We start from the raw sequence: 57671 nt of genomic DNA on the forward strand, positions 1-57671 counted from the left end.
TCTGTTTGTTTACTGCTCATAGCATACTGTGTTTAGAATATTAATAGTATGGTTTCCCGTGATATAGAAAACCAATTGTCGAGAGCAAATAAACGGTTATTAACCAACAGACTGAAGGAAGTGGGTCTGGATGGAATGATTTGCAATAACTTTCTGCTTTGTTTATTAGACAGGCGGTTCTGGCTGCACCGATTTTCCTATTTAATTACGGTATTCCGACAAAGCACTCTTGTTTCAGAATGTGAACCATAGACTTTGAAGCAACAAGCGACACTAACAACGCAAAAAGCTGCAACAGGATTTCGTTCCCATTAAACATCAGACTTTTCTGCCTTACTTCGTATTGGAAGAAAGAGAATTCGGGAAACTTTGAAGCCACTCCCAGCCAGAAGTATCCACTCATATTTTGAGCCATTGGGGAATGAAATTTTCTCTTTTTCTTCGTGATGGGAGAGTGGATTTCCGTATGACTTTGATGCCACACACTACCAAATCGGTGCCACATGCTGCCACAGGAATTGAAATCCATTGTAGGGTAAAGCAACAGGCTTACTTTTAGAGTAAAATGAGTATAAATTAAAAATATATCGTTATGGAAATAGTGAATATTGACGCAAACACTTTCGAGAAAATGCTCTCGGAGTTTGAGAATTTTGCTAATCGAACAGAAGCTCTTTGCCGGCTATATGGAGAAAAAAATATCGGCGAATGGCTTGATAATCAGGATGTGTGCCAACTATTAAACATCTCAAAGCGAACACTCCAAACACTTCGGGATAATGGGACACTGGCTTACACGCAAATCAGCCATAAAATCTTCTATAAGCCCGAAGACGTGCAAAGTATCCTCCCGTTGATAGTAGAGAAGCAGAAACAAGCTAAATACAAGGGGAAACAGCTATGAAAGAAGGAATAAACAGAGTACCAATCATTAAAATAAAAAAACATGAGCAATCAATTAATTACAGAGAATAATGAAAGTGTAAAGGCTTTTTTTCTTTCATTGGATAAGCTCTCATCTGCTTTGGAACGTGTGTTTTCCTCACGAAAGTCAACGCTGAATGGAGAGAGTTTTTACACAGACGAGGAGTTGTCGAAGAAGTTAAAAATCAGCCGGAGGAGTTTACAGGACTACCGCAACGAGGGACGCATCCCATACATCAAGTTAGGAGGGAAGATACTCTATCGTTCCTCAGATGTTGAGAAGTTGCTGGAAGATGGTTATCGGGACAAGTTCAGGTAGTAATACTACACCCGACCGAATATTTTTCCCTTTTTCGACTGATAAACATCTCTGTAATAGAAGGAGAATAAATCAGACAACCTTTTTCAAGGAAATACGACCTGAAAGGTGGAGATTTCCAAAGAAAACCCGAAGGGCTTGAGAGGTTGGCGTTTTATTCCCTTCTTTTTTCTTTGTGTTCAGATGAAAAAAGGACAATGAAAAACGGCAGACTTCAAATATGAAAAGTCTGCCGCCGGTTATATGAATTATAATTATTTCAATAATTTGCGATTGTCCACCTCATGTAATACCCGCATTTGTTGGATGGCTATCTGGTTGAGCTTTAGTAAGCGGTCAGATTGTGGAACTTGCTCGTTTATCAAAACGGCATTTATGTTCTCCATGTTTGATAAACAAATAAGTTCATTGATAGTGGCATAGTCACGGATATTACCTTTTCTGTCCGGATTTGCATCACGCCACTGCTTAGCTGTAATACCGAAAAGCGCCATATTAAGCACATCCGCTTCGCTGGCATACACAATTGATATTTGCTGAGCGGTAAGTTCCTCCGGTATAAGATTGTGCTTTACTGCATCGGTATGGATATGGTAGTTGATTTTTGATAGTTCCCGTTTAACAGACCAACCAAGTTGTTGCTGTTCATGCTCTTTGAGGCGCTGAAACTCAGTAATTAGATATAACTTAAATTCTGTATTAACCCATGACGCGAACTCAAAAGCGATATCCCTGTGTGCATAAGTACCACCTTTAGCTCCGTTTTTGGTTACAATTCCAATCGCATTCGTCAATTCAACCCAGCGTGTTGGACTCATTGTAAAAGCATTTGTGCCGGCTTCGTACATAAGGGGGTCGAATTCGACCCCTTTAAAGGTCGGGTTGTTTAATTTCTCCCATAAGCCTAAGAACATCAGCGTATTTTTGCTACGCATCCAGTTCTTTACTACATCCTTTGGTTCTATCGGATTGCGTATTTTTGCTATGTCGGTAATAGATATGTAATCTGCATTATTGATATACAACATCTTAACCTGAGTGCCCTGTACATCTAAATTATTCTTTGCCATTATATTGCTATTTTTCATTGTGTCTCGTTCGACACAATATGGTTCTACAAATTTAGTTTAAATTATTGATATCCTTTATATGTAATGGAAGTATAATCCTTGCTGTTTTCTCGGCTCTAACAGATTTCTCAATTATATATTTCCGAAACACTTCCGCATTCCTTGACTTAATACGGAACGAAAGAGCAGTAATCATTTCCATATTATATTGCTCCACGAAATTACCATTATTATAATGGTTAGTTCGGCAAACGTCCGATTCCCACAATACGCCACTTTTGAGTATTGAGCGGATATTACTATTTACTTTGGACACAAAGCATTCAAAAAGGTTTGCTATCTGATGTTGGGTCATCCACACTTCGCCATCCACAGGAGTAATCTGTACTCCTGCGGTATCTATCGTTATAATCCCGGTTTCCATTATCCTGTAATTTTGAATGTTAATGCTTTGTTGGTAGATAATAGCTTTTCTACTCCTTCCATGTCCTTCATGATAGAACTATCCAGTACTCGTGCATAGTGTTGTGTCATTTTAGTATCAGAATGTCCGAGCATTTTTGCGACATTTTCCATGCTCACCCCATTAGCCAAGCATACTGAGGTTGCATAGGAATGCCTCGCAACATGCGACGAGATTGGCTTCGTGATACCACATATATCTGCCACTTCTTTGAGATAGCTATTATACTTTTGATTGCTGGGAACTGGGAATAACAATCCGCTCTCAATACATTCAGAATAAGTATTATACTTTTCTATTAGCTGTAAAGCTATTGGAAGCAATGGAATATTACACATATTATTTGTCTTCTGCCGTGTCTTGCGTATCCACGTTTTCCCCTCTTGGTCTTTTATGAGATGCTCTCTTGAAAGCTGCTGTACATCGCTGAATGATAGCCCGCTGAAACAGCAGAATAGAAAGACATCCCTTACCTGTTCCACTCTCTTTATCGTAATTTCTTTGGCTGCGATTGCTTGTATTTCCTCCATTGTAAGGAACTCGGGATGTGTTGCCTCTCGTTTGAACTTAATGGAGGCAAATGGACTTTTCCTAACCCAATCATTCTCCAAAGCTATACGATACATCTTCTTTATATTCTTCAACCTAGTGGTAGCTGCGTTCTGGGCGCAACCTTTCTCTACTTTGAGGAATACTTCAAAGTCTTGGATAAAGGAAGGGGTGACTTCGCTAAGGTAGATGTCAGATATTTTATATTTCTTCTCCAAAAACTCCCTCACATACTTGGCTGTAGTTTCATAGCGTTGTACGGTCTTGGCTACAAAGTCTTTCCCTATCAGTTGACGGCATTGGTTATTATGCTCCTCGAAGAGTTGGAGTAGTGTTTTCTTCGACTCGTCATTGCCATTATAGATGTCCTTAATTCGGTCTGCGGTAATTTTCTTTCCGCTTTCTTCCAACTCACGGTGTATTTGGTAAAGTCTTACCCTGATAGAGGATATGTAATTATTCAATTCTTCTACCATGCGACCGCTACCTTTGACGCATTCTTTGGCTTGATTCCATTGTGCTACAGGTACACTGCGCTTAATTTGCACATCACACGTCCTGCCTTCTACTGTGATTCTTAAACGGATGGGTGCTTCTCCGTTTTTTAATAGTTTGCTCTTCTTGATGAAGAACAAAACACTGAACGTTTTTCTTCTCATTTCTCGTCGTTTTTAATGATACAAAGTTATTTTATACCCTTCAAAAACACGCTACGCAAAATGTTGTAATTCAGTGAAATAAAACCCAAATCGTGGGACTTTTGAGATTTGCAAAAAGTCCCACGATTTGGACACTATTCGTTTGCTTTTTCTCGCTTTTTTCTGCAACCCGTGCAAAAAAGAAAATCCCTAATTCCGTGTGGGAATCAGGGATTTACGTTGATTTGCTTTTTTCTTTGGCTTCTCTTGTGATCCGCCTGGTGATTTGCCTGGGGTTCGAACCCAGGACCCCATCCTTAAAAGGGATGTGCTCTACCTGCTGAGCTAGCAAATCTGCCTGTGCGTTTCTCTTGGAACGCGGGTGCAAAGGTAAGACATAATTTTAAATATGCAATACTTGTTAAATCTTTTTTTGAAAAAACGAGTTTGTTTATAGTTTTCTGTGTTTATTTCTCGGCTTCTTTTTGTGTGTCCACAGGCGGTTTTTCGGTAATGATTGCCTGTTGTTCTTCTTCCATTAGAATGAAGCGTTTATAGTACGACAAACAGAGGGTCGTTAATGGCAGGGCTACGATTAATCCTATGAAACCCAATAGAGTTCCCCAGACAGATAACGAGAGTAGGATGATAGCAGGATTAAGTCCCATGGCTCTTCCCATAATACGGGGGACCAGAAACATGTCTTGAATGACTTGTACCACTAATAATACAGCTACGCCAAGTGCCAGGATAATCCAGAAGTTTTGCCCGGTTTCTGCAGATTTCAGCAGAGCCAGCAATACCATCGGGAGCAGTCCGAGTGTTTGCAGGTAGGGAACTAAGTTCAGAGCTCCCATAAACAGACCTAATGTGATGCCTAAAGGGAAACTTACAATCTTGAAGCCAATCGCAAACAAGATACCTACGCACAATGCCACCAAAGCTTGTCCACGAAAATAGCGATTCATACTTTGTTCTACGTCTTCGGCTACTCCCGATACAAAGGGCCGGTATTTCTGGGGTATGAGCGTTATCCAACCATTCGCTATCTTTTCATAATCCAGCAAGATAAAAATAAAGTAGAGGAAGATGATAAAAACAACCGTTATACTGAATAATACAGAAAACGTGCTAGACAAAAGATTCCACATCTTAGGGGCTATCTGCCGGATTGCATTCTGGAAATTTTCTTTACTGAGCAGCTCCGTTATTTGTTCTATGCTGATATTTTCCTGCAGGAACAGAATCCACGATTCCGGGATAAAAGGGATGTACTCTTTGTCCGGACGTTGCGTGCGCAGTAGCTCTAATGTTCGGTCTACCTCCTGGGTGACAGAGGGGATTACCGTTATAAGCAATAACGTAAGCGCCAATAAAAGGGTCAGAATCACCGCAACGATAGATAGCATGCGATTTTTAAATTTCAGCTTATATTGAAAAAACTTCACAAGCGGCTGTGTCATATACGCCAATAACAATGCTATCAGGAAAGGGAGTAACGCATTCCGCAGGATTGTCAGAATATATAGCAAGAGTACAACTCCCACCACGCCAAAGACAATCCGGGCAACCCGATCAAACGTAAATGGTTTTTCAAACAGAGAATTCATATTAATACTTTATCTTTGTATAAAACAAAGATAGAATAATTTAAGTAGAAAGTGAGTGATGCGGAATAAATTATCGATGCTTGCCCTGTTCATCTGCTTGGTGCAGTTTATACCAGCCCAGTCTCAGCCTGTTAAGCGATTTCTGAATCTAAAAACGATGAAAGGGGCTTCATTTGCCTTACTAGCCAAAGACGTAAATAGCGGAGAGATACTTTATAGCTATGATGAAAACCGCCAGTTGACCCCGGCCTCCGTTTTAAAACTGGTGACTGCCTCTGCCGCCCTTGAGCTGCTGGGAGAAGACTATCGCTTCGTCACCAAGCTGGAATACGACGGAAAGATTTCCAATGGCGTACTCGAAGGCAATCTATACATCAAGGGAGGAGGCGATCCCACGCTAGGTTCTTCCCACTTTGCAGCAGATCGTAGCCGCTACACACCCGATCAGAACACCTTCATGCCCCAATGGATCGAAGCCATTAGCAAAGCCGGTATTCGTAAAATAACAGGTACTGTCATTGCCGATGAAAGCATTTTTGATACTGAGGGGATTTCTCTGAAATGGATGCAGGAGGATATCGGCAGCTACTACGGAGCCGGAAGTTACGGCCTCTCCGTATTTGACAATCTATACCGCCTCTATTTGAAGACAGGCACAGCCGGTAGCAAACCCGAGGTAATAGAAACAATCCCTCCTACCCCTAATATCCGCTTTCATAATTATATGAGGTCGGCTTCCGTCAGGACAGACAGCTCTTTCGTTATTGGTTTCCCCTATTCCAACGACCGTTACTTATATGGTGTAGTTCCTGCCGGGAGAGAGCGTTTCTTGTTGCGCGGAGACATTCCCGATCCTCCCCTTTTCCTGGCAGAATACGTACATACTGCTTTAACGTCAGCCGGAATCCAGATTGAGGGAACGCCCAGCTGTTATCGCCTGCTGGCGGAAAATAAGAAATGGCCAACGAAAGCACGAAAAGAACTGGCAAGCACTTACTCTCCCACCCTTCGTGAAATCGTACGGATTGTGAATGAAAGGAGCCACAACCTGTACACGGATGCCATTATAAAAACGCTGGGATTAAAATACACGCCTAAACAGGGAGAAGTCCTTTCTTCTATGAATAAGGGCATACAAGTAGTACACGAGCACTGGAAACAGAAAGGTTTTGACATCTCTTCTCTTTGGATGTATGATGGCTGCGGACTGTCAGCGGTTGATAAGGTAACGGCTTCTTTCATCTGTGATTTGCTGGCTTATATGCACAAAACCTCAAAACTGTCGGACGCTTTCGTCGCTTCCCTGCCCAAAGCCGGACAAGAGGGCTCTGTGGCTAATTTTCTGAAAGGTACATCGCTGCAAGGGCGGGCGTTACTGAAGAGCGGCGGCATGAGCCGGGTAAGAGCATACGCCGGATATATTACCAAAGACGATAAACAATATGCCGTGGCTCTCTTCGTCAATAACTATTCAGGAGAAGCACAGGCAATAACAAAGAACATAGAAAAGCTACTCCTTGCTCTTTTTTGATATCTTTGCCCGAAGAATAAAAACAAATAAACAATTAATCCTTATGATATGTTACATGTCTAAGGATTATAACCTACAAAGAAAGGAACAAAAGTCATGAAAAAGTTAGTTTATATATGCATCACAACCTTGCTGCTGACAGCTTGTGTCACCTATCGGTCGCTAGACTTAAACAGTCTGTACACCGGGATGACGAAAGCGCAGGTAGAATATGTAGCAGGTTCTCCGCATCGTGTGTTAGGCGTTAACAATACGGTAGATGGTTACCAGGAAGTGTTGGAGTACCGTACTTCTTACGGCGACATCTACGCCTTGGAATTCTGGGACGATTACCTGGTAGGCTACGAATACCTCGAATCGGAAGTAACATACGTGCCGGCTCCTTATCCTCCAAGTTATTATCCGGCTTACGGACGTCCGGTAGTAATTATACGCGAATACCCTCGCCCGCCGCATTATCACAATCGTCCGCCGAGCTATAACAATGTAAGACCGCCCCAGGGCAACAGACCTCCGCAAAACAGCAGGCCTCCACAGAACAATTACAACAACAATAATAATAACAAGCCAAACAGGCCTGTAGACAATGTTGAATCTAGCCCTTCCGGAAGCCGGGAAAACGGTAACAGGCCGAGCGGCGTAAGTAACTCAAACAGTTCAAGCAGTAAGAACTCAGGGCGTACATCAAATTCAAGCAGCACATCAGGAAGAAGCTCATCCAGCAGCACAAGTAGCGGTAGCCGGACGAACTCAAGTACCACCAATAGCTCCTCCAGAACGAATAATAGCAGCAGCTCCTCTTCCAGGACGAACAGCAGTGTTAGCTCTTCCAGTTCAAGTAGCAGTTCGGGCAGGTCTTCTTCCAACAGCTCCAGTTCAAGCTCAAAACGGAACAGCTCAAGCAGCAGTTCAGGTCGCTCAAGATAAACGATAAAATAGGACACGTCCTAAAAAAAATAGCTCACGAGCCATAAAAAATCACTCGTGAGCTATTTTTTTTCAGACACGTCCCATTATTGCTTCTTCAACTTCGGAGCCAAAAAGGCAAGGTAAAGGACGGCAAGGCTTAGTATAATAAGGGCTCCCGTTTGGGTTCCCATAGCATCGGTCGTTATACCCATCAGCAAGGGGAAGATAGTACCGCCGAATAGCCCCATAATCATCAGTCCCGAGACTTCATTCTTATGTTCCGGCAGACGAAGCATGGCTTGTGAAAGGATAATCGGGAACAGATTGGAATTGCCCACGCCAATACAGGCTATGCAGACATAAATCGGCAGCAGGGAATGGAAGACAAATAGCCCGCCAAAGCCGATCACCAGCAAAGCTACGCTGACGATAAAAAACATCTTCTGCGAATATTTAGCCAGGATAAAGGTTCCGGCCAGACAGCCTATCGTACGGAAAAGGAAGTAAAGGCTGGTGGCATAACCGGCATCCGACAGCGGCATCCCCAAGCGCTCTATCAATATCTTCGGAGCCGTTACATTTACACCCACATCTATTCCTACATGGCACATAATACCCAGGAACGAGAGTAGTACAATTTTGTCACCCAATAAGGCGAAACATTCAGCAAAAGTAGACGTTTTCCCTTCTTCGTCCTGTTCTTTGATCTGTGTCAGCCCCAGCCATATAATCGCCGCAACTGCTACTACCATAAAGATAGGATACAGATACTTCCAGTCGTTGAACTGAGCCGCCGCCCAGGCAGCAATAATAGGCGCCAGGAAAGAGGCGATCGCTTTTACAAACTGCCCAAGCGTAAGCGAACTGGCCAGACGCTCATTGCTCACGATATTAGACAGCAAAGGATTAATAGATACCTGCATCAGCGCGTTACCAATACCCAATAGTGAGAAGGAGAGCAACATCGAGACAAAGGAGTAATGAATCGTCGGCAGTATCAGCGATACAATGGTTACCGCCAGGCTGATCAGCACTGTCTTGCGGCGTCCGATCCGGTTCATCAGCATGCCGGTAGGTACCGAGCAGATCAGGAACCAGAAGAAAACCATCGACGGAAACAGATTAGCCAGCGTATCCGACAAGTCGAAGTCAGCTTTTACATAATTAGTGGCAATACCCACCAGGTCTACAAATCCCATCACGAAGAATGACAGCATGACCGGGATTATCTTCCAATACATATTTTTATCTTTCATGGTATTATTTGTTGGGGTAAGGAGGCCATGCTCCTTGTTTGGTACATACATAAGCTGCTATATCAACAGCTGTTTGATGAGCTTCGCGCAGCGGTTTGCCGTTTAGTATCGAATGTACAAAGGCTCCGGAAAAAGCATCTCCGGCACCTACGGTATCCGCTACCGTTACTTTCGGTGTTTGAATGGTGGACTGCTCGCTTGCAGTGTATATCGTACTGAAGTCGCTTCCTGCCGTAAGGATCATGTACCGCAAGGCATATTTTTCGATAAACAGGCGACATATCTCATCCGTACTTCCTTTCAGGTCGAACATTTGGCAAATCAGTTCCAGTTCCTCATCATTGATCTTAAATACGTTTGCTTTTTGCAGACAAGCTTCTATCAATTCTTTGGTATAGAAATGCTGGCGGATATTGATGTCGAAGAAGCGCAAACTTGCTGCCGGAGCATAATTGAGCAAAGCAGTGATCGTTTCGCGTGAAACGGTTGCCCGCTGAGCCAAGGTGCCGAAGCAAACCGCATCGGCCCTTTTCACCAAGTCAATCGCTCCCTGTGTAAGGGGGATGTAGTCCCAGGCTACTCCTTCTACGATGGTATAGGTGGGTTTTCCTTTATTATCCAGTTCTACCAGGACATTCCCGGTAGGATGTTCTACGGTTTCGATGCAATGGCGGATATGGTTTTTCTCCAATACCTGAAGAATCTCCGTCCCGAACACATCATTGCCTACAGCGCTGATAGCGTAGCCTTCCGAGCCCAGTTGGCTGGCATGATACACAAAATTGATAGGGGCTCCTCCGGCCTTCTTCTCATTGGGAAATACGTCCCAAAGCAATTCTCCTATTCCTACTACTGTTGGATTCATATCTAATGGTTAATGGTTAATGATTAACGATTAATGGATATACCGTTAACGAGCTTACAGTATATGAGCCGCCTGTGCTGTGGAAGCGGAGGCTATTGTAAGGTTCTTCCGGGAATACGATATTTGTCATGACAAATTCTCCTTTTCCGTCGAAGGCTTCTACGCTTGATTTGTCTACAAACAAACGGATCGTATAGGTTTTACTCTCCGGAGCCGGAGCCGTTGTAGCACAAGGGAAAGACGAGCTGAAGTTTACCTCCCCGCTGTTGCGTCTATCCATTGTAAAGGTATTATCAAGAGTGCTATAGAACATCTTTACTGTCTCTCCTTTGGAATTGAGCAGGTCAAAACCAATGATACGGGCATTGTTATTGCGGAAGGTGATTTCAACTTCATAGCTCCCTTGATTAGCGGGCAATAAAGAGTTTATTTCCTTCTCGCCATTTACTGTAAACGAGCTTTTCTTCTCTGCCTTTCCACGGGCTTTCAGCAGTTCGGGTGATGGGGTACTGCTCAGATAGGTCTCCCCGTTTTTTACATACAACTCAAGGTCGCGCGGAACGGAATTGGCCGAACGGTATTGCTTTGTAGGAACATCGTTGGCGTATTGCCAGTTGCTCATCCAGGCAATCGCGATCGTGCGGTTGGCAGGCGCGTTGCTCCAGGTTACTGTTGCGTAATGATCCTTTCCCCAGTCCATCCATTTCGTAATGCTGGGCGATTCGTTTACAAAGGTTTTCCCATCAAAAGTTCCTGTGAAATACTGCGTGGCAGAACCTCCGAAAGGCCCGACGGGGTTGATGTTGCAGATCAGCACCCATTTCTTTTGATTCGTGCCCTTGACCGGCAGTTCAAACAAGTCCGGACATTCCCATACACCTTCATGCGCGCCCATTCCTTCGCCAAAGCTGCTTTCATACGTCCAGTCTTTCAGGTTAGGAGATGAGAATAGCTGCATTTCCTGACCTACTGCCAGAATCATAACCCATTTGTTTGTTTCTTTATACCAGAACACTTTCGGGTCGCGGAAGTCTCTTGCATTAGCCGTTAACACAGGGTTTTTATCATACTTCGTAAAGCTACGCCCGTTATCATTGCTATAAGCGACACATTGCGTCTGACCGAATCCTTCGGAGGTGTAAAAGGCTACAATAGCGCCACGTCCAAAACCTGCTGTGTTGTTTTCGTCCACTACAGCGCTGCCACTGAAGATGGCTCCCAGGTCATCCCTGTCGATAGCAACCGGCAGGTGCTCCCAGTTTGTCAGGTCTTTACTCACGGCATGTCCCCAGTGCATATTTCCCCACATAGAGCCGTATGGATTGTGTTGGTAGAACAAATGATATTCGCCGTCTTTATATACCATTCCGTTGGGATCATTCATCCATCCCCATTGAGGAGAGAAATGATAGGTCGGGCGATGCTTCTCCCTGTTCGACGTATCAAACGTATCCGATAGCTTCATTTCCTTCCAGCAAACGGCAGACTCAGGTACTCCCGGGCAGTTAAACAAAATTGTCTCTCCTTTCCAGGCTGATAAGTCAACCGGCACGAAATAATCAACCTTGTTTACCGCCAGACGGACATCGAGCCCTTTTACCATCTCATTGTCCACCAAAATATTAACCCACGAGTTGTCTGCACCTTCTTCTACCGGAAGCAATAAATACTTCCGGGGAGTTTCGATCCGCACCTGCGAGCGTTGGTCCCCCAGGTAATGAACTTCCAAGCCCTTCTCCTGTGCCTGTGCTGTTGCACCAAGCAGAAACAGAGCTGCCATACATGCGATTGTAATTTTCTTTTTATTCTTTGTGTTCATGGTACTATAAATTTAAGTCTGCTTACCAGCCGTAATTTTGCTGATACAATTTTTTGCTGAAATTAATCTGTGCTTTTGGAATTGGGAAATATTCGTCCCTGTTTTTTGTGAATTTCGCTTCCTGTAGGTAAGCGCCTCTGCGGGTCTTTTCCGTTTCCAGATATTTATTAACCGTTTCGGCGGCTACTCCCCAGCGCACCAGGTCGAAGAAGCGATGCCCTTCCTGTGAAAATTCCAAACGTCTTTCAAAGCGTAAGGCCTTGCGTGCGAAGTCCTGTGTCCAGGCCGGACAGTTTTCACCCGGTTTGTAGAGGGCAACCACATATTTACCAACAGGATCTCCCTGTACGTCCACCAGCTTTGCCGTACTATTAGCCGCCCGTTGACGAATGGCATTGATTAACGGAAGGGCTTCTGCCTGCCGCCCCAACTCGATCAGAGCTTCTGCCTGCCAGAGCAATACATCGTCGTAACGGATCACATCCCGGTTCTTAGAGCTCGACATAAAAGGGTCTGCTTTCGCAAAACAAGGACAATCGGGCAATACCGTTTCCTTCATAGACATAAACGCACCGTACGTCTGCGGGCTGCGGTTCCAGTCTTCCTGGAAGAGAAACTCCGGATTATACTTGTAAGGCAGTCCGGGGATAGCAACAGTATGATTCAAGCGCGGATCGACATTATTCTGCAACAAATCGTCGGGAGTAGAGATATTTTTATCGTTAAAAGTATCGAGTAAGGGCAAGCCGTTATTGTCTGTCCGGAACGCATTTACCATATTTTGTGTAGGCTGATGGAAGCCGCAGCAACCGTATTCCGGGTTCATCGGATGGTTCAGCATCGCTCCCCAGTCCAGACGTCCTCTCAAAGTACCATCACTATGTGAGTGTTGGATAGCAAAGATAGACTCTACGCCATTCTCCGTTTCGCAAAGGAAGTTATTGGCGAAATCCTCAGCCAGCGAATACTTCCCGCCCAGATCCTTGCAAAGTGTTACTACCTCCTCTAGTTTTGTTTTGTTGATGTTAACAACATTGTGTTTCTCGTCTTGCTCATACGCTGAGTAAAGCAGGGCTTTGGCCAGATAGGCTTTCGCCATTCCTCCGTTCGCACGTCCTCTGTCTTCGTTAAAGTCCGGCAGGTTCTCTGCTGCAAAGCGAAATTCGGCAACAATCTTGTCCCATAATTCCTGACTGCTATAAGCTACGTTCGAGACGTTGATATATTCCTCTGTCGGGATGGTTTCGTCTACATAGGGCACGTGCTTAAACAATATCTTCAGCTCAAAGTAATAATGCGCACGCAGGAAACGCATCTCGGCTTCCCGTATTTTCTTTTTGGGATAGTCTGCTTCATTTGCTTCCACAATACGTACCAAGGCATCGTTCGCACGTGCGATGTTGATGTACTGGCCATACCATTTCTGATCCAGGTAACCCAAGTCGTCACGCATGTAGACAAAGGTTTCAAAAACGTTGAAGTCGCCCATATCACCCGGGCCGTCGCCGCCTTTGTGGGAGTCGCCGCTCCTCAGGTCGCCATAAGGCCAGGGGGCGTTCATACCCCGTTGATAATTGTCATTACCTAAAGAAGAATAGGCGGCAATAACCATTTTCTCTATCTCGTCGGGAGTGTTCAAATCATCGGAAGAAGCAACTCCTTTGGGTGATTCGTCTAAGAAGGAATCACAGGCTACCATGGGAAGTAAGAAGGCGGCAGCTATTGTTATATATTTGAATGTTTTCATGTCTGTATATAATGATTAATTGTTTATTGTCAATTATTAATTAGAAGATTAGAAGGATACATTAAGCCCGAACGTAAAGGAGCGGGGAACGGGATAGGCGAAACGAGGTGTTTCCGGGTCTACTCCTGTAAAGGCATCTTTGCCCCAGCCCTTCTTAATGGTCAGCAGGTTCTGGCCGGAGAGGTAAATGCGTGCATTTTGTATGCGTACGCCCCTCAGCCAATTTTCAGGCAAGCGGTAACCAATCTCGAAGTTAGCCAACTTGAGAAAAGAGGTATTCTCTACAAAATAGTCGGACGTACGTATTTCGTTGTTCACATCACTGCCGGAAACAGCCGGTATGCTGGTGTTTGTATTGTCCGGACGCCATCCGTCAAGCAGGCGTGTGCCATAGTTTTGTCCACCGAAGAAGCCGTAGAAGTCGGTAAATTCTTTCAGCCAGTTGTAGGTGTAAGATCCTACCTGCCCGTTCCAGAACATTGAGAAGTCAAAGTTCCTCCAAGAGGCGGCTACATTTAAACCATACAAGAAATCCGGATCTTCAACGCCCAGCCAGGTACGGTCTTCGTCCGTTATCTTCTTGTCATCATTCAGATCTTTATAGCGTATACGTCCCAGCCCTTTACCCGGTTGGTCGGCATGTGCGTCTACTTCTTCCTGTGTCTGGAAAAGTCCGTCGGTTACATAGCCGAAAAGAGATTTCCACGGACGGCCCAGGATCGTCTGGTCGTTTCCATTGCCCGGATAAGAGTTGATTACGTCTTCCGGCAATTTGGTAATCTTATTCCTGTAGCTGGCGATATTTCCGGTAACAGAGAGGTCTACTTCGCCGATCTTCTGATTGTAGGTAAGTGCAAATTCCAATCCCCAGTTTTCCATGCTGGCACCATTCACATAGCTGTCACCGCCAAAGCCAATCGTTGCGATGTAAGGAGGCTTCACCAGGATATCATCTGTTTTCTTTAAGAAATAGTCAACGGAACCGACAAACTTCTGGTCTAACAATCCAAAGTCGATACCCGCATTGTGCTGGGTGGTTGCTTCCCACTTCAGATTAGCGTTCGGACGCTGGGTACGAATGAAGCCGGAAGGTAAGATTCCCTGGTTATTACCGTAAATATCATAGGCTGTCCCTTGGTCGCGCTCCCAAGTCGGGTCGGTATAATAGCGTGCCTGATAGAGTCCGTATGCGGCATAGTTGTCGATTTCCTGGTTACCGGTCATCCCCCAGCCATAACGTAGTTTCAAATCGGAAAATACATTTTTTACTCCTTCAAAGAAGCCTTCTTCACTGATACGCCAGCCAAGTGAAAAGGCAGGGAAGGTTCCCCAGCGGTGGTTCTCTCCAAAACGGGAAGAGCCGTCGCGACGAAGGGTAAAAGATGCCAGGTATTTATTATCAAACACATAGTTGATCTTCCCGAAGAAAGAAGACAGGGCATAGGATGTGGCGCTACCATTATTGCGGAAGTTTACTTCTCCGGCATCCAGGTACATATAGTCCGGCGTTTCCAACACATAACCATCCCGTCCGGCAGACATATTTTCAAACCTGTATTTCAGCATTTCCTGGCCAACCAGTATATCGAAATTATGCTTGCCCAGATCGAACTTATAATTCAAGGTATTACTGAGTATCCAGTTGCCGCCATAGTTGGAGTGAGTATCCAGCCTGGCTGTTTCGTCGGACAAGAATCCGGACTGGTAGCTTTTCTGCATATGGCGCTGCCAGTATGCGGTATAGTCAATTCCCAGCTTAGAACGGAAGTTCAGCCCTTTTATAATTTCCAGGTCCAGACTTACGTCGCCAAACAAGCGGACTACATCTTTATAGTTATCTTTATTGTCTTCAATCATACGTACGGGATTCTGGCGGTCACTCATATTACTGGCCGGACCTCCCCAGCCTCCTTCCATGTCATAGACAGGAACCAAGGGCTGTATCAAGCGCGCGCGATCTTGCAGGTTTGCTGCATCAAGAGCCGACTCCCTTGTTTTGGAAAGAGAGAAGTTTTCGCCTATCGTCAAGCGGTCATTAAATAGCTTGTAGTCGCTGTTTATGCGGGCTACAATGCGGTTGAAGTAAGAGCTTTTGATTGTCCCCTGATTGCCGTAATAGTCTACAGAAAATAAGGCGCGGCCTTTTTCATTCCCGTTTGTTACCGTTACATTATAGTTCTGAATGAAACCCGTCCGGCTGATTTCCTTTACCCAGTCTGTATCCGTAGCTTCCATTGTAGCTACGCCACCTACATAGAGGTATTGCGGCAATATTACTTTGTCTAATACAGCATGTCCGTTGGCGTTGGTTTGCCAGTCAAACTCGTAGTTTCCGTAATTAGGATCAGTCTTGTCTGTCATAGCTGCCAGCCATTGGGCTTGTCCGCGCTGTTCGGCATTCAGCAAGTCTACAGAGCGTTGCCATTGAGAGGCTGTTAATGAGGCGCGGAATTCTACATTGGTTCCTCCGGTTTTCCCCTTTTTCGTGGTTACGATGATCACACCGTTTGCTGCGCGTGATCCGTAGATACTGGCGGCAGAAGCATCTTTCAATACCTGGATAGACTCAATGTCGGAGGTGGCTATCTCATTCATCGAACGAGTGCTAGGAACGCCATCGATAATATACAACGGACGGCTATTTCCCAAGGTAGAGACACCGCGTACCTTTACATCTACATCTCCGGTAGGATTCCCCGTATTCGTAATATGTACGCCGGGAACGCGTCCTTGCAGCGACTGCATGGCGTTGCTGGTATTGATGGTTTTGATTTCTTCCATCTTTACTACAGACACGGCACCTGTCAAGTCTGCCTTCTTCTGCGAAGAATAACCTGTTACGATGACATCGCTAAGCGCCTGTACGTCTTCAATCAGAATAACCTCTAAGGTCTTTGAAGCATTTGCCGGAAATTCCTGCGTAATGAAGCCTATATAGCTAATGCTTATCGTTGTTCCCTGGGGCACGTCAATGGAAAAGTTCCCATCTATGTCTGTAATAGTCCCGTTGGTGGTTCCTTTCTGTATGACCGATGCACCAATAACCGGAAAGTTATCCGTGCCTGACAGTACTGTCCCTTTAATGGATACTTGTTGTGCAAATACAGATTGTGTAATGAACAAGCATACAATCCACACGCACAATTTGCAAAGAAGTGATGTTTTCATGAGCAATAAATTATTAAGAGTTTAGCAATTAAATTCTGCTCACAAAAATAGAGGACAGAAGAAAGACAGGAGATAACAAAACAAGCACAAGCTATGACATTTGTAACATCCCCAAAAGAAAAACGACAGACTATAACATTTGTCACAAAAATACGACATGTGTACATGTTTTTTAATGGTAATGTATTTGCGTCGAAGACGCATGATTTGGAGGATAACTTGGGTGCATTTGTGACTTTGTATTGTAGGAAATTGTTGGCTGACGGCTGTCGGCCAATTGGTCGATAATTATCGGTTAGCTGACCGACAGCTGTCGGCCAACTGGTTGATGGCTATCAACCAACAGTTTATAGCCATATTTTTTTGTAATAGTATTGATCATTTCCGCAAAAACTATGGATGTTCCTGATATTCCTTGGGAGTTTTGTCGTATAGCGTTTTGAAGCATTTGGAGAAGTAGGCCGGAGAGGAAAATCCGGTATGGTAGGCTATCTCGCTAATCGAGAGTTGCTGCTGCTTTAATAAGACCGCCGCCTTGCGCAAGCGGTAGTTACGCAGGAAGTCAACCGGGGTAGTGCCCGTCAGGTCTTTTACCTTACGATGAAGGTGCCCACGCGACATGGAAAGGGAGTCGCTCAGCTTCTCGATGTTAAATTCGGGATCGGTGTATACTTCTTCTATCCGCTCCAGGAGTTTGCGCAGGAAAAGGTCGTCCATGTTCTCTACTTTCCCCGGGTCGGTCTGTAATAGGTTACTGTTTTGCAGTTTGGATAATAGTTGTTCGCGCAGGCGTTTTCGTTCCTCAAGCAGACGGATAATCTTTAGTTTCACGAAGCGAGTGTCGAAGGGCTTTTGAATATAATCGTCGGCTCCGCCCGAAATGGCAAAGTTCTTTTGCCGCTCTTCCGATAAGGCAGTAAGCAGAACGACCGGAATGTGATTTAGCGACACCTCTCTTTTCATGGTACGGCACAGGTCGAAACCGTTCATTTCAGGCATCATTACATCACTTAATACCAGAGAAATATCTTCTGTTTCCAGAAGCGTAAGGGCTTCCTTCCCGTTCGTGGCAGTAAGGACAGAGAAGTTTTCTTTCAATTCTTGCGACAGATAGGCCAGTACTTCTGCATCGTCTTCCACAGCTAGTATGGTATAAGGATATTGCTTTGTCAATAGGGCTTTTTCCTCGGTATCGTCTAACTGCGAGGCCTCATACGAGAGGGATGACTCCTGTACTTCGGAGATATCGTCGTCAAAGTGCGCTTTTCCTTTCAGGAGAGTGATCGTAAAGGTGGTTCCTGCTCCCGGTTTGCTGTCTACCGTTATATCGCCATGATGCATCCGGACGTATTGCTGCACCAGATGCAGGCCTATTCCTGTGCCTGAGGGGCTATCTTCCGTATAGAAGCGGTCGAACAGGTAGGGGACTTTCTCGGCTTGTATGCCTCGCCCGCTATCTTTTACCAAGATGAAGACTTGTGTTTCGTTCTCTGACATGGCGACTTCTATTGCCCCCTTTTCCGGTGTAAACTTAAAAGCATTGGATAACAGGTTGGCGAGTAGCTTTTCCATCAAATCGGGATCAAACCATACGGCAGCCGTTTTCATATCTGCATGGAAGGTATAGTGTATCTGCCGCGCGCTAGCCATACTGTCGAAAGAGGTTTTTACTTCTCCTGTAAAGGCCACCAAGTCTGCCTGATGTATGTTTACTTTCTCTTTGGAATTTTCCAGTTTTCGGAAGTCCAGTATCAGGTTTATCTCCCGTAATAGGCGATTCGCATTCTTCTGCATCAACTGCAAGTCCGGCAAATAGGGCGAGCTTCCCATCAGTGAAATCAACTTATTCAAGGGCCCTAATATCAGGGTAAGAGGGGTTCGCAACTCGTGCGAGACATTGGTGAAGAACTGAAGCCGCTGAGCCGTTACCTCCTTTATTTCCGTGTTCAGGGCAATCAGCCTTTGTTGTTGTTCGCGCTCCTTTATATTCATTTCCCTCAGCTCCTTATTCCGCTTCCGCACCTTCCGGTTGATATAGAATATATAGATGATCAGGCATATAAAGACAAAGGTAAAGGAAGAGATAAGCAACAAGGAATTTTCCAGGAATCGGAACCTGTTTAATAACTGATCGATATTGCCTCGTTGGTTCTCTATGCGTCCCTGGTAGTTCAGGATGGTTTTGTACTGGATTAGCAATGTCCGGGCAGTAGGCCTGTCTACTTGCGCGCTCTCAAGCGGAATGTATTTGTCTATCGGCTTACCGTTCAATATATCCATCGCCGCCTGTATGACCTGTTCCCCGCCGGTAGGATACATAAAAGAGGCATTGATACGCCCATCAGAGACAGCTTCCAAGCCGGCACCGGGAACCGCATCCACACCTATGATAGGGAGTGTCTCCGAACGCAGCGGATCCTGCTCGTTGAAAAGCTCCCGGGCGGCAATAGCCATCATATCGTTGTGTGCATAAACAAAGTCAATCCGCTCGGGCATATCCATGCGGGCAACCCGTACGCGGGTGGTGTCATAGCGCCATTCGCCTTCCAGTTTAATGAAAGATATATCTGTTCGCCCTTCCAGCGCCTTGGCAAATCCCTGATGCCTTTCTTGTGCCGGAGACGAACTCTCCAAACCCCAGATCTCCAAGACAACCGCCTTTTCCGGCAAATATTGTAAAGCGTATTCGCCGGCTGTTACTCCTATCTCGTAATTATTTGCGCCAATAAATGTAGTGTAGAGTTCCGTATTTACTTTCCGGTCGGTAATAATGGTGGGGATCCCGGCCTTATAGGCTTTCTCGGCAATGGGCGTAAGAGAATCCGACTGATTGGGAGAGATGATCAGTGCATCTACTCCCATATCGATCAGTTCCTGAATTTGTGCGATTTGTTGCTCGTTATCACTATCCGCATTCCGGATAACGAGCTCCAGGTTGTCGTAGTTTGATGCTTCTAGCTGAGTCTCGCGGATCATCGATTGCCGCCAGGCATCGTCCAGCATACACTGGGACAGACCTACAACATATTTCTTCTCTTCCTTTATGGAATTGCATCCGCATAAAAGAAGAGACAAAAGTGGTATAATAATAAAGGCTTTAAGGTTTCTCATGTTTTAAAGGTTGTGCATAACAACCTTAATCAGTTATGTACCAAGGTACCGATGTTTTCTCCGGACATAACTTTTTTAAGGTTTCCATTCGTGTCCATATCGAATACGATGATCGGGAGGTTGTTCTCCTTACACATCGTGGTAGCTGTCAGGTCCATTACTTTCAGACCGCGTGTGTAGATTTCGTCATACGTAATTTCGGAGAACTTGGTAGCTGTCGGATCTTTCTCCGGATCAGCCGTATAAATGCCGTCTACGCGCGTGCCTTTCAGCATTACATCCGCTTCTATTTCTATTCCACGTAAGGAAGAACCCGTATCTGTTGTGAAGAAAGGATTCCCTGTGCCGCACGACATAATCACTACATGCCCCTGCTCCAGCAGTTCGATAGCCCGCCATTTATTATAATATTCTCCGATAGGTTCCATACGGATCGCCGTCAGCACCTTTGCCTTTACTCCCAAAGCCACCAAAGCAGAACTCAGCGCCAGACTGTTGATAACCGTAGCAAGCATCCCCATCTGGTCACCCTTCACCCGGTCGAAGCCCTTGGACGCTCCGCTCAGTCCGCGAAAGATATTTCCGCCGCCGATAACAATCCCTATCTGGATACCCATATCAGCAATCTCTTTTATCTGTTCCGCATATTCATTCAAACGTACCTCATCAATCCCGTACGCTTTCCCTCCCATCAATGATTCGCCGCTTAACTTTAAAAGCACGCGTTTATACTTTGCCATATTGTTCTTTATATGTTATTCCTGCAAAAGTAATATTTTCCTTTTACATAAATGCCGCTATGTTCTAAAGCACTAATTCTTAATTTGCTTATTCGGGAAAAAGGTTTACCTTTGTGCTTTAAATATGGTGAAAGTTGAGTTCCGGCCAAGGGATATTGGTCGGGATTCTTTTTTATTATACAAGTATTCATAAATCTATCTAATTTAAGGAGGATTCATTATGGCTGTTAGTTATATGACAGAAGAGGGCTATAATAAAATATTAGCCGAAATCAACTATTTGGAAACTGTAAAGCGTCCTGAGATATCAGCACAGATAGCAGAAGCCAGAGATAAGGGAGATTTGTCTGAAAATGCGGAATATGACGCAGCTAAAGACGCTCAGGGCATCATGGAAGCTAAGCTGGCTCAATTAAAAACCCTGATCTCAAACGCTCGCCTGATAGACGAATCACAGGTGTCTACAGATGCTGTCCAGATATTGAACAAAGTAAAAATACGGAATACCAAGAACGATGCTGTTATGTGCTATACGCTGGTATCCGACTCGGAAGCAAACCTGAAAGAAGGTAAGATTTCCGTAAGTACGCCTATTGCCCAAGGTTTAATGGGTAAGAAAGTAGGTGATGTTGTTGACATTAAAGTTCCATCAGGGATGATGAGCTTTGAGATTATGGATATCTCTATCTAAACAAGCGAATAATGGCAACTATATTCAGTAAAATTGCAGCCGGCGAAATACCCAGTCATAAGATTGCAGAAAATGATGAGTTTTATGCCTTTCTGGATATAAACCCGCTGGCAATTGGTCATACACTTGTAATTCCCAAAGAAGAAACAGATTATTTTTTTGATATCAATGATGATCAACTGGGACGCATGATGGCTTTTGCCAAAAAAGTAGCCCGCGCCCAGGAAGCTGCTATCCCCTGCAAGCGGATTGGCCTGACTGTTATTGGCTTGGAAGTGCCTCATGCGCACATCCACCTGATCCCTATAACAAAGGAGTCCGACATGTATTTCGGCCAAAAGAAACTGGCGATTTCACAAGAAGAACTAAGTGACATCGCAGAGAGAATAAGAAAAGAATATAAATAAATAAGGCCTGTTTTTAAAAACATTCCTTATATTTGTAACCTTTATGTGCTAAAGCCTATGTATCACATAGTTTTTAGACATAAATAGATTCATTAGTGGTTTTTACTCATAAATTTGTTAACCTTGAAAGAAGGCCCCTCTGAGATTGAGCGGCCTTCTTTTTTTAAACACACAAATTATAAACAACAATCACCATCCCGGCAAGAATGCCTGCCATACAGCAGAATTCCAATGCCAGTTATACCAATCACCCCAGAATGGAATGCCATAACGGGCTACGAAAAATATATTCAATCCCAAAGCAATAACCCATAGAAGGATTAAGGCTCCTTTAACGCCTGAATGCAACGGTTTAAACTTAAATATCTGACTGCATATCGCATACAAGATGGCTACGATAGGTATACCGATGATCAGGATTGTACAGATACTACCTGCCATTAGTATCCACTCCGGATAAGTAGCTAGCACGTTCCAGTCAGTGAAGGGCATAAAGTTATGCAGAAAGCCAAAGCCTCCTCCTATTCCTCCGGCAACCAAGGCAATAATTACGATGAACATAACAAACAGAACGATCAAAAGCGGAGGAAACAGGATAACACCGAGCAATACAGCTGCTACCTTTAACAGAATCCCCAACACGTCTACAAAACCATCTGCCAACCTCTGAAGAGCCGTACGCGGTTTACCGGAAGTGATATAGTCGTTCACATTGCTCGATACACGCTCAAAACCGTCTGTTACAGTCTTTCCGATATTCTCTACCGTTACACTTTCGCCACGCATCTGGAGTTTTTCTGTTGCCGTACGCGCCATTGGCACAATCAGCCAAAGGATAAAGTAGATAGGAATTGTAATGCCGTAGAAGAACATTAATATGAAAAGCAACAAGCGAATAGGCGTAGGATCCCATCCCATATAAGCTGCTAATCCTCCGCAAACACCACCCAAAACGCGGTCGTCGGGATTCCGGAAAAGCCGTCTGCTGGTAGCCTCTCTCGCTTGCTCGCCGGAAGCGCTATGTGCATGTTGTTTAAATTCTTCGGCCGGTTCTTCGTCAAAGAGCTCTTCTACTTTTCCCATGCGCTTGATTACCATTTCTACATGGTCGAGCGTAATTACCTCGCTACCCAGACGTACCCGCTCGTTCAGAATCTCAGAGATCCGAAGCTCAAAGTCACTCATAATCTCGTCGGCCCCCTCCTCTTTGCTAAAGTGGATCCGCAGATTAGACAAATATTTATCCAACAATTGATATGCATCTTCGTCAATATGGAAAACCGTACCTCCCAGATTAACTGTAAGTGTCTTTTTCATTGCCTTATTGTGTTTAATTATTTCTAATGTGGTTTATTGTATTAGTCAACTCTTCCCATGACATTTCCAGTTCACCTAAAAAAGATTCGCCTTTTTCTGTCAGTTTATAATACTTCCTGGGAGGGCCTTGAGTAGATTCAATCCACTGGTAACTCAACAGCTCACTATTCTTCAAGCGGGTTAAAAGAGGATATAAGGTACCTTCTACAACGATCAGCTTTGCTTCCTGTAACTTCTGAATAATGTCAGAGGTGTAAGCAGCTTCCTTTTTGAGAAGCAACAGAATACAATATTCCAGTATTCCTTTTCTCATTTGTGATTTTACGTTCTCTGCATTCATTTTCTATTGGTTTATTTCGCAAATATATGCAATGCCTATGTACCATGCAATACATACTACTATATTTATAGTATTTTAACATGGGTGCGTAGGAAAGAAACCGAATGCTTCCAAACTTATGTCATTATAAACCTAGGAATTCGTCTACCGAATAATTGAGGAAACGATTGAAAGGGAAGAGTTTTTCAAAGTCAGCGGCTGCTTCATCCAGCCAGTCTTTGCGCGAGAAGTAACTGTCGGGCTTCTTTGCACTCACACTAAAGTCTTTATGGCGAATGATATCACTGTGCGGAAAATCGGCAGGATATCCGGCAGGATTACGCTTTAAGGTATCGCCTTCCAATTGAGGATATACAGCTTTAAAGGAAGGATCTTCCAGGATTTCGACAAATTCGTCCATCTGATCGTAAATATCCTGGCGCACCATCTTAAGCAACTTAGGTTCCGGCATCCAAAGTCCTCCGGAAAGCAGGCAGTTTCCCGGCTCAATATGGAGGTAATAGCCGCTCCTAATGCTGCTTCTACCTCCTCTTGCCATATAGGCTCCAAAATGATTCTTGTAAGGTTGTTTATTGGGAGAGAATCGGATATCACGATAAATACGGAAAAGACAATCCTTCGCTTCCAGACCGGCGACTTCCGGATCGAACAAAGCAATCCTGTTTATCAGCTGTTGCACGATTTCCAGATAACCTTCCCGTAATGCGTCATAGCGTTCTTTGTTATTCTTAAACCACACCCTGTCATTGTTGGCTTGTAATTCCTTCAGAAATTCAATTATTTGCTCTATCATATTTTTTCATTTTATGCAAAAGTAGCAAAAGATCAAAAATTAAATCCCAGATTCAAGTAAAATAAAACCTTTTTATTCCGGTTGGAAATGCTTAGATTGGCACTCAGCGGACCTGCCATGCTATTGTAAGCATATCCTATACTGGCTCCCCACAGGTTGGAGCCTTTAAACAGCTCCAGCAAGTCGTCATGAGATACGCCATAATTACCAATCAGGGATACAAAATGTCGCTGATAAATCCGCTGACGTACATGTAAACGAACGATACCGGTTAGATTATCTACCAACTCAAGCTGGTTCACCCCGGCAAAAGGCATCTGCTGAGGCATATATTTTCCAAAGACTTCCCCTCCTATAGCGTTAAGATACGGATAAGCCAGATTACCTCCAATCAACGCGCGTCCATAGACAGACGGTATCAGGCTCAGATGCGAAGTAACCGGAAACACACTCATAAAGCTGAGCTTTATGGCAGAGAAGGGTGAGCGTCCGTTATATTGCACAAAGTTATCGGTATATAGGGAATAGTCTGCTTGTAAGGAGACTCCTTTGGTAGGGAAATTAGCTCCGTCTAGGGTTTCCAGATGGGTAGAAAGAAAATAGCTAATGTAGCCTTCCGGAATAACGGAATATTTTTGATTTTCACCGGTATATAAGAATGAATTATAGTCAAAGTATTCATATCGGAGCCCGGCTTTTATCTTGAAATTAAGCCAATTCATATCCGAGTAAGCCAGTTCGGAAAAATGGTGCGTATAGGTAGTATTATACGTTTTCTCCCCCTTGTCGAAAATATCCAGATTCTGATACCTGAACATATAAGATATGTTTAAGCCTCGCAGAGGGGTACGCTCCAAGGCATAATCCAAGCGGGCATAAGATGTTGTACCTATCCGTCCGGTAAAGGCAAATTTAGAGCGGTTTTGTCCTTTATGGGCAAAGGTAGCATTCAGTAAACCTGCCACAATTTCCTCTGTATCAAAACGAAGGCCTAAATTAAAGGAACTGATGGACTTGGGCTGTACTGTCAGTTCAAGGTTATACGGGTTTTCCCCTGTTAGCTGATAACTTACATTTGAGTAGACATCTGTCCCCATCAGAATAGAAATGGCATTCTTTAGTTGATGCAGGGTCATTGAAGTATTATCTTTTAATCCACTGACTTTTAGCAACCACTTCTCATCACCGGGAAATGCTCCCGAGAAGGATATATTTCGTACAAAGAAAGAATCTTCCGGTGAGATCAGGCAGGCTTTGGTTCTCCAATCTTCCGCCTCGTAAGTTGGAGTAATACCTATCTTCTCTTTCAGTGCCAGAATATCATCCAAGCGTTTTCGGGCAACTTGTTCGCCTCTTTCTATCAAGGTATCGATAGCGGGCTTTCCAAAGCTGGCTGAATTGTATGGTGTTACATCCGGACGTAATAACAGGTCTGTATCCTCTTTATTTTGCTGATATTTTTCATGTCCGTGCAAGGCTATTATCTGTCCAATAATATCACCCGGAGTATTTACTTCATCAAGCGTTTTCAAGTCACTGGTAGCCAAGTCTACACCTATAATGATTTCTGCTCCCATTTGTCGGGCTACATCAACGGGGTAGTTGTTGTTTATTCCTCCGTCTATCAGCACCATACTGTCTAAGCGAACAGGGGTAAAAGCTGCCGGGATAGACATACTGGCTCGCATTGCCAATGGCAGACTTCCACTACGAAATACATAGTCTTTCCCACTAACTACATCAACCGCAACACAGGCATAAGGAATCGGAAAATAATTGAAATCGACAGAGTCATGATAACCGATTGTCAGGTCGGAAAAAAGATTCAACAGGTTACGTCCTTTGATAGCTCCACTAATGACACGGTCTTTTTTCTCCTTTCCGAAAGGCAATGATAATATATAGCGCTCGGATCGTTCCTTTTCCGGGAAAGATTTACTGCTGCGCTGTAGTTGGTCGCTTAAGAGCATCATCCAGTCTTGCTTGCGAACCAGGCTGTCAATCGTGTTGGCATCATATCCTACGGCATACAGTCCACCCACAATAGCTCCTATACTGGTTCCTACCACATAGTCGACAGGTATTTCGACCTCTTCCAGTACTTTCAATACCCCTACATGAGCAAAGCCTTTTGCTCCACCACCACCCAATACAACAGCTACCTTTTTACGCTGAGCGAGTAAAGATGTAACAACAAGCAGCAGTAGCATCAAAATACAACAGACCCTTCTCATCATCATGCGCATTTTTTACAAAAGTAAAAGAAAAAATTGTATCTTGGCAGACTTTATATAAAGTCAAACTTATACAGATGTTGAAAATGAGAAGAAAGGGCTTGTTATTTCTATTCTTTGCCTCTTGTGTCATATTAAGTAGCAAAGCGCAGGTTAGTCATGGAGGCAAACCTTTACCATATACCCCAACCCGTAGCCAGTCTTTCAACTTTTATCAGGAAATGCCCTCTTTTGATGTGGAGGAAGAACTCAGAACAGATGCCATGAATGAGAGCGACCTGAAAAGCGGATACCGCTTTGCTTATAAGTTTATGACCAATTATAGCCCCGCAAATACAGGAGAAACATTCATACAACAAGACGGAACAAAGATCTGGCGAATGGGGATTTACTCCAAAGGAGCCCTTTCCATTAATGTACTATTTACCGAGTACGAGCTTCCGGAAGGCGCCCAGTTGTTTCTGTACAATCCTGAACAGACACAGATATTAGGATCATTCACCCATCTGAATAATTCCGACAAACAGATATTACCTGTTTCGCCCATACATGGAGAAAGGCTGATCGTTGAATATCAAGAACCGGCCAATGCTGCTTTTCCGGGAAGACTGACAATCGGAGAGGTAAACCACGGATACCGGAGCCTGAGAGGATATGAGCCGGGCGGAAACAGAAGTGAATTTGCCTGTATGCTTCCCCCTGTCTGCTTTGATGATGAATATAATAAGGTATCGCGAAGTGTTGTTTTGATTACCATAGATGGGGTAACTGCCTGTTCGGGGGTAATGCTCAATAATACTCAGAATGACGGAAAGCCTTATCTGTTAACCGCTTCACATTGTCTGAACAAGAATTTCTCGGTAAGCAATCCCGACTATGAATCCATCGCTGGAAGCATCGTCTGCTTCTTCAATTATACCAGTCCTACTTGCAACCCTGTAATGAGGGGTACGGAAGAGATGTCTGTTGCCTCTACTATCTACAGAGCTGTCAACGAGAAGATCGACATGGCTTTATTGGAGCTACAGGAAGCTCCCCCTGTTTACTATCAACCATACTATGCAGGCTGGAGCATAGAAGAAGACGGAGGCACACTCCCCTACGCAGGCATCCATCACCCTCGCGCATCGGTTAAGCGGATCAATATTTCAGAAGACAATGTATCACTGAAAAGTTTCACTATAAAAGAAATATCCTTCTACAACAATGCACACTGGAAGGTAGACGTATGGAGCAGCGGAAGCACAGCAAGCGGTTCTTCCGGCTCGCCTTTATTCGACTCTAACAACCGGGTGATTGGCGCTCTTTCCGGCGGATCATCAAGCTGCAGTGTTCCTATGGACGACTTCTATTATGCCCTGTTTAAGGCTTGGGAGCCGGAAGATAGTCCGGATAAGCAGCTCAAACATTGGCTCGCTCCATCCAATAGCAAAAAACTGACGATTAAAGGGCTTGACCCCTATTCTACCCAACCTGGTTACCGCTTAAGTAACATTTATGACTTAAAACGTCAGGATAGTATCACCATAAGCGAGCTTTCGTCTCCCGCTACAGGTTATCTTTTCGGAAGTAATTCTTTGAAAACAACAGAATATGCCGAAGCCTATCAGGTGAATGAAAAGGCAAAAATCTACGGAGCCTACTTTGTTACTCCTGCTGTTACCGATCCTGTTGGTTCACTGAATGTTGAAGTAGTAGTTTACAGCGGAACGGATAAGCCTGAAACCTTGCTTTATACAGGCACATTTAAGCCTACATATACGGAAATGTCCGTCATTGACAGTACGTTTCAGGAAACAGAAAAATGGCTTAACAGGAATCAGGAGTCTTTTATCCGTTTCGACAAGCCTGTAGAGGTTTCCGGAACATTCTATATCGGATACAGAATTAATTCACCCGAAAATTCCACCTTTGCAGTATATAATCTACCCAAAGGACAAACCAGCCGGAATACATCCTGGATCAATAATAAAGGCGAATGGATCAAAGCTTCCTCTCACCCTTCTATGCCCTTCAATACGTCTTTGTTTATCGACCCGGTGATACGATATACCCATCTGGTTACGAACGAAAAACCACCTGTGGAAGACGATGTTAAAGTCTTTATAAATCGCAATCACAAAACAGTTTATGTGCTATTGCCGGAAGACATACAGAAAGCTGATATGGCTATCTATTCCACAAACGGGCAACGGATGTTTCAAACCACACTTAGCGGAAATGCATCAACGATACCAGTATCAAACCTCGGTTCCGGAATCTATATTATTAATATAAATGGGAAAAACCTTTATTATTCACAAAAAATACTTTTTTGAAAGGAGATAGATATGTATATTTGTCCAATAATACCAGAAAACGCTGTAAAATGGAGCAGATATTCTTTAATAAGTATTAATTGGGAATAATTTCTTGATTCTTTTTTACACATAACAAAAAAATGATTTAGTTTTGCATGTATGGATGATGAGAACTCGATTTTAGAAATCACACACATAAAATATTGTAACATTTTAAACTTATTTCAAATTATGAACAAAAAGTTTTTATTGCCCTTTTTTGTACTGGCGTCAATCGTGATCCTTTCTTCTTGTTCAGGTAAGTTAACTCCATTAGCTGAGCAGTATATCAAGGCCGAACCTCAACCGCTAGAAGCTGTTGGAGGTAAAGTACCAGTTACCATCAATGCAACATTCCCTGCTAAATGGTTCAACAAAAATGCTGTTGTAACTGTAACTCCTGTACTTCGTTATCAAGGAGGTGAAGCATGGGGAACTTCTTACACCTATCAAGGTGAAAAAGTAAACGGAAACAATCAAACCATTTCTCAAAGCAATGGTGGAAACGTTACCATGAGAACTGCTTTCACTTACAAACCGGAAATGAAAAAATCTGAATTGTATCTTACTTTCGATGCTAAGATCAAGAACAAGACTATTTCATTGCCTGATGTGAAAATCGGAGATGGCGTTATCGCTACCGGTGAAATGGCAAACGCTGCTACTGCAAACGCTGCTGTTGCACCCGACAAATTCCAACGGATTATCAAAGAAGCTTATGATGCAAACATCATGTTCCTTATCCAACAGGCTGAGCTTCGTTCTAAGGAATTGAGCAAACAAGAAATCAAAGATTGGAAAGACCTTGTTAAGAATGCTGACGAAGCTCCTAATCAAAATGTAGCTGTAGAAATTTCGGCTTATGCTTCTCCTGATGGTGGTGTGAAACTGAATACAGGATTGGCTGAAAGACGTGAAGCTAACACTACAAAATTCTTGACCAAAGAATTGAAGAAATCAAAAATTGATGTTCCTGTAGATGCACGTTACACTGCTCAGGACTGGGACGGATTTCAGGAATTGGTATCTAAATCTAACATTCAGGACAAAGACCTTGTATTGCGTGTTCTTTCTATGTACAAAGATCCGGAACAACGCGAACAGGAAATCAAAAACATCTCTTCTGTATTTAGTGTATTGGCAGACGAAATTCTTCCGCAATTACGTCGTTCTCGCTTAACTGCTAATGTTGAAATTATCGGTAAATCTGATGATGAAATCAGCGCATTAGCGAAGAGCAACCCACGTGAATTGAATGTAGAAGAAATTCTTTATGCTGCTACATTAACTAACAATGCTGCCGAAAAAGAAGCTATCTATACAAAAGCTAGCGAATTGTTCCCTAACGACTATCGCACCTGGAACAACATCGGTATGATGCGCTTCAAATCAGGCGACCTGAAAAAAGCTGAAGATCTCTTCAACAAAGCTAATTCAGTAAAATCTAACAGCGAAACAAACATGAACTTAGGTTTGCTTTCTCTTGTAAAAGGAGACCAGGCTAAGGCTCAACAACTGTTCGGAAGCGCTGCTAATGTTCCTGAATTAAGCGAAGCATTAGGTGTTCTTTACCTGCAACAAGGTGACTATGCAAAAGCTGCCAGCTCATTCGGTTCAATCAAAAGCAACAATGCTGCATTAGCTCAAATCATGACTAAAGATTACAGCAAAGCATTGCAAACATTGAATACCGTATCTAATGCTGATGCAACTACAGATTATCTGAAAGCAATCGTTGCTGCTCGCACAAACGACACCAATGGCGTTATCAACAATCTGAAATCATCTATTAGCAAAGACAGATCAATGGTTAAAGAAATAGCTTCAGATCTTGAATTCGCAAAATACGTAACAAACGCAGATTTCTCTAGCCTACTTAGATAAATCATACGTAAACATATAATTTAAAGGCTGCTTCAATACCGAGGCAGCCTTTATTTTTTAATACATGTCCGTTTGCATTTCATGAGAAAAAGAAGTATAATTGCATACAAAGAACCTGCAAAATACATACTATAATGAAACGGACAATTCTTCTGTTAACAGTCTGTATCCTGGGTATCGGAGCACTAGCTCAGGAAAATGCAAACTCAAACTATTTATTTGACACATTCCAGCGAGGAACCGTATATTACAAAGATGGCCGACAATTTGTCGTAGATCTCAACTACAATCCGATAATCAAAAAATTCCTCTTCATAGATGTAAGCTACAATAATAGCATCAAGGAATTCGGCGAACCGGAACTGGTGACTCTCATAAAGACCGGTGACCGGACTTTCCTGCACGACAAAAACAAGATACGCGAAGTCCTCCAGATAGAACCTCCTCTCTTAGTGCAATACAATGCCATTGTAAAAGACAAAGGAAGAAAAGCCGGATACGGAGGCTACTCCACCACATCCGCCATCGAAAGCTACGCCGGCATCCACTCCGGCGGAGTATACCACGAATTCGCCAAACAAGACCGCTACAGCCTCTCCAGACTAAGCAAGATATACTATATCGAATACAACAAAAAGAAGAAATGCTTCGCAACAGCAAAAGAATTCCTGAAAATATTCCCCGAACACAAAGCCTCCCTCCAAAAGCACATAGAAGACAATCAAACCAACTTCAATTCCATAGAACAAGTAATCCAGCTATACAACTACGCCGTCAGCCTGAAATAAGCAAACGATTTAAATCCCACAACTGTTGAACATGAATTCAACATATATAGAACACAAGTTCAACAGTTGTTGAACACATGTTCCACATATGTGGGACTTAAAAACAAAAAAAGCAATCTCACACCTCACACACCCCCTAATTTGCCAAGAATTACGTATCTTTGAACACTTTTAGTCACTCCTCAACTGGGAGTGACCAACTATTCCTATGGAATCAGACAACAAACCAAACATACAAAATCCCCACCCCCCAGAACCCACCCTAAAAGAAAAAACAGCCAAAGGCCTGTTTTGGGGGGGGATCAGTAAAGGAATACAGCAAATCCTTAGTGTTTTTATTGGGATCATATTATTAAACAACTTAACTCCTGATGATTATGGAATGATAGGATTATTAGCTATCTTCATTGGAATTGCTAATACTATACAAGAAAGTGGTTTTACATCTGCATTGGCAAATAAATCCGAATTTAATTCAGAAGACTATAATTCAGTCTTTTGGTTTTGTATTATCATTAGCATAATCATCTATACAATACTCTTTTGCTGCGCTCCATTAATTGCCATTTTTTTTAACGAGCCTAATTTGAAAATTCTCGCGCGTATCCTCTTTCTATCATTTGTTGCAAACAGCATTAGTATCTCTCATAATGCTGTTCTATTCAAGAAAATCATGGTAAAAGAACGAGCAAAAGTAGATATAATTTCCACATTAACCAGTGGCGCTATAGGAATTTATCTAGCCATTAACGGATATGGGTATTGGGCACTTGCCTTTCAAACTTTAACTTACACTGTAATGGGGAGCATACTACGTTGGTATTATTCTCCTTGGAAACCGACTTTTATATTTAACTTTACTCCTATTAAGAAAATGTTTGGGTTCAGTTCAAAATTGATGGTATCATCCATCATTACCCAAATTCAAAGTAATATTTTTTCAGTATTACTTGGTAAATTTCAGACTAAAACAGATGTTGGCTATTTTTCTCAAGGTTTTAAATGGGCTTCTATGGGAGCGGAAGTAATTTCAGGAACAGTAAGTGGCATCGCACAACCAATTTTCGTTCTTAATAGAAATAACAAAAAAAAGCAAGTTCAGATATTTCGTAAATTACTACGTTTTATCGCTTTTATTTCATTCCCTAGTTTGTTGGGACTTGCATTTGTAAGTAGAGAATTCATAACTTTAATAAACAGTGATTGGCTTCCTTGTGTTCCTATTCTACAACTTTATTGCATTTGGGCAATAACAGCCCCAATAAGCGTTCTCTATATGCAGCTAGCTATTAGCTACAATAAATCTTTTTTCTATTTTACACAAACAATATTGTATGCTTTGATACAAATATCCATCGCCTTTTGTGTTTTACCTTATGGTATTTATTGGATGGCTTTTGCAAATGTTTTAACAACATATCTATATCTGTTAATTTGGCATATATACATAAGTCGCTTGATTCCTCTTAAAATTATTAGTGTTCTAAAGGATATATCTCCATATTTAATTATCAGCATAATATTAATAGTTTTTACACATTATTTAGTAAAAGATCTAGAGGTAGTATTGTTTAGATTTTTCTTAAAAATCCTCACAGTATCTGTTCTATATATATTAATTGTTTGGAAAAGTAATTCTACAATTTTCAAAGAAAGTGTAAGCTTTATTTTTCAAAAAAGATAGGATTTATTTTTAATATTATTAATTATAAAAAAATGTTTTGCAACATTTGTAATCATAGTACAAGTTATTTATTTACAAAAAAAATACTTCGAAAATACGATGTAAAATACTTTAAATGCACTAAATGTGATTTCATCCAGACTGAATATCCACATTGGTTAAATGAAGCATACTCTAATGCTATTACAAATTTGGATTTAGGATTAGTTAAACGCAATATTTATTTTAGTAATCTAACAGAGCGATTATTGCTAAAATTCTTTGATTATGATAAACCACACTTAGATTATGCTGGAGGATATGGACTTTTTGTTAGGCTAATGAGAGATAAAGGATTCAATTTTTATCGTCAAGACAAATATTGTGAAAACATTTTCTCTAAACACTTTGATATAAATGACACATCCACATCTCACTTTGAAGTATTAACAGCGTTTGAAGTTTTTGAACATCTGGTAAAGCCAGTTGAAGAACTAAATACAATGCTAAAAAATGCTGATAATGTAATATTCTCAACCGAAATTACTCCAAATAATATAGTAAATGATTGGTGGTACTTTTCGCCTGAAACGGGACAACATATTTCGTTTTATTCAATAAAATCCCTTGAAATTCTTGCAAAATATCATGGTTTATTTTATTATACCAATGGAATTAACATGCATTTGTTTACAAAAAAGCAACATAAAAAAAATCCATTTAAAACTTCAGTTTTTGATATTAAATACAGAGTTCTACCTTTTATTGAGCGAATTTACACAAAATATAACCACAAGGTTAATCGGATAAAGATTCATAGTAAATTAGAAGAAGATTATAATTATATAAAAGATGAAAGTTCTTTTTGATCATCAAATATTTATCTTACAAAATTATGGTGGTATATCAAGATATCATTATGATTTAATAAAATACTTGCAAAAATGCAATATTGAATGTGAGTTGTCATTATGTTTGTCAAATAATCACTATATTAAAAATAATGACATTTCATCTCATCATCAACTATTCCCCTTGTTTAATTTGAAAATTAGAAATAAAATCATTCGAAAAATAAATCTGGATAATTCTTTTAAAACTTTAAATAAACAAGAATTTGACATATTTCATCCCACATATTATGATGATTATTTTTTATCAAAGAATAGATTAAAAAATAAACCTTTCGTCATTACTATACATGATATGATCCTTGAAAAATATAACATTGGTGGAAATGAAATTGAAAAAAAAAGAAGAATTGCTAAATCTGCTGATAAGGTGATTGCTATTAGTCAAAAAACAAAAGAGGATCTATTAGAGTATTATGATATTGATGATAAAAAGATTGAAGTTATCAATCAGTGTATAACCCCACAAAACGAAATTATAATTCCGAAAAAAACCGGGAAATATGCGAAAAAATACATATTATATATTGGAGCAAGACATGGATATAAGAATTTTTTTAATTTCATCAATGCCTTTTCTATACTTTCAAAAAAATATCCTGACCTTCATTTAATTTGTACGGGCAGCGATTTTGATAACTCAGAAAGAACTTTGTTGAGAGAATTAAAAATACAAGATAAAACAATTTCTTTGTTTTTCAATGACAAAGAAATTGGTTGGTTATACAAGAATGCAGAAATGTTTGTTTTCCCCTCATTTTATGAAGGTTTTGGAATCCCTATTCTTGAAGCCTACGCTATGGATTGTCCGGTTGCTATTAGTAATGCTAGTTGCTTTCCTGAAATTGCAGGTGATGCAGCGAGTTATTTTGATCCAAATGATATTGAGTCTATTTATTTTTCTATGGAGAAACTATTAACTGATATGACTTTCAAAAAAGAATTAGTAGAAAGGGGAAAGAAAAGACTTTCTCTTTTTACACAAGAAAAAAGAGCCCACCTTACAAGCATTCTTTATAAATCACTACTGTAAAAAGTACCGTCTAATTAAATTAGTTTGAAAATGATATCAGTTATAACAGTTTGCTATAATTCCGAAAAAACAATTACAAAAACATTTGATTCAATTCTTGAACAAACGACCCCTCCTTCTGAATATATTGTAATTGATGGTAATTCTAATGATAATACAATTGCTATCATTGAAGATTATGAACAGAAATTTTTAAAAAAAAATATATCTTTCAATTGGATATCAGAAAAAGATAATGGCATTTACGATGCCATGAATAAGGGGCTCAAATTTGCAACCAAAGAATGGATTCATTTTTTAAATAGTGATGATTATTATTTAAATAAATATGTATTAAAAACTGTTTGTGATAATTTAGAAAAAACTAATGCTGATGTCATATATGGGCAATTGATAAAAATTGAAAATGATGTTGAATCTGCATTAATCCCATCAAAAGAAAAAAAACTAAATCTTAATTCACTAATAGGCTGCCCAATATATCAACCTGCTACATTTTTCAATCACTCCTTGTTTAAAAATAAATTCACATTTGATACGAAATTTAAAATCTCTGCAGATTATAAATTATTTCTTCAAATGATTAATAAAGGAGTTAGATTTCAATATATTCCCATATTTACAACATATTTTAATGATGGAGGAATCTCTACTATTCATCAAAAAACCTTTACACACAATGAGGATTTACGAGTTTTAATAGAATCTAATAAGCCTACATTATTTATGAAATTAATGTCTAATCGTTTTTTTTACAAACCAATAATTTTACTATTTAAAGTACTATCTAAATTTTGAAAGTATCAATTCTTATTCCTTTTTATAATGCATCTCTTTTTATTGAAAGAGCATTACTATCTGCATTAAATCAGACTTATCCATATATTGAATGCATTATGGTTGATGATGGCTCCAAGGATGAGAGTATCTTCAGAATACAGTCTATTATCAAGAACCATAAAAGAAAAGAATCAACTAGGGTCATTAAACATGATAGCAATAAAGGTGTTGCATCTGCAAGAAACACTTGCATAAATAATGCAACAGGTAATTATGTTTTCTTTTTAGATAGTGATGACGAGTTACCATTAAATGCAATCGAGAATCTTGTTAAATCTAACATTAACTCAAAAGCAGATTTAGTTTTAGGTGAATTTAATGTTACAGGAGGCGTACGAGAAAAATTTGTTGAAATCAAAATCAAGACTAAAGTAGAAGGAAATAATGAAATTTTTAACTCCTTCATTTCTCATAAATGGTATGATGGGACGTGCAATAAATTAGTAAAAAGGAAATTTCTACTAGATAATAATATTTCATTTTATGCAAATATAGTCCACGAAGATATCTTATGGTCATTTGAAATAGCTATGAAAGCTACATTAATTATTTATTGCTCTGAGATCACCTATATATATCATTTGCGTTCAAATTCCATCACACAGAATATGTCTGAGAGAAATTTTAAATCTCTCATTTTTATTATGAAAAAAATGGTTGAATATGATCAAGAATTCAAACTACACAAAGCGCATATTCAATTATTCAATTATTACGCAAATTTAAGGATTTATTTTTTAAAAAAACTCATATTATGGACCAATGAAAAATCAATTGTAAAAAAAATGATTGATCAAATCAATCTTATTTTTTCACATAAAGAGTATAACAAAATATCCAACTATTCAATGGAGTCTATGTTGAAATTAATACCTTATAAAACTTCAGTATCATTATCGGTTTTATATATTAGATTGTTGTTGTCCTTAAAAAAACAACAATAATTCCCATTAAATTTGAGATGAGAATAAATTTAATAAAGATAACAACGTTTTTATAGGCATACTATTCCCTTAGTCTCAATTAATCACTGAATATTTTCGCAAATTTCTTTTCTCTTTCTTCTTCTGAATAATTATTAACAAACATGTCTCTTGAGTAAGTGTTAAAACGGGGGCATGGATGAATTGAAAAATGCTTTATCGCTTTAATAAAATCTTCTTTTGTGCTGCAACAGGCTCCTACTTTATCAAAATTTAGATCATATCCTTCAAACGCTTCTTTTGTTCCTATTATATTCTTCCCATACATTAAAGCTTCACAGGTTTTTACTTTCATGCCACTTCCTTCAAAAATAGGGAATAACATAAAATCCGCATTTTCTATATAAGGTCTCAAATCAGGCACATTACTGAAAATTTTTATATTCTCATACTTTTTCACCCTGGGCTGTAACTCGTGCATATTTTTACCCACAACCTGTAGATCAATATCCACATTCGGTAATACTTCTTTTGTAAACCAAAGGATTCCATGTACATTCATCGGAAAATATGTTCCTAAAAAAAGGCAAACTGGTTTTTGTTGTGTTAGAGCAGAAGGATATTCCTGTAACTTATAGGTATCTTTGAATACCACAGGAGACAGAATATCTGGGGTACGATGATAGCGTTTTTCTATTTCTTGCTTGTCTCGCTCATTCAAAGCTATGATAATATCCGAATAATCACAGGATTCCTGGTCGTTTTGAGTTACACAGTTGATTACTACAGATCTCCAAGGCATATATCTTCCTATTTTCGCAGCAAAATAAACAGACTCTACATTATGGAAAAATGTGATGACTTTTCCTCCGTATTGATTGTTTTTCAACACTTTGGCTATCCTTCCAAAAATACTTCTGTCAATAAACACATAAGGATAGTTTGTGGCTAAAGTTTTTATTTCTTTCACCTTGTGAGGAGATAGTCCGTAATAATAACCCTTCAAGAAGTTAATCAATATTGAAAATCCTCCCAAAATCATTTTCTTGAAACTCTGTTCTTCGTGAATATAATAAACGGTAATATTTTCTTCCCCCAGCAATCGGCAAAGTACATTATAATTCGTATTGGTTCCTTGTTCGCCACCTGCATCAACGCTTCCTGGTCTTCTATATCTGATAAATAGTAACTTCTTCATCTAAAAATCCTAATTATAAAACAAATATATGGCATTTATTTCATAGTCTTTCACTCTGCTTTGAAATAAATCCTCTACTTTTGCATTGGATATAAAAAGACAAACTATGCAGACATTAATAAAGAAATTTGGTTGGTATATTCTTGCTATCTTAGTATTCACTATATTAGTCACTGTTTATTTTTCTCCGTCTGTGATAGATGGGAAAGTAATGCAACAAACAGATTCTATGAAGTATGTAGGAATGGTTCAAGAGATATCAAACTACTACAATAAAGAAGGTAAGGTTTCGGCTTGGTTAGGTTCTATGTTTGCCGGCATGCCTGCATATCAAGTAGGTATGCCAGGTACTCCTTTAAATCCCCTTACGCATTTATTGAATATTGTAAAAAGAATTGATCCGATGGGGGCAGGAATGGTATTGGCCGGCTTGGTTTGTTTCTTTATATTAATGTGTGTTATGAAAGTCAATAGATGGCTGGCTGTAGCTGGGGCTATTGCTTATGCTTTTGCATCTTATAATATCATCATTATTATGGCTGGGCATATCTCCAAAGCGTATGCGATTGCTTATATGCCGTTGACTATTGCGGGAATGATTCTGCTCTTCAGGAAAAATTGGATATGGGGAAGCGTTCTGTTTATCATTAGTATTGCTATTTCTTTGCTGGAAAGCCATCTCCAGATAACGTATTATTTAGCGATCTTCTGCTTGTTTGTTTATTTGGGATTCGCATATCAAGAACTTATAGAAAAGAGATATAAAGATTTGCTTAAGCTGACAGGAGTCATGGCTATATGTGTTATTATTGCCGTGCTGCCTAACTTATCTAATCTTTACAGTAATTTTGAAATGAGTAAAACCAGCCTTCGTGGGCCTACGGAATTAACTTTGTCATCTGCTGGCGAAGAGGTAGAAAAACCATCTTCCGGATTAGATAAAACCTATGCTTTTGAATGGAGCTATGGAGTAAAGGAGCTGTTAACGCTACTTGTTCCTAACGCTTATGGGGGTAGCTCTGCGGGGACTCTAGATAGCTCCTCTGAATTGTATAAGGAATTCCGAAAAAATGGGATACAAACTTCCGGAGATAAGATACAGGCTGCCACTTATTGGGGCGACAAACTATTTACTTCAGGCCCTGTCTATTTTGGGGCTATAATCTGTTTCTTGTTTGTCTTAGGGATGTTTGTGATTCGCAATCCTATCAAATGGTGGTTATTAGCTGGTTCCATTTTCTTTGTTTTTTTATCTTTAGGAAAGAATTTCGACTTGTTTAATGACTTTATCTTCCATTATCTTCCGGGCTATAATAAGTTTCGGACACCGGAAATGGCTTTAGTAATACCCGGGCTGACATTCCCTCTTATTGCTATTTGGGGACTAAACAAAATACTAAGTGAACAAACGGATGAATCAACCCTTAAAAAGGGATTTCTTTGGGCATTAGGTATTACCGGAGGTATCAGTTTATTGATCTGGATTATGCCTTCTTTATTCTTGAATTTTCAATCCTCTTATGATTCCCAATTTTTAAACCAGGTGCCAGGCTGGTACTATCCGGCTTTACTGTCAGACCGTGCTTCTATAGCTTCGGCTGATGCTCTTCGTTCTCTCATATTTATTTTGTTAGGGGCACTTCTCCTTTTTATATTTTGGAAATCCAAAGACAAAAAGAAGATGGGTATGTGGGTAGGTATTGGGATGATTATTCTAGTATTAGTCGATTTATGGACTGTAGACAAACGTTATTTAAATGACGACAATTTCAAGAAAGAAACGCTACAGGAAAGTTTCAAAACATCTGTTGCTGATAACGAGATACTAAAAGATACTGACCCCTCATATCGCGTATTAAGTCTGCTTAATAGCCCTTTCATGGAAAGTTTCACCTCCTACTACCATAAGTCTATAGGAGGTTATCATGCTGCCAAACTCAGAAGATATCAAGAGCTAATAGAGCATCGGATTTCTGGTGAAATTTCCAGCATTGCCAACGCATTCCAGAATGCCCGTAGCGAACAGGATTTAGTAAATGCATTTGCTCTGTGTCCATCCTTAAATATGCTAAATACACGGTATCTTATCTATAATGCAGACCATGCACCTATCAGAAATCCTTTAGCATTCGGAAACGCGTGGTTTGTCAATCAGGTAGATATAGTAGAAAATGCTGATGCTGAAATTACAGCTCTAAATACAATTAATCCCTTGGAGGTAGCTGTTGTGGACAAGCGTTTCGCAGAGTCACTAAAAGGATTCACACCAGCTCCCGACTCAACAGCAACAATTCAATTAGACACTTATTATCCGGATAAATTAATCTACTCAAGTAATGCTTCTACCGAGCAATTGGCTGTATTCTCCGAAATATACTACCAACCAGGCTGGAAAGCATATATAGACGACAAACCAGCCGATCATTTCCGGGCAGACTGGACTCTTCGTGCCATGTTGATTCCAGCAGGACAGCATCAAATTACATTCGAATTCCAACCCGACATATTCCTTACAACATCAGCTATAAGCCGGTTTAGCGGACTCCTTATACTATTAATGTTATTCGGAGCTATTGGGTACTCTATTTGGAATACGCGAAAAGAAAAGAAATTATAAGTCTTTCACGAAAAAAAGGATCGCTTCTGCAAAATTATCCCATGACAGAAGCGATTTTTCTTTTTGGATATTGGATATAAATTTCGCTCTGTCTGCTTTATAGAACAATTGGATTGTATCAGCGATGGATGCAGTAGATATCTCTGGTATCATTAAACCTACACCTGGTTTTTCAATACTTTCACTAAGTCCGCCGGTTTTTGTAGCCAATAAGGGAAGTTCAAAATGATAGGCTATGGAAGTTATTCCACTTTGAGTAGCAGAACGGTAAGGTAATACACATACATCTGCTGCAGAAAAGAATAAAGGTACTTCGCTATCACTTATATACCGATTAAATACTTTAATCCGCTCCGGATGATTGATATGTCTGATCTGTTCATTGTATTTTTCGAAGCTTCCGTAGCTCTCTCCTGCGATGACAAGCTGGTAGCTTTCATCCAGCATACCTACTGCATCAATAAGCAAGTCTAGGCCTTTATAGTCACGTATTAATCCGAAGAAAAGGATTGTTTTCTTGTTCGGCTCCAATCCCAATGCTTCTTTTGCCTTTGCTGCATCTATTTTCTCTCCAAAGTGATCGTATAAAGGGTGAGGTTTAAGAATAGATTTTGCATCAGGGTACAGTGCAAATAAATCCTTCTGCACTGATTCGCTCATGGAAACAAAACCACTATTTTGCTTTAAGAACCAGGTTGTAAAAGGTTTGTCAAAAAACTTTTGCTCATGAGGAATCACATTATCCAGAACTGTCAGCACTTTGCATCCTCTTTTTTTAAGTTGCCGGGCAACTATCCCCAAAGAAGGAGCAAAATAAGACATCCAGTATTTCATAATAAGGATATCGGGGGTTTCTTTGCTAATACGGTTAGCAGCACTTATATACGAAAACGGATTGGCCGTGTCTAAAACAGGAATACTGTCAATGGGTAATGCCTTGTCTTCTGTAGTTACATATTGCGTCTTACCCGGGAAAAGAAAGTCCGGATATTGTCTTTTGAAAGTAAAAGGTAATACCTCGTTATCTGCCTTTTTAAAAGCCTCATACAAGTTTGCATTAAACTGTGCAATTCCGCCCCGGAACGGGTAGAAAGTCGATAACATCGCGATTTTCATACATCAATCCTTATCTATGTGTCGGGCAAAGGTAAGCAAATCCGGGTAATGTGCTTGGATATCCAATCGAGCAATTTCTTCTTTTGTGTATTTATTTCCAATGAGAATTGCCGGAATATTTGCATTATTGGCAAATTGCATATCTGATGAGCTATCTCCTACCATAACACTTGAAGAAAAGTTGATGTCCGGAAAGTCCTGTTTAGCCTGAAGAGCCATTCCTATATTGGGCTTTCTGTTCATATTTGAGTCATCAGTATCCGTACAGAAATATATATGATCAATCCTGCCGTTATGCGACGCTATCTCATCCAGCATATAGTGATGTATCTCTTCTAATTGCTGTAATGTCATCTTCCCACGACCTACTCCGCGCTGATTTGTAACTATAATGATATGAGTAAAAAAGGATGAGAGGATATGCAAAGCTTCAAACGTTCCATCAATAAAGATAAATTCTTCGATCGATTTAACATAATCGCCAATTCGTTGCACATTGATAACTCCATCACGGTCAAGAAATAGCGTGTTATAAGGTTTTGTATTTCCCATCTTTAAAATCCTTTTGGGCACGTATATAATCTTCCGGGATACCAATGTCTATAAAATAGCCGTCGGAAGAGAATCCGGCAAGCATATCTGTAGAAACTCTTTTTTCAAAGAAATCTTTTTCAAGGGAGAATTTATCCGGATAAGTTTCCAAGCTTTCTTTACGAATAAGATAAGTTCCCCCGTTTATTAATCCGTCAGTACATGGCTGTTTTTCAAGAAAGCGAGTGATTTGGCAGGAAGCATCCATCTCTACTACTCCGTAACGATCAAAGTCTTCCATCCGCTTTAAAGCCAAAGTAGCCAATGCTTTTGTTTGTTGATGGAGTTCAAGCATTCCGGCATAATCAACTCCCAGAAAAGTATCTCCATTTAAAATAAAGATATCTGACTGTTCTGCCTGGGACAAAGCATATTTAACTGCCCCTCCCGTTCCTAGAGGCTCTTTTTCCACGACAAAAGAGATCCGCATGGAGAAAGACAAAGTATCCAACCAGTCTTCAATATCATGATGCTTATAACCCAGGGAGAGGATTATATGTTCAAAACCTGCTTTTTCTAAAGTAGCAAGTAAATAATACAAGAAAGGCTTTCCGGCTACCGGAGCCATACATTTGGGTATATCGGAAACTACACTCCTGAGGCGAGTCCCCATTCCTCCGGCCAAGATAATCGCTTCCATATTACTTACTGAAGATAGCTGATTCTACCAGTTCACAAACAATATGACCAACTGTTATATGTGCTTCCTGGATACGAGGGGTATCCGTCTCCGGAATATTTATCAGATAGTCTGAAAAAGATTTCATCTTACCTCCGGTTTCACCAGTAAAGGCTATTGTTGTGATCCCCTTTTCTCTGCAAACTTCAAATGCTTTCAGTATATTAGCTGAGTTTCCGGAAGTAGAAAGTCCTACCAGAATATCTCCGGTCTTTGCCATTCCTGCAATCAGGCGGGCATATACAATGTCAAAGGAATAGTCATTCCCTACAGCTGTCATATAAGACGTATTGCAATGTAGTGCTTCCGAAGGTAATACCTCCCGGTCCATATAGAATTTACCGGAAAATTCAGCCGCCAGATGTTGTGCATCAGCCGCACTTCCTCCGTTTCCACAAAAGAATACCTTTCCTCCGTTTTTGAAACAAGCGGTTATAGCATTTACAACCTCAGAAATAGTCTGTTGCAAACAGTCATCTGCCATTATCTTACGGATAACCTCCTGGTGTTCTTCCAGACGTTGTTTTATTGTTCTTTTACTGTCCATGTTGTCAATCCTTTCTTACAAAATTCAAATTGCTGAACTTCGCCGATATCCAGCTTAGCTAAAGCCTCAGTTACCTGGTAACAGGTATTTCCGGGGCAATAAAAAAACATATATCCCCCACCACCAGCTCCCGATATCTTACCCCCCAGAGCTCCGTTTGACATAGCGGTTTCATATATATTGTCAATAAATTCATTAGAGATATGCCGGGCCATCTTCTTTTTGTTTGTCCAACTCACGTTTAGAGCCTTTCCTAATTCCCACAACTCTTCACGCAACAAACAATTCTTCATCCGGAAGGCCTCTTCCTTCACCTTGTGCATCGCCTCTAATGAGTCATTTTGCTTTTTTACATTCTCTACTTGTTCTTCAATAATGTGCCCCGAAGAGCGTCTCTGTTGTGTGTAGAAAAGTACTGTATTCATAGCCCATTCCTGCAGGATGTCGTATCCTATGCGAAGGGGGTTTACAATAACTTTATCGTCTTCCAGAAACTCCATAAAGTTCACACCGCCGAAGGTAGCAGCATATTGGTCTTGTTTGCCTCCGGCCATTTTCAAATCAATCCGTTCGATTTCATAGGCATAATGGGCAATATCGTATTTTCCTAACGGAAGTTTCATCCATTCTGTGAAAGCGCCAAGAATAGCAACTACCAATGTAGAAGAGGTTCCCAGTCCTGAACCGGAGGGTACATCCATCGAAGTAGTCAACTCAAAAGAGAGCGGCTTCCCCTGATTATATTTAGAAACAATGGAGTTGTAAATACCTCGCTGAAGCAATAAAGAGCCTTCCAGGGGCAAACGCTCCGTAGCATCCATCTCTTCAACAATACCATCATTCACATGTACTAAACGTACTTTCCCATTATTAAGCGGACGTATCGTAGCGTAAGCATACAAGCTAACCGTAACATTCAAAATTGCCCCTCCGTAGATATCAGAATAAGGAGAAACGTCTGTCCCTCCTCCTGCAATCCCTAGCCTAAAAGGTGCTTTACTTCTGTATAACATCTAATCAGTCTTTTAATATTGAATATTTCATTAGCCCAATTCTATTCAGAAAATAACAGAAAGAAACTTTCAGAACTCCGAAACCGTAAACTGTACTGTTCTTCAGGTTTATTGAAGAAGCCTCTTTAAAATATTTCGTAGGGCATGTTATCTCCGCGATCTCATATCCTCTGTCTGTTATTTGGGCTATAATCTCATTATCAAAAACGAAATTATCAGAACATTTATTATATGGTATACTTTTCAGTACTTCGGCAGAGTATGCTCTATAGCCCGTATGGTATTCAGCCAACTTATTGCCCATCAGGAGGTTTTGGATAAAAGTAAGTCCCCGATTGGCGATGTATTTATACAAAGGCATTCCTCCTTTCAGGGCACCTTTCCCTAATATACGAGAGCCAAATACAACCTGATAAACGTCATTGGCTATCAGATAGATCATAGAGTGTAACAGCAATGGCGTATATTGATAGTCTGGATGAAGCATAACTACAATATCCGAGCCAATCTCCAAGGCTTTGTTGTAACAAGTCTTTTGATTTCCTCCATATCCTTTGTTATCATCATGCCGGATGACGTATTCTATACCTAATTGTTTTGCAACTTCTATGGTATTATCCCTGCTATGATCATCTACAAGAATAACATTATCAACAATTTCAAACGGTATCTCATTGTATGTTTGCTCCAATGTCTTTTCCGCATTATAAGCCGGCAGAACAACCGTTACAACTTTATCTTTAATCATGATTTATAGTATATCTAAATTTCTCTACTGCTTTTTCCCGCTCAAACTTCAGTAAATAGGTATCCGGATTGGGTAAGTGCATCACTACCGGGAATAATTCCGGGTTGTTTTGAATAGCCGGATATAAGTAACGAGGAGTTGAGCTATATCCTAACTGTTCCAATACCACATAGTCTACTTTAGAGTCTACCAGTCCTTTTATCAGTGCTTCCTGGTCTTCTGTCCACAAGTAGTTAGTAACGGATGTTTTACTGAACATATAGAATAACATGGGTTTTCTGGAGCTAACTACTGTATTGGATGGCAACTGCTTATGCACTTCTTCCGCTATTGTAAAGTAGTTTTTATAACTCGGAGGAAAAGGCATATTATTCATGGCATGTAGCTGTTCCAGTTTGGGATACGAGAAAAACACAAGCACCAGCAATATCCATGGCGAGAGGCTTTGAGCAATTTTCAGCCTTTGTACTCCCATTGTTAAAACAGTATATAATCCTACCATCAAACTCACTTCCAGGAAAGGAAGCAGAGGGGTGATATAGCGGTTCTCACTGGGAGTACTGAAAAGAGAGATTACTCCAAATGTAGCTAACGTATAGAAAAGGAATATATATTTGAATTTACCAAAGCGCCACATGCCTATGCCTATCAAGGCAAACAGAACAATAGCCAGCAACCATTCTCCCATTGTAGTAGCTGCACTATAGTCTACAGACAGATAAGGCAATATAGAGCCGGGAACCGCCTTTGTTACTAGCATCTTGAAGGTTTCAAAGAAACGTCCAAGCAGCTCTCCGAAACTCAGTGTTCCTTCTTCCGGACGCCAGGGGTTCGACATGGCTATCATGCTTACATAGCGGCTTTGTCCTGTACCTGCCAGATTATTACGAAGCATCCAGGGGACAAGGCAAAGAGCAAAACCCGCAACAAAACCCAGCATTTGCTTCCAACGCTTCGTAAACAGGAAATACCCTGCAACTGCTGCTGCCATCGCTATTCCTTGTGTACGGGTATGATAACAATAAGCTACCGACAGTATTGCCAGATAAAAATACACGTCTTTCCAGAAAGGCTTTTCATCGTCCATCTTGTACAAGAACCAAAGCGCAAGTACAGTAAAGAACATGAATGACATTTCACTCATCATCATGGTAGCAAAATGCAATACCTGGTAATTCAACAGAATGATTGCCGAAGCAACAAAGGCCATTGAATCAGACAGCTTGTTCTTCCGGACAAAGAAAAAGAAAAGCAGGGCTGATCCTAACAGGAAAAGCCCATTTAATACTTTCTGAGGGAAAATACTATCAGTAAATATACGAATGACAGACATTAGCAAAGGATAGCCCGGAGGAAAAATGTTGGAGGGGTTATGTGCTTCACTGGTTATATCCGAATAACCATGCCCTCCGGCAATGGAAGTTGCCAGTACATAATACTCACAGTTATCTCCGTTCAGGTCGAGTTTCGAATTAAAGATATATGAAAACGAAACGGCAAAAACAATTGCCAAAGCTGCCACATAAAGCAATAACTTCGAATCCTTTACTAATGAGTTGTCTTTCATAATAAATTATTTAGTATCTGTAATGCTCCGGCTTATAAGGGCCATCTACAGGGACACCAATATAGTCGGCCTGATCTTGTGTCAAGTTCGTTAACTTCACCCCTATTCGTGCCAGATGCAAGCGGGCTACTTCTTCGTCGAGTTTTTTGGGAAGACGGTAAACGTCTACCGGATAAGCAGTCTGCCAAAGGTCTATCTGAGCCAGCGTCTGATTGGTGAAAGAGTTACTCATTACAAATGACGGATGGCCGGTTGCACAACCCAGGTTCACCAAACGTCCTTCTGCCAATAAGAAAACACTTCTTCCATCAGCAAACGTATATTTATCTACCTGCGGTTTGATATTGATATGCTTAATACCCGGATAGTTTACCAGTTTTTCTACCTGTATTTCATTGTCAAAGTGACCAATATTACAGATAATCGCCTGATCATTCATGCGTTCCATATGTTCGATACGAATAATATCACGGTTACCGGTAGTTGTTACAAAGATGTTTCCTTCCTTAACGGCTTCTTCCATCGTTGTTACTTCAAAGCCTTCCATAGCCGCTTGTAAAGCGCAAATCGGGTCGATTTCCGTTACGATTACACGAGCGCCATAGGAACGCATCGAGTGGGCGCAACCTTTACCTACATCTCCATATCCGGCTACTACCACTACCTTACCGGCAATCATTACGTCTGTAGCTCTCTTGATACCGTCGGCCAAAGATTCGCGGCAACCATATAAATTATCAAATTTCGATTTTGTAACAGAATCGTTTACATTAATAGCCGGAACCAGCAATTCGCCTCTTTCCATCATCTGATACAGGCGATGCACCCCGGTAGTCGTCTCTTCCGAGATTCCTTTCATTTCAGCTATTGCACGATGCCAGCGTTGATTGTCTTCTTCCAGAATACGCCGGATGGTATCTAACACCACTTGTTCTTCGTGGTTACTACCTTTGCGGTCGATCGTTTTCGGATCATCTTCGGCCTTGTAACCATTATGCACCAGTAAAGAGGCATCTCCACCATCATCTACAATCAGGTTCGGTCCTTTTCCACCGGGGAAACGAAGCGCCATTTCGGTACACCACCAATACTCTTCCAGCGTTTCGCCCTTCCAGGCAAATACAGGAACTCCGGTAGCTGCAATCGCAGCAGCAGCATGATCCTGCGTGGAAAAGATATTACAGCTTGCCCAGCGTACATCTGCTCCCAAAGCAACTAATGTTTCGATCAACACTGCTGTCTGAATAGTCATATGCAGTGAGCCGGTGATACGGGCACCTTTCAAAGGTTGCTCCGAGGCATACTTCTCGCGAAGTGCCATCAATCCCGGCATTTCGTGTTCGGCGATTTCGATTTCTTTCCGTCCGAAATCAGCCAAAGTCATATCTGCCACTTTATAAGGCAGATCTGTTGGGAATAATTGTGACATAAAAAACTATTATTTATTTACGTTTAACGTGCAAAGGTACATAATTACTGTTTCTCTTGCAACCACCCTCCGATTTACATAGAAAACTGAATAACATCCCGATCTGAATAAATATTTTTATAATCCCACAGTTGTAGAACTCATGTTCAACAGTTGTTGAATACGTGTTCTACAATTGTTGAACATGAGTTCTACAATTGTGGGACTTCATTAAACAACGAATAAATATTCTCTATCCATACATCGAGAAAAAGTTATCAACAGTATCGGTATTCCTTAATCTACTTTTTGTACCTTTACCTCCTGAAATTAAAACGCTGGAAAATTTATTATGGAACCCTTTATTCATCTACATGTTCACACTCAGTATTCGCTTCTGGACGGACAGGCTTCAATAGATGCCCTGATAGAGAAAGCCCAAAAAGACGGAATGCGAGGCATTGCTATGACCGATCATGGCAACATGTTTGGGATTAAAGAATTCTATAATAAAGTTAAAAAGAAAAACAGCAAATATTTTGCTACCATAAAGGATTGCGAAAAGGAACTAAACGAATTAAACAACAAAAGCAATCCTACGGAAGAAGAAGTGGGCCGGATGAGTAAACTCTCCGACAAGATTGAAGAGAGCAAAAAAGCATTGTTCAAACCGATTCTTGGCTGTGAGTGTTATTGCGCCCGCAACGGAAGAGCTTCCAAAAGCGGAAAAGAAGACCTGAGCGGTTACCACCTGATTGTACTGGCCAAAAGCTTGAAAGGCTACAAAAACCTGATCAAGATGGTTTCTACTGCCTGGACAGAAGGTTTCTATGGACGCCCCCGTATCGACAAGGAATTACTTGAAAAATATCACGAAGACCTGATTATCTGTTCGGCCTGTCTGGGTGGAGAAATACCCCAGCATATCATGAAAGACCAGATAGGAAAGGCGGAAGAGGCTATCCAATGGTTTAAAAACCTTTTTGGAGAGGATTATTATCTGGAACTGCAACGTCATCAGACAAACAATCCCAATGCCGATCAGAGTACTTTCCCCAAACAACAGGAAGTAAACAAAGTACTGATTGAGCTGGCACATAAGCATAATGTAAAAATCATTGCCAGCAATGACGTGCATTTTGTAAATGAAGAAGATGCCGAAGCGCACGATCGCCTGATCTGCCTCAGTACTGGGAAAGACCTTGACGATCCTTCCCGTATGCGTTATTCTAAGCAGGAATGGATGAAGACTACGGCAGAGATGAATGCCATATTTGCCGATATTCCCGAAGCCTTGCATAATACGTTGGAGATATTAGACAAAGTTGAATATTATTCGATAGACAACGATCCGCTAATGCCGGACTTCCCCATCCCGGAAGGCTTTGAGAATGCCGACGAATACCTTCGCCACCTGACCTATGAGGGAGCCAAAAAGAAATATGATCTGCCTTTATCGGATGAAGTAACCGAGCGGATCGACTTTGAGTTGAAAACCATCAAGAACATGGGATTCCCGGGTTACTTCCTAATTGTGCAAGACTTTATTGCCGCCGCAAGGGAAATGGGTGTTTCCGTAGGACCGGGACGTGGTTCGGCAGCCGGTTCGGCTGTAGCTTATTGTTTAGGAATTACGGATATCGACCCGATTAAATATGACTTGCTGTTTGAGCGTTTCCTTAACCCCGACCGTATCTCCATGCCTGATATTGATGTGGACTTCGACGATGACGGACGAGGTAAAGTACTCGACTGGGTAACAAAAAAATACGGGAAAGAAAAAGTAGCTCACATCATCACGTATGGTACAATGGCTACCAAATCGGCAATAAAAGATGTGGCACGTGTACAGAAATTGCCTTTGTCGGAATCAAACCGTTTGGCCAAACTCGTACCCGACAGGATTCCGGACGTAAAAAAAATAAACCTGAAAGCTGCCATTAATTATGTTCCCGAACTGAAAGATGCAGCAGAATCAACAGATGTCCTGACACGTGAAACGCTGAAATATGCTCAGATGCTGGAAGGCAATGTGCGGAATACCGGTGTTCATGCCTGTGGGGTAATCATCGGGCAAAGTGACATCTCGGATGTTGTTCCTATCAGTACAGCTAAAGATAAAGAAACCGGCGAAGAAATGCTGGTTACCCAATATGAAGGTTCGGTAATTGAAGAAACCGGACTGATCAAGATGGACTTCCTGGGACTGAAAACGCTTTCTATCATCAAAGATGCTGTAGAGAACGTGTATCAAACAACCGGAGAAAAAATAGACATCGACCATGTAAGCCTGGAGGATCAAATAACGTTTGATTTATATTGCCAGGGTAAAACAACCGGTACCTTCCAGTTTGAATCGGCCGGTATGCAGAAATACCTGAAGGAGCTACAGCCCAGCAAGTTTGAAGACCTCATCGCTATGAATGCCTTGTACCGGCCCGGGCCTATGGACTATATCCCTTCTTTCATTGCCCGTAAGCACGGACGGGAAGAGATAAAGTACGACCTTCCCGTCATGGAGCGCTATCTGAAAGATACCTATGGGATTACTGTCTATCAGGAACAGGTCATGCTTCTGTCGCGCTTATTGGCAGACTTCACTCGTGGCGAAAGTGATGCCCTGCGTAAGGCCATGGGGAAAAAGCTCATCGACAAGATGAATGAGCTAAAAGAGAAGTTCCTTACAGGCGGCAAGAAGAACGGATATGAAGAGAAAACATTAAACAAAATATGGGCTGACTGGGAGAAGTTTGCCTCTTATGCTTTCAATAAGAGTCATGCTACCTGCTACTCATGGGTAGCCTACCAGACAGCCTATCTGAAAGCGCATTACCCGTCTGAATACATGGCGGCTGTACTGAGCCGAAGTCTCTCCAACATAACGGAAATCACCAAATTCATGGACGAGTGCAAGGCTATGGGCATACAAGTACTCGGCCCTGATGTAAACGAATCGGTTCTTAAGTTCAACGTAAATACAGCAGGAGACATTCGTTTCGGACTAGGTGCTGTAAAGGGTGTTGGCGAGTCTGCCGTGATGAACATCATAGAAGAACGAAAGAACGGACCGTTCAAGGATATCTTCGATTTTGTGGAACGGATTAACCTGACGGCTTGTAACAAAAAGAACATAGAAGCCTTAGCGTTATCTGGAGCCTTTGATAACTTTGGAGTTCAACGGGAGCAATTTTTTACCGATAACGGAAAAGGAGAGATCTTTCTGGAAACATTGGTGCGCTATGGCAATAAATATCAGACAGATAAATCAACAGCTACCAACTCCTTATTTGGGGATGATTCCTTTGCTTCTATCGCTAAGCCTGAAATTCCCAAATGCATGCGCTGGAGCGATCTGGAACGGCTAAACCGTGAAAAAGAACTGGTAGGTATCTACCTGTCGGCTCACCCGCTGGACGAATACAAAATAATCCTTACATACGCATGCAATACCGGTGTAGCCGAGTTAAACGACAGAGAAAGTTTGCAGGGGCGTGAGATTGTAATGGGAGGAATCGTTACGGAATGCCGGGAAGGAACCACCAAGAAAGGCAGCCCATACGGAGTGATGAAAATTGAAGATTTTACAGGAAGTTCTGAAATAGCCTTGTTCGGTAATACGTATGTTGATTTCAGTAAATACTTCCGGGTAGGAATGTATCTGCTGATCAATGCCAAGGTAGAACCTCATAAATGGAAAGCCGGAGAACTAGATCTACATATCACATCCATGCGTTTATTACAAGATGTAAAAGACAGCCTGATAGAAAAAATACGTATCATTGTTCCAATTCATGAACTTAATGAATCTATGATACACGAACTGTCGACTTTGATAAAAACTAATCCAGGTCAAAGTTTGTTATATTTTAAAGTAGTGGATGGAGAAGAAAATGTGGTGTTGAACTTTTTCTCGCAGAATGTGCGTCTGAATGTAACGAGTGAACTGATAGATTTCTTGCAGGAGAACGAAAATATTGATTTCAAGATCAACTGATTGTTTGGCGTATGCAGGAAGAATTTGTACTTTTGCCGTCTTTATTTTCCCTCAAAGGAAAAATCGGAATATAATTAACAACATATAATAAACAAATTTTTAAAGTATTATGGCATTAGAGATAACTGACAGTAATTTTGAGGAATTATTGAATTCCGGAAAGCCCATGGTAGTAGATTTCTGGGCTGAATGGTGTGGTCCATGTCGGATGGTCGGACCGATCATTGATGACTTGGAAAAAGAATATGCCGGTCGCGTGACGATTGGTAAGATGGACGTAGATAACAACAACGATGTTGTATCTAAATTTGGTATCCGCAATATTCCAACTGTTCTTTTCTTTAAAGATGGAAAAATGGTGGATAAGCAGGTTGGCGCAACCCAAAAATCTGCATATGCAAGTAAAATTGAAGCTCTTTTGTAATAGTTTTTATATTATTTGATAGCGCGAAGCATTTCGCGTTTTCCCGGAGGGCCGGCTATTCGTTCAACTGAATAACCGGCCTTCTTCATCATACGACGTACACTTCCTTTGGCACAATAAGTGGTAAGTATTCCTCCGGGGGCTGTGCATCTGTACAATTTATCGAATATTTCCTGATTCCACATCTCCGGTTGTTTATCCGGTGCAAAGGCATCAAAAAAAACAAGATCAATGTCTACAGGCAAGGTGCAGCTATTACTATCCCCTTGTATCTTATGCAGGTAAAAACGATCCGTTAGCTCAACTGTCACATTCCAGGGGGCAGTATGTAGTGCAAGGAACAGATCTTTGTTTTCTTCAAAAATTATTTGTCCGTAATTCAATTCTTTAATGACATTAGGCGCCAAAGGAAATAACTCTACCGTATAATATTCTATCCGGCATGGGTTTTCTATCAATGTAAGGAAGGCATTCAGACCTGTCCCGAAGCCTATCTCCAATATCCGAAGATTTTCTTTGGATAGTTGCTTTAAGCCTGCTTCAATAAAGACATGGCGCGATTCCTGTATAGCTCCGTTCACTGAATGGTAATGTTCATCCATTTCAGGCACGAAAAGGGTATGGCTTCCATCAGCCGTAAGCTGCAATTCCCGGTGTATCTGTTCCATCATACAAATATAACGACATATCTGCCGATTTTAGTTATATTTGTTTTTGCAATTTTTCAAAACAACATATGTTCATCCGTCAACATGTATCATACATCTGCTCTCTCCTACTGCTCTTTCTGCTTATCGGCAAAGAAGATGGGCAGGCCGAGGAAATGTATTTCCGCCACTACAATAACAAACAAGGCTTATCTCACAACACAGTCTACTGCTCTCTGCAGGACAGGAAAGGCTTTATGTGGTTCGGAACAGATGACGGATTGAATCGCTTTGATGGGCATACCTTCCGGGTGTACAGATATAATTCGTACCAATCCGAAAATAGCTTGCCAAATGACCGGATCAGGAGTCTGTTTGAAGATTCAAGCGGCACCTTGTGGATATGTACCAATTACGCAACTTGCTATTATGATGATACGATTGATGGGTTTCACCCCTTTACATTATCCGGTGATAAGGCCACCGATGCCGAAGATTTTTTTGTTGTAAATGAAGATAAACAGAAGCAGTTGTGGTTGGCTTCCAACAACCGGATAGTCTGTTACTCGCCTGCCGACAAAACCTGCCGCTTATATCCTGCCGATGCATACTTCCAGCCTGTCTGTATGATTATGACAACTGAAGGACAAGCCCTGTTCTCGTCTGCTTCTGACTTATATGCTTACAAACCCGAGACCGACCGCTTTACCCGAACAGCGATCCTAACTGAAAAAGAACTGCAAGAGCAAGTCCATATCTCAGCTATTTGCGAAGTACCTAATGTAGGAGTATTAATCGGCACCAATAAAAAAGGCTTGAAGCTGTATCACTATCAGAGCATGCAGACAGAGACAGTCCTCCCGGAAATACAAGTAAGAGCCATTACAGCATATAATCATCACACATACTGGATTGCATCAGAGTCGGGTGTATACATATATAATATACTCAATCGGCAAACCACCCATCTGAAGAAATCGCTGACCAACGAATACACAATATCCGATAACGCCATCTATTCTATTACGAAAGACAGGGAAGGCGGAATGTGGGTTGGTAGTTTCTTCGGAGGCATCAGTTACCTGCCGCAGAAATATGTCAGCTTTGATCGCTTTATTGGAGGAAAGACTCATCCGCAAATGCCGGGAAATGCCATACGCGAAATATCTCCTGATATGTATGGGAATCTATGGCTGGGTACGGAAGACAACGGAATTAATCGATACAATCTGCAAACCGGCGAGATAACAAATTTCTCGCTCAACAATCCGCAGCACCCTTTATCTGCAACGAATATTCATGGGTTGTTTGCCGACGGGAACAAGCTTTGGGTAGGTACGTTCAATAAAGGGATTGATGTATTAGAGCTACCGTCTGGCAAACTGATCCGACGGTATTCGCAAAGTAGTACAAACAACGGGCTGAGCAGTGACTTTGTTCTGTGTTTTCATAAACTAGCAGATGGTAATATGTTGATCGGTACATCTACAGGAACGGTCTTGTATGAGGCTGCAAAAGACCGCTTCAGTCGCTGGGAGAATATTCACGCACTAGTCCGCCAGATCTATACTGATACAAAAGGTAATATATGGGTTGTTTCCGACAACGGGCTATTCCGCTATTCTTCTTCCGAGAAGAAATTAACCCGTTACACATCTGATATACACAGGTCGCAAAGCCTGGGGAGTAACAACACGACATCTGTATTTGAAGACTCCAAAGGACGTATTTGGGTGACAACCGTCTACGGCTTTTCGCTATATAATGATATAACCGACTCATTCAATCGTATCACGGTAGAGGATGGGCTTCCCAGCAATATCGTTTACCGGATACTGGAAGACGACGAACATACCTTCTGGATTACAACAGCCAACGGCTTGGTGAAATTTAATCCGGAGACGCATGCCATGCGAGTTTTCTCCTATACGGACGGGCTACATGAAACGCAATTTAATTACAGCTCTTCCTACAAAGCTCCCGATGGGATGATGTATATGGGGACTATTAACGGAATGATTGCTTTCAACCCCCGCCATTTTATTACAGACAGCTATACACCCCCCATTCATATTACAGACATTCATGTGCCGGGTGGTATGGGTTTTCCCTCTAAGGAAAACAGGAAAGGAGTCACCTCTCTTTCTCTTCCACACAACAAGGCAACTTTTACCTTATCATACGTTGCACTAAGTTTCACCTCTCCTGATGCTATTCAGTATGCCTACAAGCTGGAAGGGGTAGATACAGAATGGAACTATATGAAGCAGAACAATAGCGTTACCTTTGCCAACCTTTCTCCTGGGAAATATACCTTCAAAGTAAGGTCTACAAACAGTAGCGGTACCTGGCAGAATAATGAGATACAACTACCGATTGTAATTGTGCCGCCCTTCTGGGCTACTCCCTGGGCATACCTGATGTATGGGTTGCTACTTGTCCTCCTGATCGTACTATTCTACCGGTACAAGAAATCAAAACTGGAAGACAAACACCGGCTGGAACAGGAAAAGTTTGAATCGCAAAAAGAGAAAGAATTGTTTGATGCCAAGATACAATTCTTCACCTTCATTACGCATGAGATACGTACTCCGCTTACACTCATCAAAGCTCCGCTGGAAAAGATATTGAAATCGAATGACGGCTCACCGGATACCAAAACAAATCTGCAGACTATTGAGAAAAATACACAACGACTCTTAGACCTGAGCAATCAGCTGCTTGATTTCAGGAAAACAGAAAGCAAAGGCTTTAAGCTCAACTTTGTTAAAACAGATATTACCCTTTGGATTGAGTCGATTATTCAGCGTTTCCGGCCAGCTTTCGAGAAAGAAAACAAAACATTTATCCAACACATACCTCCCGGCTCTTTCTTTGGAGACATAGACCGGGAGGCCTTTTCCAAGATCATCAGCAATATGATGACTAATGCGCTGAAATACTCAGACACACAGGTCTCGTTCGAACTGATTATCCCGCAGGAAAAGGAAGAAACCTTCCGGATTTCCGTCACAAATGACGGATACCTGGTTCCCGAAACAGAAATGGAAAAGATATTTTCGCCCTTCTACCGGGTGAAAGAAACAGAGAACATACAAGGCAGCGGTATTGGCTTGTCATTGGCTCGCTCACTGGCCGAATACCACCAGGGAAGCCTGAGCTACCAACATACGCCCGATAGGAAGAATTGCTTTATACTTACATTGCCTGTTGTTCAGGAGAAAGGATATCAGCTGGAAGAAACAGAAAGCAAACCGCTTACTGTCCCAATTGATCCGAATAACCACAAGCCGCCTCTATTGATCGTAGAAGACCAGGCAGATATGCGCCGCTTCATTGCCGATGAGCTATCAAACACCTACCAAGTACTGGAAGCCGATAACGGGAAAAGCGCCTTAAGCATCCTCAGCGATTATCCGGTCAAGCTAATCATCAGCGATGTCATGATGCCGGTAATGGATGGTTTCGATTTCTGCAATGAGGTGAAGAACGATATAAATTACAGCCATATCCCGTTCATTTTGCTGACAGCACAGCACAATCTTCAATCCAGGCTAAAAGGGCTGAATAACGGGGCAGATGCTTACATCGAGAAACCTTTTTCTATTGAGCTTCTTACCACTCAGATAAGCAACCTATTGAAAAGCCGCGAGCTCCTGAATCGCACTTATTTAGAAAAGCCGCTATCCTCTACCGTCTCCTTAGCTGCTTCACCTATAGATGAGATATTTCTCAGTAAATTCAATACCTATCTGGAAGAAAACCTGACCAACGATTCCCTGAATATAGAAGCCATTGCCGCCGAAATGCACATGAGCACATCCGGCCTGTATCGCAAAGTAAAAGGAATATCAGGCCTTTCGCCCATAGACTTTATCCGGGTAGTCCGCCTGAAGAAAGCCGTACAACTCATGCAACAGGGAGAAAAACGCATCAATGAGATAGCTTTCAAAGTAGGCTTCTCCTCCCCCTCCTACTTCTCTACCAGCTTCCAGAAACAATACGGCAAATCCCCTTCGGAATATATGAAGCAATACTTTAACTAATCGACAGATAATATTAAAGCACAGAAGCTACTTTTCTGATATTTGCAAGTCGCTCTATAAAGGATTTATCTTTCTTGGCAGTATACATATTGTAGCGCGTCTGCATATTTATCCATAGTTCAGCATCTATATTTAATGCAGCTTCAACAAGCATAGCAAATTGTACATTCATGGCTCTTTTGGCATTTAATATT

Annotated in this window: 45 protein-coding genes and 1 tRNA gene (1 of these 46 running past the window's edge); 18 read left to right on the top strand and 28 right to left on the bottom strand. The window is 41.4% G+C overall.

What is annotated here, in order from left to right; all coding sequences use genetic code 11:
- Positions 1 to 205: 205 nt before the first annotated feature.
- Entirely contained in the window at positions 206 to 415 is a 210-nt protein-coding gene (locus M2470_RS16535) for a hypothetical protein (RefSeq protein ID WP_280746165.1), read from the bottom strand.
- A 177-nt stretch (positions 416 to 592) separates the two neighbouring features.
- On the opposite strand from M2470_RS16535, the gene M2470_RS16540 reads away from it, so the two are divergent.
- Both M2470_RS16540 and M2470_RS16545 read left to right on the top strand, forming a co-directional pair.
- Entirely contained in the window at positions 593 to 904 is a 312-nt protein-coding gene (locus tag M2470_RS16540) for a helix-turn-helix domain-containing protein (RefSeq protein WP_280746164.1), read from the top strand.
- Between the two features lie 42 nt (positions 905 to 946).
- Entirely contained in the window at positions 947 to 1243 is a 297-nt protein-coding gene (locus tag M2470_RS16545) for a helix-turn-helix domain-containing protein (RefSeq protein ID WP_280746163.1), read from the top strand.
- Between the two features lie 254 nt (positions 1244 to 1497).
- Here the strand turns inward: M2470_RS16545 and M2470_RS16550 are convergent, their stop codons facing one another.
- The 5 genes from M2470_RS16550 to M2470_RS16570 form a co-directional block, all read right to left on the bottom strand.
- Complete coding sequence (locus M2470_RS16550; protein WP_280746162.1) at positions 1498 to 2313, bottom strand: KilA-N domain-containing protein; 816 nt, start codon at positions 2311 to 2313, stop codon at positions 1498 to 1500.
- Between the two features lie 52 nt (positions 2314 to 2365).
- Positions 2366 to 2737 carry a protein-tyrosine kinase gene (locus M2470_RS16555; RefSeq protein WP_280746161.1) on the bottom strand — a complete coding sequence of 124 codons (372 nt, stop codon included), beginning with the start codon at positions 2735 to 2737 and terminating at the stop codon, positions 2366 to 2368.
- Positions 2737 to 3984 (bottom strand): site-specific integrase, encoded by a 1248-nt coding sequence (locus M2470_RS16560; protein ID WP_280746160.1) that lies wholly within the window; start codon positions 3982 to 3984, stop codon positions 2737 to 2739. The genes M2470_RS16555 and M2470_RS16560 overlap by 1 nt, the downstream gene beginning before the upstream one ends.
- Positions 3985 to 4242: 258 nt before the next feature.
- Positions 4243 to 4318: transfer RNA gene (locus tag M2470_RS16565), tRNA-Lys, on the bottom strand.
- Between the two features lie 112 nt (positions 4319 to 4430).
- On the bottom strand, positions 4431 to 5573 hold the full coding sequence (locus tag M2470_RS16570) for an AI-2E family transporter (protein ID WP_280746159.1): 1143 nt from the start codon (positions 5571 to 5573) through the stop codon (positions 4431 to 4433).
- Between the two features lie 58 nt (positions 5574 to 5631).
- On the opposite strand from M2470_RS16570, the gene dacB reads away from it, so the two are divergent.
- Entirely contained in the window at positions 5632 to 7104 is a 1473-nt protein-coding gene (dacB, locus tag M2470_RS16575) for a D-alanyl-D-alanine carboxypeptidase/D-alanyl-D-alanine-endopeptidase (RefSeq protein ID WP_280746158.1), read from the top strand.
- A 96-nt stretch (positions 7105 to 7200) separates the two neighbouring features.
- Entirely contained in the window at positions 7201 to 8031 is an 831-nt protein-coding gene (gene bamE / locus M2470_RS16580; RefSeq protein WP_280746157.1) for an outer membrane protein assembly factor BamE, read from the top strand.
- 86 nt (positions 8032 to 8117) lie between these two features.
- Here the strand turns inward: bamE and M2470_RS16585 are convergent, their stop codons facing one another.
- The 7 genes from M2470_RS16585 to pyrH form a co-directional block, all read right to left on the bottom strand.
- On the bottom strand, positions 8118 to 9269 hold the full coding sequence (locus M2470_RS16585) for an MFS transporter (RefSeq protein WP_280746156.1): 1152 nt from the start codon (positions 9267 to 9269) through the stop codon (positions 8118 to 8120).
- Positions 9270 to 9273: 4 nt separating this feature from the next.
- A complete protein-coding gene (locus tag M2470_RS16590) occupies positions 9274 to 10134 on the bottom strand; it encodes a carbohydrate kinase (protein ID WP_280746155.1) in 861 nt (286 codons plus the stop codon).
- A gap of 16 nt (positions 10135 to 10150) precedes the next feature.
- A complete protein-coding gene (locus tag M2470_RS16595) occupies positions 10151 to 11914 on the bottom strand; it encodes a GH32 C-terminal domain-containing protein (protein WP_280746166.1) in 1764 nt (587 codons plus the stop codon).
- 61 nt (positions 11915 to 11975) lie between these two features.
- Complete coding sequence (locus tag M2470_RS16600) at positions 11976 to 13700, bottom strand: RagB/SusD family nutrient uptake outer membrane protein (protein ID WP_280746154.1); 1725 nt, start codon at positions 13698 to 13700, stop codon at positions 11976 to 11978.
- A 48-nt stretch (positions 13701 to 13748) separates the two neighbouring features.
- Positions 13749 to 16868 carry a TonB-dependent receptor gene (locus M2470_RS16605; RefSeq protein ID WP_280746153.1) on the bottom strand — a complete coding sequence of 1040 codons (3120 nt, stop codon included), beginning with the start codon at positions 16866 to 16868 and terminating at the stop codon, positions 13749 to 13751.
- Positions 16869 to 17261: 393 nt separating this feature from the next.
- The gene (locus M2470_RS16610) at positions 17262 to 19979 is read right to left on the bottom strand and encodes a substrate-binding domain-containing protein (protein ID WP_280746152.1); all 2718 of its coding nucleotides are present in this window, start codon (positions 19977 to 19979) and stop codon (positions 17262 to 17264) included.
- 29 nt (positions 19980 to 20008) lie between these two features.
- On the bottom strand, positions 20009 to 20719 hold the full coding sequence (pyrH, locus tag M2470_RS16615) for a UMP kinase (RefSeq protein WP_280746151.1): 711 nt from the start codon (positions 20717 to 20719) through the stop codon (positions 20009 to 20011).
- A 220-nt stretch (positions 20720 to 20939) separates the two neighbouring features.
- Here pyrH and greA point away from each other — a divergent pair, with 220 nt between their 5' ends.
- Together greA and M2470_RS16625 are read left to right on the top strand one after the other, a co-directional pair.
- Complete coding sequence (gene greA / locus M2470_RS16620) at positions 20940 to 21410, top strand: transcription elongation factor GreA (RefSeq protein ID WP_280746150.1); 471 nt, start codon at positions 20940 to 20942, stop codon at positions 21408 to 21410.
- A gap of 11 nt (positions 21411 to 21421) precedes the next feature.
- The gene (locus M2470_RS16625; RefSeq protein WP_280746149.1) at positions 21422 to 21817 is read left to right on the top strand and encodes an HIT family protein; all 396 of its coding nucleotides are present in this window, start codon (positions 21422 to 21424) and stop codon (positions 21815 to 21817) included.
- Positions 21818 to 22006: 189 nt separating this feature from the next.
- On the opposite strand, the gene M2470_RS16630 is transcribed toward M2470_RS16625, so the two are convergent.
- From M2470_RS16630 to M2470_RS16645, 4 genes are all read right to left on the bottom strand, one after another.
- The gene (locus M2470_RS16630; RefSeq protein ID WP_280746148.1) at positions 22007 to 23134 is read right to left on the bottom strand and encodes a PspC domain-containing protein; all 1128 of its coding nucleotides are present in this window, start codon (positions 23132 to 23134) and stop codon (positions 22007 to 22009) included.
- A 13-nt stretch (positions 23135 to 23147) separates the two neighbouring features.
- Positions 23148 to 23474 carry a PadR family transcriptional regulator gene (locus M2470_RS16635; protein WP_280746147.1) on the bottom strand — a complete coding sequence of 109 codons (327 nt, stop codon included), beginning with the start codon at positions 23472 to 23474 and terminating at the stop codon, positions 23148 to 23150.
- A gap of 124 nt (positions 23475 to 23598) precedes the next feature.
- Positions 23599 to 24267 (bottom strand): DUF2461 domain-containing protein, encoded by a 669-nt coding sequence (locus tag M2470_RS16640; protein ID WP_280746146.1) that lies wholly within the window; start codon positions 24265 to 24267, stop codon positions 23599 to 23601.
- Positions 24268 to 24299: 32 nt separating this feature from the next.
- Positions 24300 to 26501: a patatin-like phospholipase family protein gene (locus M2470_RS16645; protein ID WP_280764398.1), complete on the bottom strand. Its 2202-nt coding sequence runs from the start codon at positions 26499 to 26501 to the stop codon at positions 24300 to 24302.
- A gap of 86 nt (positions 26502 to 26587) precedes the next feature.
- Between M2470_RS16645 and M2470_RS16650 the strand changes: the two genes are divergently transcribed.
- The 8 genes from M2470_RS16650 (at position 26588) to M2470_RS16685 (ending at position 36903) form a co-directional block, all read left to right on the top strand.
- Positions 26588 to 28819: a T9SS type A sorting domain-containing protein gene (locus M2470_RS16650; protein WP_280746144.1), complete on the top strand. Its 2232-nt coding sequence runs from the start codon at positions 26588 to 26590 to the stop codon at positions 28817 to 28819.
- 213 nt (positions 28820 to 29032) lie between these two features.
- Positions 29033 to 30724, top strand: coding sequence for a hypothetical protein (locus tag M2470_RS16655; RefSeq protein WP_280746143.1), 1692 nt, complete (start codon positions 29033 to 29035; stop codon positions 30722 to 30724).
- A gap of 134 nt (positions 30725 to 30858) precedes the next feature.
- Positions 30859 to 31512, top strand: a complete 654-nt coding sequence (locus M2470_RS16660; RefSeq protein WP_280746142.1) for a hypothetical protein — start codon at positions 30859 to 30861, stop codon at positions 31510 to 31512.
- Positions 31513 to 31720: 208 nt separating this feature from the next.
- Entirely contained in the window at positions 31721 to 33196 is a 1476-nt protein-coding gene (locus tag M2470_RS16665) for a lipopolysaccharide biosynthesis protein (protein ID WP_280746141.1), read from the top strand.
- Between the two features lie 191 nt (positions 33197 to 33387).
- Positions 33388 to 34044: a class I SAM-dependent methyltransferase gene (locus tag M2470_RS16670; RefSeq protein ID WP_280746140.1), complete on the top strand. Its 657-nt coding sequence runs from the start codon at positions 33388 to 33390 to the stop codon at positions 34042 to 34044.
- Positions 34028 to 35119 (top strand): glycosyltransferase family 1 protein, encoded by a 1092-nt coding sequence (locus M2470_RS16675; protein WP_280746139.1) that lies wholly within the window; start codon positions 34028 to 34030, stop codon positions 35117 to 35119. The genes M2470_RS16670 and M2470_RS16675 overlap by 17 nt, the downstream gene beginning before the upstream one ends.
- A 30-nt stretch (positions 35120 to 35149) precedes the next feature.
- A complete protein-coding gene (locus tag M2470_RS16680; RefSeq protein ID WP_280746138.1) occupies positions 35150 to 35917 on the top strand; it encodes a glycosyltransferase family 2 protein in 768 nt (255 codons plus the stop codon).
- Complete coding sequence (locus M2470_RS16685) at positions 35914 to 36903, top strand: glycosyltransferase family 2 protein (RefSeq protein WP_280746137.1); 990 nt, start codon at positions 35914 to 35916, stop codon at positions 36901 to 36903. The genes M2470_RS16680 and M2470_RS16685 overlap by 4 nt, the downstream gene beginning before the upstream one ends.
- Before the next feature lie 79 nt (positions 36904 to 36982).
- Here the strand turns inward: M2470_RS16685 and M2470_RS16690 are convergent, their stop codons facing one another.
- Positions 36983 to 38080 carry a glycosyltransferase family 4 protein gene (locus M2470_RS16690; protein ID WP_280746136.1) on the bottom strand — a complete coding sequence of 366 codons (1098 nt, stop codon included), beginning with the start codon at positions 38078 to 38080 and terminating at the stop codon, positions 36983 to 36985.
- Between the two features lie 106 nt (positions 38081 to 38186).
- Here M2470_RS16690 and M2470_RS16695 point away from each other — a divergent pair, with 106 nt between their 5' ends.
- Positions 38187 to 40697 (top strand): YfhO family protein, encoded by a 2511-nt coding sequence (locus M2470_RS16695; RefSeq protein WP_280746135.1) that lies wholly within the window; start codon positions 38187 to 38189, stop codon positions 40695 to 40697.
- Here M2470_RS16695 and M2470_RS16700 read toward each other — a convergent pair.
- From M2470_RS16700 to ahcY, 8 genes are read right to left on the bottom strand one after another with little or no spacing between them, the layout of a single operon-like run.
- Entirely contained in the window at positions 40692 to 41813 is a 1122-nt protein-coding gene (locus M2470_RS16700) for a glycosyltransferase (protein WP_280746134.1), read from the bottom strand. The two genes, M2470_RS16695 and M2470_RS16700, sit on opposite strands and share 6 nt — an antisense overlap.
- A gap of 3 nt (positions 41814 to 41816) precedes the next feature.
- Entirely contained in the window at positions 41817 to 42365 is a 549-nt protein-coding gene (locus M2470_RS16705) for an HAD family hydrolase (RefSeq protein WP_280746133.1), read from the bottom strand.
- On the bottom strand, positions 42343 to 43044 hold the full coding sequence (locus tag M2470_RS16710; protein WP_280746132.1) for a nucleotidyltransferase family protein: 702 nt from the start codon (positions 43042 to 43044) through the stop codon (positions 42343 to 42345). The genes M2470_RS16705 and M2470_RS16710 overlap by 23 nt, the downstream gene beginning before the upstream one ends.
- A gap of 1 nt (position 43045) precedes the next feature.
- The gene (locus M2470_RS16715) at positions 43046 to 43630 is read right to left on the bottom strand and encodes a D-sedoheptulose 7-phosphate isomerase (protein ID WP_280746131.1); all 585 of its coding nucleotides are present in this window, start codon (positions 43628 to 43630) and stop codon (positions 43046 to 43048) included.
- Positions 43609 to 44643: a dehydrogenase gene (locus M2470_RS16720; protein WP_280746130.1), complete on the bottom strand. Its 1035-nt coding sequence runs from the start codon at positions 44641 to 44643 to the stop codon at positions 43609 to 43611. The genes M2470_RS16715 and M2470_RS16720 overlap by 22 nt, the downstream gene beginning before the upstream one ends.
- 4 nt (positions 44644 to 44647) lie before the next feature.
- Complete coding sequence (locus M2470_RS16725; RefSeq protein WP_280746129.1) at positions 44648 to 45391, bottom strand: glycosyltransferase family 2 protein; 744 nt, start codon at positions 45389 to 45391, stop codon at positions 44648 to 44650.
- A complete protein-coding gene (locus tag M2470_RS16730) occupies positions 45384 to 46958 on the bottom strand; it encodes a phospholipid carrier-dependent glycosyltransferase (protein WP_280746128.1) in 1575 nt (524 codons plus the stop codon). The genes M2470_RS16725 and M2470_RS16730 overlap by 8 nt, the downstream gene beginning before the upstream one ends.
- Before the next feature lie 10 nt (positions 46959 to 46968).
- Complete coding sequence (ahcY, locus tag M2470_RS16735) at positions 46969 to 48387, bottom strand: adenosylhomocysteinase (RefSeq protein ID WP_280746127.1); 1419 nt, start codon at positions 48385 to 48387, stop codon at positions 46969 to 46971.
- A gap of 331 nt (positions 48388 to 48718) precedes the next feature.
- Here ahcY and dnaE point away from each other — a divergent pair, with 331 nt between their 5' ends.
- The gene (gene dnaE / locus M2470_RS16740) at positions 48719 to 52360 is read left to right on the top strand and encodes a DNA polymerase III subunit alpha (RefSeq protein ID WP_280746126.1); all 3642 of its coding nucleotides are present in this window, start codon (positions 48719 to 48721) and stop codon (positions 52358 to 52360) included.
- Between the two features lie 109 nt (positions 52361 to 52469).
- Positions 52470 to 52784, top strand: coding sequence for a thioredoxin (trxA, locus tag M2470_RS16745; protein WP_280746125.1), 315 nt, complete (start codon positions 52470 to 52472; stop codon positions 52782 to 52784).
- An 11-nt stretch (positions 52785 to 52795) separates the two neighbouring features.
- Here the strand turns inward: trxA and mnmD are convergent, their stop codons facing one another.
- Entirely contained in the window at positions 52796 to 53455 is a 660-nt protein-coding gene (gene mnmD / locus M2470_RS16750; protein WP_280746124.1) for a tRNA (5-methylaminomethyl-2-thiouridine)(34)-methyltransferase MnmD, read from the bottom strand.
- A 65-nt stretch (positions 53456 to 53520) separates the two neighbouring features.
- Here mnmD and M2470_RS16755 point away from each other — a divergent pair, with 65 nt between their 5' ends.
- Positions 53521 to 57477, top strand: a complete 3957-nt coding sequence (locus tag M2470_RS16755; RefSeq protein ID WP_280746123.1) for a hybrid sensor histidine kinase/response regulator transcription factor — start codon at positions 53521 to 53523, stop codon at positions 57475 to 57477.
- Positions 57478 to 57490: 13 nt separating this feature from the next.
- Here M2470_RS16755 and M2470_RS16760 read toward each other — a convergent pair whose 3' ends face one another.
- Positions 57491 to 57671 carry the 3' portion of a HigA family addiction module antitoxin gene (locus M2470_RS16760; protein ID WP_280746122.1) on the bottom strand. Its footprint extends 164 nt past the window's final position, so the window shows 181 of its 345 coding nt (coding positions 165-345); its start codon lies off the right edge, out of view; the stop codon is at positions 57491 to 57493.

The organism is Parabacteroides sp. PH5-46 (assembly GCF_029892785.1).
Classification (GTDB): domain Bacteria; phylum Bacteroidota; class Bacteroidia; order Bacteroidales; family Tannerellaceae; genus DFXE01.

Coding starts and splice junctions, on each gene's coding strand:
- M2470_RS16535 (WP_280746165.1), bottom strand. CDS start 415: ATGGCTCAAAATATGAGTGGATACTTCTGGCTGGGAGTGGCTTCAAAG.
- M2470_RS16540 (WP_280746164.1), top strand. CDS start 593: ATGGAAATAGTGAATATTGACGCAAACACTTTCGAGAAAATGCTCTCG.
- M2470_RS16545 (WP_280746163.1), top strand. CDS start 947: ATGAGCAATCAATTAATTACAGAGAATAATGAAAGTGTAAAGGCTTTT.
- M2470_RS16550 (WP_280746162.1), bottom strand. CDS start 2,313: ATGGCAAAGAATAATTTAGATGTACAGGGCACTCAGGTTAAGATGTTG.
- M2470_RS16555 (WP_280746161.1), bottom strand. CDS start 2,737: ATGGAAACCGGGATTATAACGATAGATACCGCAGGAGTACAGATTACT.
- M2470_RS16560 (WP_280746160.1), bottom strand. CDS start 3,984: ATGAGAAGAAAAACGTTCAGTGTTTTGTTCTTCATCAAGAAGAGCAAA.
- M2470_RS16570 (WP_280746159.1), bottom strand. CDS start 5,573: ATGAATTCTCTGTTTGAAAAACCATTTACGTTTGATCGGGTTGCCCGG.
- dacB (WP_280746158.1), top strand. CDS start 5,632: ATGCGGAATAAATTATCGATGCTTGCCCTGTTCATCTGCTTGGTGCAG.
- bamE (WP_280746157.1), top strand. CDS start 7,201: ATGAAAAAGTTAGTTTATATATGCATCACAACCTTGCTGCTGACAGCT.
- M2470_RS16585 (WP_280746156.1), bottom strand. CDS start 9,269: ATGAAAGATAAAAATATGTATTGGAAGATAATCCCGGTCATGCTGTCA.
- M2470_RS16590 (WP_280746155.1), bottom strand. CDS start 10,134: ATGAATCCAACAGTAGTAGGAATAGGAGAATTGCTTTGGGACGTATTT.
- M2470_RS16595 (WP_280746166.1), bottom strand. CDS start 11,914: ATGGCAGCTCTGTTTCTGCTTGGTGCAACAGCACAGGCACAGGAGAAG.
- M2470_RS16600 (WP_280746154.1), bottom strand. CDS start 13,700: ATGAAAACATTCAAATATATAACAATAGCTGCCGCCTTCTTACTTCCC.
- M2470_RS16605 (WP_280746153.1), bottom strand. CDS start 16,868: ATGAAAACATCACTTCTTTGCAAATTGTGCGTGTGGATTGTATGCTTG.
- M2470_RS16610 (WP_280746152.1), bottom strand. CDS start 19,979: ATGAGAAACCTTAAAGCCTTTATTATTATACCACTTTTGTCTCTTCTT.
- pyrH (WP_280746151.1), bottom strand. CDS start 20,719: ATGGCAAAGTATAAACGCGTGCTTTTAAAGTTAAGCGGCGAATCATTG.
- greA (WP_280746150.1), top strand. CDS start 20,940: ATGGCTGTTAGTTATATGACAGAAGAGGGCTATAATAAAATATTAGCC.
- M2470_RS16625 (WP_280746149.1), top strand. CDS start 21,422: ATGGCAACTATATTCAGTAAAATTGCAGCCGGCGAAATACCCAGTCAT.
- M2470_RS16630 (WP_280746148.1), bottom strand. CDS start 23,134: ATGAAAAAGACACTTACAGTTAATCTGGGAGGTACGGTTTTCCATATT.
- M2470_RS16635 (WP_280746147.1), bottom strand. CDS start 23,474: ATGAATGCAGAGAACGTAAAATCACAAATGAGAAAAGGAATACTGGAA.
- M2470_RS16640 (WP_280746146.1), bottom strand. CDS start 24,267: ATGATAGAGCAAATAATTGAATTTCTGAAGGAATTACAAGCCAACAAT.
- M2470_RS16645 (WP_280764398.1), bottom strand. CDS start 26,501: ATGAGAAGGGTCTGTTGTATTTTGATGCTACTGCTGCTTGTTGTTACA.
- M2470_RS16650 (WP_280746144.1), top strand. CDS start 26,588: ATGAGAAGAAAGGGCTTGTTATTTCTATTCTTTGCCTCTTGTGTCATA.
- M2470_RS16655 (WP_280746143.1), top strand. CDS start 29,033: ATGAACAAAAAGTTTTTATTGCCCTTTTTTGTACTGGCGTCAATCGTG.
- M2470_RS16660 (WP_280746142.1), top strand. CDS start 30,859: ATGAAACGGACAATTCTTCTGTTAACAGTCTGTATCCTGGGTATCGGA.
- M2470_RS16665 (WP_280746141.1), top strand. CDS start 31,721: ATGGAATCAGACAACAAACCAAACATACAAAATCCCCACCCCCCAGAA.
- M2470_RS16675 (WP_280746139.1), top strand. CDS start 34,028: ATGAAAGTTCTTTTTGATCATCAAATATTTATCTTACAAAATTATGGT.
- M2470_RS16680 (WP_280746138.1), top strand. CDS start 35,150: ATGATATCAGTTATAACAGTTTGCTATAATTCCGAAAAAACAATTACA.
- M2470_RS16690 (WP_280746136.1), bottom strand. CDS start 38,080: ATGAAGAAGTTACTATTTATCAGATATAGAAGACCAGGAAGCGTTGAT.
- M2470_RS16695 (WP_280746135.1), top strand. CDS start 38,187: ATGCAGACATTAATAAAGAAATTTGGTTGGTATATTCTTGCTATCTTA.
- M2470_RS16700 (WP_280746134.1), bottom strand. CDS start 41,813: ATGAAAATCGCGATGTTATCGACTTTCTACCCGTTCCGGGGCGGAATT.
- M2470_RS16705 (WP_280746133.1), bottom strand. CDS start 42,365: ATGGGAAATACAAAACCTTATAACACGCTATTTCTTGACCGTGATGGA.
- M2470_RS16710 (WP_280746132.1), bottom strand. CDS start 43,044: ATGGAAGCGATTATCTTGGCCGGAGGAATGGGGACTCGCCTCAGGAGT.
- M2470_RS16715 (WP_280746131.1), bottom strand. CDS start 43,630: ATGGACAGTAAAAGAACAATAAAACAACGTCTGGAAGAACACCAGGAG.
- M2470_RS16720 (WP_280746130.1), bottom strand. CDS start 44,643: ATGTTATACAGAAGTAAAGCACCTTTTAGGCTAGGGATTGCAGGAGGA.
- M2470_RS16725 (WP_280746129.1), bottom strand. CDS start 45,391: ATGATTAAAGATAAAGTTGTAACGGTTGTTCTGCCGGCTTATAATGCG.
- M2470_RS16730 (WP_280746128.1), bottom strand. CDS start 46,958: ATGAAAGACAACTCATTAGTAAAGGATTCGAAGTTATTGCTTTATGTG.
- ahcY (WP_280746127.1), bottom strand. CDS start 48,387: ATGTCACAATTATTCCCAACAGATCTGCCTTATAAAGTGGCAGATATG.
- dnaE (WP_280746126.1), top strand. CDS start 48,719: ATGGAACCCTTTATTCATCTACATGTTCACACTCAGTATTCGCTTCTG.
- trxA (WP_280746125.1), top strand. CDS start 52,470: ATGGCATTAGAGATAACTGACAGTAATTTTGAGGAATTATTGAATTCC.
- mnmD (WP_280746124.1), bottom strand. CDS start 53,455: ATGATGGAACAGATACACCGGGAATTGCAGCTTACGGCTGATGGAAGC.
- M2470_RS16755 (WP_280746123.1), top strand. CDS start 53,521: ATGTTCATCCGTCAACATGTATCATACATCTGCTCTCTCCTACTGCTC.